Below are 55,836 nucleotides of genomic sequence, written 5' to 3'. Positions count from 1 at the left end.
TCGCCGGCGTCCACCAGGGCCACCCGCAGTCCGGCCTGCGCGGCGTGCCAGGCGGTGGAGATGCCCAGGATGCCGCCACCGATCACCAGGAGGTCGTAGGTCGCCCGAGACAGTCGCTCACGGGTCTCGGCGCGGCCGGGGGCGGGGTACGCGCTCAGGGGCTGGTCGCTGTGCAGGCTGTTCATCCCGTCCTCAGTGCTCCTCTTCGATCCAGCCGGTGGCCCGCTCGACTGCCTTGATCCAGTGCTGGTATTCGCGCTCACGGGACGCCGCTTCCATCCGGGGGGTCCATTCGGCGGCCCGGCGCCAATTGGCGCGCAGCGCATCGGTGTCCGGCCAGAAGCCGACGGCCAGTCCGGCCGCGTACGCGGCCCCGAGGCAGGTGGTCTCAGCGATCAGCGGACGGACCACGGGCGCGTCGAGGACATCGGAAATGGTCTGCATCAACAGGTTGTTGGAGGTCATGCCGCCGTCGACCTTCAGCGCGGCCAGGGCGACGCCGGAGTCCTTGTGCATCGCTTCGACGATCTCGCGGGTTTGCCAGGCGGTGGCCTCGAGAACGGCGCGGGCGATGTGCGCCTTGGTGACGTAACGGGTCAGGCCCGCGATGACACCGCGCGCGTCGGAGCGCCAGTAGGGGGCGAACAGGCCGGAGAAGGCCGGCACGAAGTAGGCGCCGCCGTTGTCCTCGACCGTACTGGCCAGGGTCTCGATCTCGGCCGCGCTGTTGATCAGGCCCATCTGGTCGCGCATCCACTGGACGAGCGAACCGGTGACCGCGATGGAGCCCTCCAATGCGTAGACGGGCGCTTGTCGGCCGATCCGGTAGCCGACCGTGGTCAGCAGGCCGCTGTGGGAGTTGACGGGCTGGTGGCCGGTGTTCATCAGCATGAAGGTGCCGGTGCCGTACGTGGACTTGGCCTCGCCCTCGGAGAAACAGGTCTGGCCGAACAGCGCCGCCTGCTGGTCGCCGAGAGCGGCGGCGACCGGCACCCCGTACAGGACTCCGCCGGCGATGCCGTACACCTCGGCGGAGGAGCGGATCTCCGGCAGGACGGCGGCCGGGATATCCATGGAGGCGAGGATGCGCTCATCCCACTCCATGGTGTGGAGGTTCATCAGCATGGTGCGCGAGGCGTTGGTGACGTCGGTGACGTGGTGGCCGCCGTTGACGCCGCCGGTGAGGTTCCAGATCAGCCAGGAGTCCATCGTGCCGAAGAGGATCTCGCCGCGCTCGGCGCGGTCGCGCAGGCCCTCGACGTTGTCGAGCAGCCAGCGGATCTTCGGGCCGGCGAAGTACGAGGCCAGCGGCAGACCGGTCTCCCGGCGGAAGCGGTCCTGGCCGACGTTCCGGCCGAGCTCCTTGCAGAGCGCGTCGGTGCGGGTGTCCTGCCAGACGATGGCGTTGTGGACCGGCTCACCGGTGTTCTTGTCCCACAGCACAGTCGTCTCGCGCTGGTTGGTGATGCCGAGCGCCCTGAGATCGGCTCGGGTGATCCCGGCCTTGTGGAGGGCTCCGACGACGACCTCCTGGACGTCGGTCCAGATCTCGGCCGCGTCGTGCTCCACCCAGCCCGGCCTGGGGAAGATCTGTGCATGCTCTTTCTGGTCGACGGAGACGGTCCGGCCGTCCCGGTCGAAGATCATGCAGCGGCTGGAAGTGGTGCCCTGGTCGATCGCGGCGATGAACGGGCCCGCGGTGTGCGCGTCGGTCACGGTGTGTGCTCCTGGAGCGGCTCAATACGGTGCGGTGGCGGCGGGGCTCGATGTCCAGGGAAGCCAGCTGGTGCAGGAAGGCGCCGATTCAGCTCGTCGACCGGACCCGGCTAGCTCCAGTCGGAGCGACGCTGCTCCGATTCCGTCCGCCGTTCGACAATGTCGACCGCTGCACGGCAGTTTTGTCGGCCATGTGATGGACGTCAAGGGGTTGCCCGCCGGTAACTTAGAGCTGCAAAGCTGGGACGGGCGGTGATCAGCCCCGGAGGCAGGGCCGACGCGAGAGGGCGCCGGCCGTCCGCACCGCCGGTCCAGAATCAGAGTCAGAGCCTGAGGCTCGTGGCAGGGTCGCCCAGCCGTACATCCCTTGAGGTTGCGGCAACGGACGCTTCGCCTCACGAACCGTCCGCCGTCGTTGCCGGCCCTCCATGCGACCTGCCGGACGAGCAGGGGGACGGCTTCGATCTCGGTAGAGATCGGCCAGGGCGAAGGCGAAGGCTTGGATGGCCGTGGTCCGCGAGGTGCGCTCCTGACGGCGTCGACTCAGCGGGTGTCGGTAGCGGTGCTTCTACGGGCTGAGAGGCCGCCCGGTGCTCTCTTCCTGACGCCGCCTGGCAACTCCACGTCCGGCGCGGGCCCTTGAAGGCTCCGGTCCGTCCGGCATCAACCGTTGCCGCGATGCGGCCCTCGCCGTGGAGTCCACCTCAGCCTCACGGAATCCGGCATCCGCATCCCGCATCCCGCATCCCGCATCCGGAAACCCTGAACCTCCGGTCAAGGAATCCGCCCCGCAGGGCCGGAGCCAGCACCCATGCCATGGCGCGAAGAGCGGGATCGTAGCTCACGCGCGCCGCCCGGCGGCCGGATTTGAGCATCGTCGCTCAATCCGCTTCATTGCCTAGTGCAACGGTTAGCGTGGCACCGCCCACCCTCGCCCGGACGGCTGCGCCCCTCGGCAATCCGTCGCGCGCAATCCAGGAGGCACGATGAAATCTCACGCGCGAAACCCCCGGCCCACCTCGAACCGCGGCCGCCTCATAGCCGCCGCACTCGCCCTCACCTCAGTTATCGCTGCCGTGTCCGTGTGGCTGGGGCAGCGGAACAGCTCTGCCGACGAGTCCGTCTCTGCCGATCTGCCGGCCGCGAGCGCGGCCCTGGCCGGCCCTCGTGGGAACACCGGCACGGTCTCCGCGTTGGACAAGATCTTCCTCACCAAGGTCCGGCAGGCCGGCCTGTGGGAGATGCCGGCAGGGCGGCTCGCCCAGACACACGCATCGAGCGAAGCCATCAAGCGCGCCGGTATGCATCTGCTCGAAGGGCACAGCAAGCTCGACGAGCTGGCCCGTGAGGACTCCGAGGCGCTGAACGTGCCCATCCCCGACCAGGCCACCCCCGAACAACAGGGCTGGGTGGATCAGCTGAAGAACGCCCGGGGCCAAGCGTTCGACCAACTCTTCGTGGACCTGCTGCGTGCATCCCACGGCAAGATCTTCATCACCATCGGCGAGGTGCGCGCCACGACCAAGAACTCGCTGATCCGGCGACTGGCCACGCAAACCAACAACACCGTCCAGGACCATATGGACGTTCTGGAGGACACCGGACTCGTCAAGGACGCCACCCTCGACGACGTCGCCTCGACCATTCCCAAATGACCTTCCCGCACAGCATCCACGACACCGGGGGCGTTGATGAGTGATCACCAACGGCTCGGCAGGGGCGCCCAGGGGCCCCGCCTCGCACGATGTTGTCTGGATATGGGCACTCTCGCCGCCCAAGTTGGGGACAGGATCACTGGTGATGAGGACCATGGTCGCGACGAACGGGATGTCGTCGGCGACGCCGGAGAGGCCCGCGGAGGCGCTGGAGTGGCGGCCGACCGGTCAGTTCGCCCTCTGCCCTGACCGGGGCCGCTCCTGGTTCTCACGAGCCTGCTGTCACCGTTCGGCCTGCTGCTCTTCCTGCTGCTGTGGGCGGTCGTCGCGTGACGGCGCGTGGCTGACGGCACCGCCCCGATGCCGGGACGTCTTCCCCGTCTCCGTCACCGGCCGGTCGTACCGCAGGTCGTCGAAGAGCCGGGCCGACCTCCTGGCGTCCCACTTCAGTACGTTGCCCTTGGGCGTGGGGACACCGATACCGGACACGGGCACGTTGATCTGCTTGCCGTGTCCGCCCGTGACGCTCTGCACGGCGCGGAACATCGTGCTGAGATCGCGCAGGCTCATGTCCTTGTCGACGATGAGCGTGTCGAGCCCGGCCTGCACGGCCGGACCGATCTTCAGCGGGTCGAAGAGGGTGTCGGGCCGGGCGGCCTGGTGGGCGAGGGTCGACAGGAACTTCTGCTGGTTCCTCGACCGGCCCAGGTCGCCCTCCTTCTCCTGGTGCCGCTCGCGGACGAAGGCGAGCGCCTGCTTGCCGTTCAGGGTGTGACAGCCTTTGCGCAGATCGGCGCCCGACTTCTCGTCCTTGATGTCCCGGTCCAGGCACATCCGAACGCCGCCGATGGCGTCGACGATGTTCACGAACCCGGCGAAGCCGATCTCCGCATAGTGGTCGATGCGCAGCCCGGTGTTCTTCTCGACGGTGTGCACGAGCAGTTCGGGGCCGCCGTAAGAGAAGGCGGCGTTCAACTTGTCCCCCTCGGGCCGCTTGGTCTTGCCCGTCGACGTGTCGAGGCGGCCGGGCACGGTGATCCAGGAGTCGCGCGGCAGGCTGACCATGCTGGTTCCGTGGGCCCCGGTGTGCAGCAACATCATCGAGTCGGTGCGCCGCCCGCCGCCCCCACCGGCGTGCAGGTCTTTCACGTCGCCCTCGGAGAGCCCGTCGCGGCTGTCCGAGCCCACGATGAGGTAGTTGGTGCCCTCGCCGGGCGGCGGACGGTCCCCGTACGCGCCGAGGGCGACGTCACGTTGGAGCCGGGTCTCGGCCCAGCCGTACGTGCCGCCCGCCGCGACGACCACAACGGCCAGCAGGACGAGCGCCGCCCGCCGCAGCCTCCTGCGCTTCTTCGGCTGCCGGGCGTGGGCGCGCCGGGGCCCGTAGCGCGAGCTGGGGCGTTCGGCGAACCGCTCACGCGCGGCAGCGTCCTCCCGGTCCGCGTACGGACCCTGGCCGGCGTACGGACCCGGATCGGCGTACGGACCCGGATCGGTGCAGAGACCTGGATCGGCGTACAGCTCCGGCTCGACGTACGGTCCCCGGCCGCCCCCCGGCTCCGGGCGCCACAGTTCGCCCGTCACCCGCACCGGCCCCCGGCGCACGGGACGGCTCCCGGCGTCACCGTACCGGCCCTGCTCCCCCGTGGGTGTGGTGCGTCCGGCCCGCTGGTCAAGCGGGTCTGTCATGGTCAACTCCCTCGGTCATGTCCCAGGTCGGACTCGCGCGGCCGCCCGCCGGTTCCCCTCCCGTCCCCTCCGTTCCCTCACCGCGACGACAGGCTCCGCCGCGGGGGCAGTTCCTCGACGGGATCTCCGGACGTCCCTGCGGACGGTGCTTCCAGCAGATACGGGTCGGCGGTTCCGGTGCGCTTCATGCTGTGCCACTTCAGGCGGGTGCCGAGCAGCGCCGTGGTCACGGAGTGGATGACCACCAGGTACATCAACTGCCGGTAGAGGAACTGCTGGAGCGGCAGCACCCACAGCACGCGCAGCCGTTCGCGGTCGAGCCGCAGCGCGTACGCGGCGGTGACCAACTGGACGGCGAGGAACCCGAACCAGACGAGGGCAGCCTCCACGGGGTCGCGGAACAGCGCCCCGAAAAGGGCGAACAGGTCCACGACCGGTGCGCACAGCGGCAGCACGATCTGGAACAGCGTGACGTAGAGCAGCACGCGTCGGCCGAAGCGTCCGGCGGGGCCGACCTCCACCGCCGCGTGACGGTGCTTCCACATCGACTGGAGGGTGCCGTAGCACCAGCGGTAGCGCTGGCGCCACAACTGCCGGACCGTGCTGGGCACTTCGGTCCACGCCACCGCCGACTCCTCGTAGACCACGCGCCAGCCGGCCCGCCAGAGCGCCATCGTGAGGTCGGTGTCCTCGGCCAGGGTCTCGTCGCTGACGCCGCCGATGCCCATCAGCGCGTCCCTGCGGAAGGCGCCGATCGCCCCCGGCACCGTCGGCATGCACTCCAGGACCTCGAACATCCGCCGGTCGAGATTGAAGCCGAGGACGTACTCCAGGTGCTGCCATTTGCCCAGCAGGCGGCGCCGGTTGCCGACCTTGGTGTTGCCGCTGACCGCACCGACCGCCGGGTGGGCGAGCGGCTGGATCAGCCGGGCCAGCGCCGCGGGTTCGAAGATGGTGTCCGCATCGACCATGACGACGATGTCGTGCCGGGCGTGTGCCAGGCCGGTGTTGAGGGCACTGGGCTTGCCGCCGTTGGGCTGCCGGATCACCGTCACCCGCGGGTCGTCGATGTCCTCGGCAATGTCGGCGGTGGCATCGGTCGAGCCGTCGTCGATCACGATGATCTGCAGATGCGGGTGGGTGGAAGCGAGCAGCGAGTACACGGTGGAGGCGATGCCGGCCTCCTCGTTGTACGCGGGCACCAGGACCGTCACCGGGTCCCGCACCGCGCGCAGCCGTGGTGCGCCGGGCCGGTACCGGTGCAGCCTGCGCACGTGGAGCCGGGCGAACACCGCGAACAGGAGCATCCGCAGGACGCCGAGCGCACCCGTGAGGGTCAGCGTCCACACCATCACGGTGAGGAAGGCGTGCCCGAGCCGCTGCGACCAGATCAGGCCCGCACCCTTTATCTCCTGGGCGGCTGGGACCTCGTCGAGGAAAGAAAGACGTCCCAGCCCGCCGCTGACGGTGGTGAACCGCTTCACACTGCGGTCCCGCAGAAGATCCTCCGCCTCGTGGTAGCCCAGGTCGGTCTGGCTGTGCTGCGTCACCACCCCCCGCCACGGCTTGCGGTCCTTGTGATCGGAAGCGACCACCAGATACCCCTGGGCCGCCGCGCGCTTCGCGGCCGTCCACTCGGCGCCGCACAGCGTGTCCGCTGCCGTGGTGTGCGGCAGCCGCAGCAGGGTGGTGTTGAGGCCGGCCGCACCCGCGAGAGCGCTCTGGGTGAGCGACAGCTCAAGCCGCGCGCGCAGCGGAGAGGCGACACCGAGGTCGCCGCCGCTGTAGGTGTACGAGCCGATCTCGTGCCCCTCTCGGAGAATCCGCCGCATCAACTCCGGGTAGCGGGCCGCGTCCTTCCCGTAGACGAAGAAGGTCGCCCGCGCATGGTGCCTGCGCAGCAGATCGAGCAGACGCGGCGTCCACACCGGGTCGAACCCGCCGTCGAAGGTGAGCGCGACGGTCCCCGGCGGCATGGCCGCGGTGGCGACCCCCTGCGGGCCGAACCGCAGCAGCGGCTTCCCGTCGTCCGCCTCGCGCGGGATCGGCCTGGTGCACGGCGGCTTGGTGCGGGCGGCGTCGACCTGGTGGGTCGTCCAGCCCTCGAAGAGGAGGGTGACGGCGACCACCAGGAGGACCAACAGGAGGACCAGCCAGTGTCCGCGCGGCGGGCGCCGAACAGCGGAGTGCCGGCTCACTGCTTCGGACCTCCGGCCGACGGGGTGGATCTGCCGGCCGGCGGGCGGCGGTGGTCGTCGCGGTCCGCGTGGGCCCTGGCCGGCGGCCGGTGTGCCTCGGCTCGGGCCGGTGCGCCGTGGCCGACTTGCGACGTGCCGGTGCCCGGGCCGGAAGGCACCGGTCCGTTCATACTCGGCGGGTGCGTGCCGACGGGCTGCCGGAGTCCGCTGATCAGCGTGCCGACGAACAGCAGATACCCGACGCAGGCGCATCCCACGGCCAGCGCCACGCCTTGCAGCGCCCGCCTGCGCCAGCTCGACTGGCTGATGAACACGGGGAGTTGGGGGGCGGCTGCCTGGGGGCGCCGTGCCGCCGGGGTCACACGAGGCGCCGTTGCCGACACCGCGTCCCGGTGCGGCATGCGCTGTGTCATGTCCCGCCCTGTGTGCTGCGCCGTGTACGGCTCCCTGCGGGCAGGGGGTACGGACGACAATCGCCCGTCGTGCGGTGTGCTGGCTATGTGGGGGATGCCCTGCACTGGTGCTCCTGATCTGCGGCCGCGCACGCGCGACTCTTTGTGTGTGGGGGGTACGGACCCGGGGGTCCGCTGTACTGCCCGTGAGACGTCGGAGCCGCATCCCGGTGCCCGGCGCGTACGGACACTTCCCGTACGTGCGCATGCCATGCGCCGTTCCCGGGTGGGGCCAGGAAGACCACGTACGCATGTGCCCTCACAAGGGCCGGGAGGCCAGGGTGCAGCCCTCAGCCATCACGCAGCCCCCGACCCTACTCGCGCACCCGGGTGGCACGGCAACAGGCCGTCCTGGCCTTCACCTCACGATGAACGACACCTACCACGTCGAGATCACGATCACACTCGACGTCGCGACGCGCTCCATCCGTGCCTGGCGCCTGATCTCCACCGCGTCTCCCTTCCCCACGCTGAACAAGGAACTTCGACACCGCGGCGGCCTGCCCCGACCGCGGCCTCCCGAGCTCCCGAAAGGGACGCGCTGACGGCTCGTCAAGGGGTTGCTGACGGTCACAGGCGTGAGCAATCTCAACTCGCCAGGCGCCTTCTCGGCGTTTGCCCCCGGTACGGGTGAAGCCGAAGACGCTCCCGAGTGCCCACCCGCGCCGTGTGCCCACCCGCGCCGCACCCCGACTCCGCCCTGGACTGGCTACAGTTCTTCGGCGACTTCAAGGAGCGGTTCAAGGCATCGACCGCCGACCCCGGACTCATCGACTGGCTCAGCACCTGCAGGCTCACTCATGGGCCGGCCCCTCCCCCACCTCTCCCCCGAGCAGCGGACCGCACTCCTCCCCACGTTCCAAGCCCAGCAGCCGAAGCTGAGGGAACTTCTCCCCCAGGCAAACGTAGTCGCGGCGGCGAACCGACCGCCTCCACGACCACCCGCCCATTACGCTGCCGACCCCAGCCGGTAAGTCCCGTAACTGCCGTTCGCCGTCTGTGCCGGCGGACTCTTGGATGCGTCGCCTGACGGTTTGAGCGGCAGCACGCGGCAGGAGGCTCAGCCTTGCGGCTCCTGCGGCTTGACGTCGAGATCGCGCAGACCTTGGCCCGTGAGCTCGGTGCGGGCCTCCGTGCGATGGCCACGGGCGATGTAGTCCCGCACGATCGCCTCGATCGCGTCCTGGGGCGAGCCGATCCCCGCCAGGACCATCACTTCCACCACGAGTTCGGCGTCGAGACTGATACTGACCTTGGCCACCGTGCCCCCTCATCGCGTCGCAGTCGCACTCCGGCTGCTCATGGTTCCGTAGCATGCGCTCAGGATTGGATCTCAGGAAGGCCCCGAGTAGATGATCTCGCGGTGGCTGGTCCGATCACGGCTTCGGGACCGTCCTGGGAAGCCCCGTTGACTGGGCTGAGCCGGCGTCATTTCGGTCGGCTGATCACCGCGCTGCGGGGTGGAAGGCGCGGACCCGGCCCGCGAGGGCCGGCCATGGATGGGTCGACCCCGACCGACTCCGCGCATTTTTCGAGGAGTACCTCGCGCTTCTCTAACGTACTCGGCCCCGGAGCGAAGGAATGCGTCCGAGGCGCGGACCGTGCTCGTCCGGCTGCTCGGAATCCCCGAGACGGCCCCCGACCAGGCTGTCGTTCCGATCGACCAGCGGGTCCCAGAGAATCCCGCCCAATCAGGCCCTCAACAGACTCTGCGCGAAGTCGAACACCCGGTCCGGGTCGTAGTCGTGTGCGACGGAACGCAGACGCGGCAGGTTCGGACCGTAGTAGCACGTCGCCCAGTCAGGCAGTGCCGGGTCGATGTAGTTCACATACCCCCCGTCGATACCGAGATCCGCCAGACCCGCCACGACCTCGCCGACGCTGCGCGTCACCTCGTCTTCGGACGCAGCCGTGGCAGTCGCATAGATCTGTGCCGTGGCAAACGCGGAACGGTGCGGAAAAGCGGACTGCTGCACACCGAGATCGGCCACCGCGCCACCCAGGGCGTCCAGGATGAGCGACATCCGGGCGGTTGAGCGGCTGGGTGATCTCCGATCCGAAGAGCTGGCCGTCCAGGTTGGCAGCGGCGTCGCTTCTGGAGCCCGCGTGCATGGCCGCGGGCACCGCTCCTCCACCGAGGAAAGCGCCGAACATGCCGATGCGTTTCGTGCTCATGGCTCGGGTCGGACCGTGGGGGAGCTGCTTGTCTTCCACGTCCGGTTGTGGCCGCGGGCGATCTCGGTCAGCTGGTTGATGATGAAGTGGGTGTCCGCCGCCTGGATGGCGATGGTGTGGGACGAGTGGGACCGGGCGGCATGGTGTTCACCTCATGCCGCCCGTCGGGGAACACCACATCGCTGGAGTCGTGGGTGTGGTCGATGGTGACGACCAAGTAGCCGCGGCTGGCCGGGTCCTGAACAAGTGCAGTTCCCTGGCCCCGGCTCCCGTGCAGCCCGGGCGAGTACAGCAGCACCGGCCGTTTGCCGGCCCGGTGGTCGACCGGGGCACCGGTGTGGCCGGCAGTGGGGGGCAGGGTCACCCCGCCCGGCAGCACTTGCTGGCTGTTCGAGGGGAGAGCGGCGGGACAGTGACTGGTGTACGTGGCCGGGTACCCGAGCGAGACCATCAACTCGCGTTGCTGTCCGGGCACCCACGGATCCATGCGTGATGAGTCGCAGGTGGAGGCCGACCGTGCCGACGCGGTGGCGCCCGGTCGGGGCGGGCAGCGTCAGTTGGCCCGGGGCTTGCGCCGCATCCAAGGATGCCGCCGTGTTCATGGGTCGGTCGGTGCTCCTTTCGGCGGCGACGGCCGGTGCGACCCCGGCACCCGGAACGACGGCCAGTGTCCCTGTGGTGCCGGCGGCCCGGGCGCGTAAATGACTGTGACGCCTTCGCTGCGTGCTTGCCCATGGGCAGCCCTTCTCCTTGACGGTGAACAACGCCTGGTGGGCGAGTGGTTGGCGCTCATCGTAATAGGTGGTTTGCCGTGGACGGGCCAACTACCTTGTTTATACGGAGAGTTCTTATTACTGCACAGTTGGCGGACCGAATCTCGATTCCGAGCATGCTGTCGGAGGTCAGCAGCCGCGGCAGTCCGTCGAGAAGCAGACAACCGGCTGATGACTGTCAGTATCGAGCCGTCATACGCGCCGCGACGTCGCAAATTACGCAAACGCGTCCAGGCTCCTGCAATACGTTGGGCCGCCGCAGGCCCTTGCAACCTATGCGCACCGGCGATTTTTCCCCGCTACTTACCGGTAGATCAACGGAGTTGACGTCGCGTTATTTGAACGGCCCGTGAAGATGCTGTACTAATTCTCCTGCGCATTCCGAGTGCGACGGCCAGGGAGGTGCCGCCGACGTTCGCTGCTGCTCATGTACATGCGCAGCATCGACTATGCGCAGCGAAATTAATCGGTAACTGAGCGCACAGGCAAAAGTCCCGACAGGTAGGTCCAGACCGCACTTCGCGAAACGCGCACCGGCCCGTTCCGTACGGGCTGCGCCGGTGAGGACTCGGCGTGCGCCAGCACCTACCGACCTCCCCCTGGCCTGGGCAACACATTCCCCCACACCTCGAAAGAGTCCCGCTATGCGTCTTCCTCGCTTCAAAATTCTGTGGAGAACATTAACGGTGATCGCGTTGTCCGCGATCACGGCCGGGTTTCTGCTTAGCGGTGGCAAAGCCAAGGCCGGTTCCGTAACCGGCACCGTGACGGGCGGCCAGGGCAGCTACCGCAGCATCAACGAACGGTCCTCGTCCAGCCTTTCCGCCCGCATCATCGGCCAGGCCACAGTCGGCAGCAAGATCTCGATGTCCTGCCGCGTCCAGGGCGAGGCCGTGGAGAACGATCCTCGCTGGATCTGGTCGGACTCCGGATCCTTCTACATAGCAAATGCGTTCATCAAAGGAAACACCGACAACCTGCCGGTCTGCTCGTCCCGGCGCCCCAAGTCCAGCCGGCGCACGGCCCTCACCATAGACATGCAGAAGCAGGTTCAGGACCAGTGGTGCTGGGATGCCAGCGGTCTGACCATCGCCAAGTACTGGGGTTACAACCAGTACAGCCAGCAGGACTTCTGCCGGCTTGCGGCCAGGAACAGCTACCTCAGCTGCGACAACCAGCCCGCCACGCTCGACGACGTGGCCAACGGCCTGGCCAACATCGGCCTGGGCAACACGGGATACGGCCTCGACCGCAATGCCTCCTTCTCAGAGGTGGGCAAGGAGATCGACGGCAAACGCCCCTTCGCCGTGCGTATCGGATGGAATTCCGGCGGCGGCCACATGAACGTCATTTACGGCTATGACCCGTCATCCCAAATGATCGCGGTCGGTGACCCTTGGCAGACCACGCAGACCTACACCTGGTGGAATTACAGCGACTACGTCAACAACTCGACGTTCCAATGGACCCATTCCCGCATCGGGATACACAAGTAAGGCGGGCAGCAATGCGCAGCAAGACGATTTATCTCCGACGAAGTGCTACTCGTCTCGCCCTTTCCCTCGGCGCGGTGGCGACCCTGCTCTCCACCGCCTTATGCGGCCAGGCTCAGGCGGCTGATAGCCCGAGCGGCATTCCCAACTATGAGGGCGCACGGCAGGTGCTCCATTCCCGGCAAGTGCACGCCACCGTCTCCCGATTCCTCGGCACAACGGCGGCCGCCGGGGCCGACGGCGGCTCGGGGGCGGGGGCGCCGATGACGCCTGGGGCACCTGACGACCAGCAGGCGTTGAGTTTGAAGGACCCGGTCGCGCTGTACGAGCTCGCACCCGAGTTCGTCACCGGGAAGGCGAAGCCCACCGCGAGCAACGTGGCACGCCTGTCGTACCTGGCCTCCCGGGCGAACGACGCCAACGGGCATAAGGCCACGGTTCTGCTCTCCGCCCCGGCCAAGGGCGGTGCTGCCGGCGGAAGTTGGCACCTGTCGGGTGTGCGCGACGGCGACAGCGACGTCACCTACGGCAAACAGGCCACGGGCCGCTCGAAGGTCTTCAACGAGCCGCAGATCCACGCCTGGTACCGCCTGAAGAACGACATCGTCGAACCGCTCAACCGGGAAGCGTCCTCCGGGCTGGGAGGCAAGCGGGCGGTGACGCTCGCCGCCTACCAGAAGCTGGTACACGACCGCTACGCGGACAAGCTGCCGGGATCCGCGTATGACCGCAAGGGACTGGCCGGCGGATTCGGTCCGGCGTCCACGCCGTCCTCTTCCTCCTCGGCTCCCCTGCAATTCGGCTCGGGAGTGGTGGCAGTCGCACTTGCCGGCGGCGCCATCGCAGTACGGCTCCGCAACCGTAAGCGGTCGCCAGGCGAGCCGACGGGCTGACGGGCCTATGACCTGGGTGCTCGGTTTGCGAAACCCAGCCAAACTCCATTAAGAGGATTCAGGCGCCGGATTCCCATCAACGGAGTCCGGCGCCCCTCCCACGAAAAACCGGTCCCTGTAGGGCACTTCACCGACTCCATGGTGACGGCCGTTGGAAGGACCCCAACGACTGGTTGGAGCCCCTCCCGGCGTCCCTGCTCAGCGGCGAACCCGGAAACCCTGGCCGTCGGAACCCACCGAGCACTGCCCTGCGACGCCACCGTCCACCCCGTGACTGCCGTGCGCGGCGATTACGGCCCCTACGTATCTCACGAGCAACGACGCGCTCGTGCCGCAGCACTCACCGACGCGGTGCTCGCCGCTGCCCGCAGCCGATCCTCAAAAAGGTGAACTGACCAGATGAAACTCGGTTTCCACACCGCATGCCTGCCCGGCCTGCCGCTCGACGAGATCGCCGCCTGGGCCGCTGAACACGACTACCAGGCGCTGGAGGTGGGCACCTGGCCCCTCACCGGCTCCCGCGACTTCGAGGCCACCCACCTCGATGTGGCGCGCTTCGGCGAGGCTGACGCCGACCGCGTGCGTGCGCTCTTCGACCGGCATGGCCTCGAACTGTCGGCCTTCGCGTACTACGAGAACAACCTGCACCCTGACGAGTACCACCGCGACGAGATACCGCCCACATGCGCCACGCCATCGATGCCGCGTCACTGCTCGGCGTCCCGTACGTCGGCACCTTCGTCGGCCGCGATCCCGGCCGCTCGGTCAGGGAGAACATCGCTCTGGCGGAGAAGGTGCTGCCGCCGCTCGTGGACTACGCCGGCCAACGCGGCGTCAAGATCATCATTGGCAACTGTCTGATGGAGGAGTGGCACCCGGACGGCTACCCGGGCAATCTCGCCTACTCCCCCGAGCTGTGGGAATGGATGTTCTCGCTTGGCCTCTACCTGAACTTCGACCCCTCGCACCTCATCTGGCAGGGTATCGACCCCGTCGCAGCGCTCCGCCCGTACGTCGACTGCATCCCGCACGCGCAGGCCAAGGACACCCAGCTCGACCCGGTCCGCCGCAACCGCCACGGCGTCTTCGGCAAGAGCATCGAGCGCGACACCCCCTGGGACAATAGCTTGTGGCCGCACCGTATCCCCGGACTCAGCGACATCGACCCGCGACGCATCGCCGACAGCATCGAGTGGGACGACCCGTGGGGCAACAGCTGGTGGCGGCACCGCCTCCCCGGCCTGGGCCACATCGACTGGCGACGCATCGTCGACACCCTCTACGAGGGCGGCTTCACCGGCGTTCTCTCCGTCGAACACGACGACCCGGTCTGGAGCGGCGATGAGCAGAAAGTCAAAGACGGCCTGCGCATCGCCCAGCGCACCCTGCGCCCACTCATCCTCACCTGACACTCCGCCGACCCTCCGCCGGCATCCCCTCCCGACCGTACTGGCTGGTGTTCGCCTCGTTCGCGGATGGTCTCGATTCACGCCGCGTTGGCCCGCTCCACGATCCGGCGCAGATTCAGGTCCTCGACATGCTCAGCCATGACGCCCTCGCGTGGGCGCAGTCGCTCTCAGCGCGGGCCGACGCAGGCCCGGCGGCAGATATCGGCCAGTTGGTGGCGCCGTCCCAGGCCAGGCGGCTGATCGTGAGGGGATCGCGACCCAGACGACAGGGTCAGGAGTGCTGGACCAGGGTCTGTTGCGCAAGCGGTTCTTGATGTGACGCCCTCGTGGGCATCTCAGCACTCAAGCCCTTGTGCACAGGTGGCCGAGAGGCTGCTGGTGCTGGCGTACGGCGCCGAGGACCGGCAAACGGATCATTGGGTCGCAGCGCGGAAGACGTACGCCGTCATCGGGGCGCTCACCGGCCCCTCCCCCAGCCGGGCCGTCATCTCCTCGATGACGGTTGCCCGGACAGCTGGTTCGTCGCCACGCTCCTCAAGAGCTGCGCGCACCGGTGTCCCGGTGAGATACCCGGTGACAAGGTCGGCGGTCGACGCGGCCCGGCCCTGAAGCGTCAGCTCCTGCTCCTTCTCGACAACGAACCCGGCGGCCACCAGATCAGCGACCACGACAGCGGGATCGGCGTAGCCATGTGCAACCGTCGGGAAGAACCGCGGTGGGTCGACCGGAAAAGCCCGCTCCAGCCCTGCCTGCAGCGCGACTTCGAGGGCGTGTGTCCCGAGCGGGCCCCACGTGTTGAACAAGAACCGGCCGCCCGAGGCCAATACCCGCCGGACCTCGGTGAAGGCCGCGACCCGGCCGGAAAAGAACATCACGCCGAACTGGCAGACCACTAGGTCGAAGCCTCCGTCCGGGAACGGCAGCCGCTGCGCATCAGCCTGCCGCCACACCGCGCCCGGCGCCCGGGCCGACCCGAAAGCGACCATGGCCTCGTTCAGGTCGGTAGCCGTCACTTCGGCCGACGGCGCCGTCGCAAGCAGCTTGGATGTCAACACACCTGTCCCCGCAGCCAGTTCGAGGATACGCCGCGGGTGGAGTGCCGCCGCCTTGGTGGCCAGATCCTCGGCAAAAGGCCGGAAGACCACCGGCACGAGATACCGCTCATAGGCCGCCGGCATGGACTCGGACCACCGCTGGTCGGCATTGATTCCCGTCACCCGCACGACGGTAGCGCCGCGCTCGGTGACCCCTGCCCCGCCGCGCCGCCATGCACCCTGGAGCTGGTCCGCTTCTGATGTGGCCGGCCCCTGCCCTCGTAGGCGGGCGTCCAGGCGTTCACGAAAACGGTGACCGCCCACCTGGAAGGAGCCTCTTGGCCCTGTGCTTCTGGCCTCGACCAGAAGCACAAGGCCGGTACCGACCCGCGTGGTCCTCGAACAGCGGCGAGTGGGCAGCCACCAACAGGGAGGGGTGACCCTGCCCGACGAAGCGGTCTGGTCCACGCTTCTCCCCGCGGATGGCAGGTGGTGCCACCGATCGCAGGGATGAGCGTCCGAACGGGTGAGCCACGTGAATTTCTGTCACGTAGCCAGATCCCCCGGCCAGGCCGCATCCGTACGGTGGGCGACGTACTGGATCTTCCAGGTGGAAGGGCACGCCATGGGCGCGGACAACAATGTCGGAACCATCCGGTCGATCTACACGGCCTTCGAACAGGGTGACGTGCCCGCCATCCTGGATACTCTGAGCGAGGACATCGACTGGGCTACGGAAACCAGTTCGATCGCAGCGCCTTGGTACGGAGTGCGTCACGGCAAGGACGAAGTGGCCTCATTCTTCGAGCAATTCGACTCGACCATGGAGGTGGAGGAGTTCACCCCCGTCACGTTCGCGGTGAGCGACTCCGATGTGCTGACCGTGGTACGCATGCGTGCGCACAACCGCGCCACAGGCAAGATGGTGGCAATGAACCTGCATCACCAGTTCACTTTCCGCAATGGCAAGATCACATACCACCGCAGCGCCGAGGACACCGCACAGGTCGAGGCCGCCTTCAAGGAATGAGCCGAACACCCGCCATCAGCGATCCACCATGGCCTACCGCTTTCCATCCTTGTAGGAATCTCTGAGCTCCGGGCGGAAGGCGTCAGTTCGCCAAGCGGCGACGAGTCGGTGAGGCGCCCGAGCTCTCAAGGACCCGACCATCCTTTGATGAGGGAAGTCCGCGTGATCGCCATGTAGGAGTTGGGACGCAGCGACAGTTCGGTGAGCGGCGGGTCGTCGATGAGCCAGGGCCGCCGGCTGGATGCGCTTTCCGGTGTACGGGACCCGGCAGCGGCTCGCTTGCCCAGCAGTCGTAGCCAGCTCTTCGGCCCCATGTCGTGCGGTCGTGCGGCCCGGCGCTGCCCAGCCGCACGACCGCACGGCCGCGGCCAGCTGACCTGCACGGCGTTGCGGCCCGGCAGGGCGCACGCGACGCTGCAGCGCCGAAGTCGAGCCGGCCTTCCCCGAGCAGCACCGGCTCGCCATCCAGGACCACGGGCTCCTCCCCCACCTCAGAGCCCGCTGCGGCAATCTCCGGAAAGGCGGCCGTAAGATCCGCACTGCGGCGAGACGACAGCATCGCCTGGCCAGCGCCGGCGAGGATGATCGTGCGTAAGCCATCCTCCTCCAGATTTCCTGATGCCTCATGAGACATCAGGCACCGACGCGACCCGGCAGCGTGAACCAATTGGGGAGGCGCAATGCTCAAGCGCGCACACTGCGAATCGTCGAGGAAGCGCGAAAAGCGGGACGGCACGCTGCGGCTGATCATCTTCGTGAGAGCGGCCACCTGCACCGCACTCACCCTCCGTGGTGACGCCGGGCTCGCCCATCTGCTGCAGCGGTGCTGAGGCCGATCCAGATTTTTCGGAGTTCGGCGATCTGCCGATGTCGAGAACGTGCCACCGGCTCCGTCCCAGGGACATCAGCGGCCACCACCGGCCGCACGAAGAAGAAGGAGAAACCAGCATGGCGATTCAGCGCATGGACAACGTCGGCATCGTCGTCGAGGACATCGATGCCGCCATCGCGTTCTTCGTGGAACTCGGTATGGAGCTGGAAGGCAGGGCCGAGGTCGAGGGCCTCTTCGCCGACCAGTGCACCGGACTCGACGGCGTCCGCTGTGACATCGCGATGGTCCGGACCCCGGACGGCCACAGCCGGATCGAGCTGGCGAAGTACCGCAGTCCCGAGGTAATCAGCACTGGGCCGCGCAACCGGCCGCACAACATTGTGGGCACGCACCGCGTCATGTTCGCCGTCGACGACATCAAGGACACCGTTGCCCGCCTGCGACCTCACGGCGCCGAACTCGTCGGCGAGATCGCCCGGTTCGAGAACAGCTACCTGCTCTGCTACCTCCGCGGCCCGGAGGGCATCATCGTCGGACTGGCCGAGCAACTGCGCTGAGAAGGAGAAACCGAAACATCCACCTAACGAGATCACCGAATTCTGAACCACCCGATCAGCCAGGAGCTGCTGGCCCGTGACCCGTGACGTGACCCGCCTGGCCCACGTCGCCAAGGACGGACCCCGCGCGGCATTGCAGGGTGCCACCGGCTCGTCGCGTACGACCGTAACGCTCCACACACCGCCCACGTTGCGGGGGATGATCTCCCTGCACATGGAACCGATCGTGCCGCCCTCGCGGGATTTGGCGAAGGGGAACTCGTCACAGGAATCGTCCCGGACACTGGGGTCCTCCACGAAGGGCCTCGGGGGAGCCTCGCAGCTGTAGTAGCGCCTCTTGTCGTCGGCGTCACGCGTGAGCGGCTTCTTCTCGGTGCCGAGCCTGCCGTTGGTCAGGTGGTTCTGCGCCCACTCGTAGGCCACCGCGGCGACCCCGTAGAGGGACTTGCTGATGGTCACCTGGGCCAGGCGCCCCGTGACGATGCCGCCGGGGTACAGGCCGACCTGTCCGTCACAGCGCAGCGAGGGACCCGCCCAGTTCTGCGGGCTGGTGACGGGGTTCGCTCCGGTGCTCACCACCTCGGACTGGTAGGAGATCTGTGTGCGCTGACTGAGGCCGCCGACCGGACGGGGGAGTCGTAGGACAGCGTCCCGGTGTGGTCCTCCTCGCCGTGGGGCAGCTCGATGTACCCGCCACCCCAGGCGGGCGGGCCCGCGATGCACTGGGTGCAGTCCGATCGAAGGGACACTTTCATCGCGGGAATGGTGGGTGACATCGCGCCGGCGAGGACGGAGATGCTCTCCTGTCACCGCGTACTTGTGGGGCTCGGCTCGGACGCGGCCACGCCCGTGAGATCGGCGGTGCCGATCACCTGGCCGTCGGGGCTGACGAGCGCGTACACGATGTTGTGCCGCACGCAGTACGCGTGACGGGTGGAGACGACATCCACCGGTTCGGAGGAGGCGCACAGGGCCCCGTGCCGTCCCGAGGGGCGGCCGTGACGTGGGCGCGGATGCGGGCCAGGTCCTGGGCGGAAATGGGGCCCTGTTGGGTGCAGGTCCACGCCGCGCCGTGGCGTGCGGGCCCGGAGCCGGGGGCGGTGGCCGTGCACGTGCCGTGGCCCTTGGAAGCCGCCCGGCCGGCCGTCGACGGTGCGGCGGCGGCCGGTGAGGTGCCCAGGGCGAGGAGGCTGCGGTCAGGGCGAGTGCGGCCAGTGCCGCGAGCAGGTGTCTGGCGCGTTTCAAAGGGTGCCTCCCCCTGTCCGGTGGCGTACGCGTTCACCGAGGATCGAACCGGCGCGGCAACGGTCTGCGCCAGGGGCGGAATCGGCCCCTCATGATCGTTCGTGGCCGGTTCGGGTCTCACGCCACCAACCCTGTGGCCGCTACATTCACCCCCCGACAGGACACATATACGAAGAGGGGGAAATAGACAACGATGCGCCCTATAGGACCTGTTAGTCGCGTCGGCAGATCACTCATGGCGGTGACCGCTACGGCGGTCGCCACCATGAGTCTTGCCGTCTCCCCGGCTGCTGCAACGCCCACCACCACGACGGCGCAGACGCCCGCGCCCGGCGGCACCTGTACGGCGGCCGACCTCGGTACACGCCACCCGTACATCAAGACCAGCGAAGTGTCTCCGACGATCACCCACTTCAAGGGCTGGTACGTCACCGAGGGCACGACCGGCAACCAGAGCGTCACCACCAGCACCCAGACCACCATCTCGGTGTCCGTCGGCCTCAACGGCAACGTCCAGGGCAGTTTCGCCGTCGAGACCCTCGGCACCGTCGGCGCGACGCTGGGCCTGAACGTACAGGTCAACTACTCCTCCACCAGCAGCGCGTCGAGTACGGTCACGTGGAACTTCAACCAGCCCGGCTACTACGGCGTCTACAAGGGCACCAAGAAGGTCACCGGTACGTACGGGGGCCTCAACTGCAACCGCGTCCAACAGGGCGATGGCAGCTGGGCGTTGAAGTGGATCCAGGGGCCCGGCAGCGGCAGCTTCACCACCTACACCACCCTTGAGGAAGGCGCGGTGCGCTGCCAGGACAAGGTGCCCGCAGGAAGCATCATGGCCAAGGCGCAAGAACTCCTCGACTGCGGCTCGGCCACCGCGAAGGCCAAGCACCCGGCGGGTGCGGTGGCGCCGACGGCGAAGCAGAAGCGGGACCGCCTCGCACAGCCCCCGGCTCCCACCGGCGGCACGTCCGCCGAACAGCACAAGGCCACCGGGCAGATCGCGCGGGCCGATCTCAACTGCGAGCCCGGCGCCTACAAGATCGCCGTGCCTGACAAACCCCTGTCCTGGGGCGCGCCGCTCTTGGCAGCCGACGGTGTCCGTCTGCGGCCCTCGACGATCTTCAGCGCCCACCTGGACAACTGGCGCCTGTGCAACGTGACGGAGAACAACGGGGTCCTTGAGGCGTCCCTGTGGAACTGGGGCAACGGCGGGTGCGCGACCATCGCCGCGGAGAACGCGGCCACCGAACAGGCGGTCGTGCAGACGGCCCCCTGCACGGAGGACGACCTCCAACGGTTCTACATCTACCGCGACGTACCCGGCAGCTCGAAGATCGGTGTGCAGAACAAGTACACCGGCTCCATGATGGGCCACGACCGGTACGCGGACGGGGAGTTCATACGCCAGTACTCCAGCGGAAGGCAGGACGGTACGGGTACGTACACCCTGATCGGAGTCTGACGGCCCACACCCCGTGAGCGGCCCCGCACGTGAACCCGGGCCTCCCGGTTTCGTACGGGGCCCTTCGCGTGACTCCGAGTCCGGCCTTGGGGACCAGTGGAGCAGCCTCGGCGGCTCTGGCGCGGGCCGTGTGGACCTTGTGCTGTGCCTGGGCGAGGGTGAGGGCCTGGCCTGTGGTGTGCCGGACGGAGGCGCCGCTGTAGATGCGGGTGAGGGCTGGTGCGTCGTCGGGGCCCAGGGAGCAGGGGGTGCAGGGGGGTCACCATGTGGCGGTCAGCTCCTTTGCGGTGGGCCGGTCGGCGGGGTCGGATGCCAGGCACGCGGTGACGGCGTCCTCGAACTCAAGGAACGGCCTTGGCGGCACGTTGCGCAGCGCGAGCTGGTGGCCGACTAAGAGGGCCAGGCGAAAGTCCTGCTTGCACAGGGCCTGTCAGACGTCGAGCTTGCGCTGCTTGGCCGGCCACTTCCCGACGTCCATGTCGGGGACCGTGTAGCCGGATGTTGCTCACCGTGTTGGGGCCACCATTGGCGGGCCCAAGCACGGTGTCGAGGACTCGGGTGATCTCATCACGCCTGTTTCACCCGTCTTCTGCCGCTGCGCCCGGCGTCTTCTCGCCAGGCAGCGGCGTGTCCGAGATCTGACCCAGGTGGTAGGTCCGCCGATCCTTGACGCTCGGAGACAGCAGCACAGCCTCGCCGGCAGAGTCAGTGTCGAGGGTGACGACGTTCATAGCCGCCTCAAGCACTTGAGTATCCCCGGCTACGGCAGCTCGGAGTTCAACAGCGCGGAGGCCCCTGCGCTCGCGGGTGTCTGTCTCGCGTCGCGCTTGAAGGGCGCATCCGGTCAAGTTCGTCGCGCGGGCGTAGGTGTTGCACTTCGGCGAGTCGGCTGCCCCTGACGTCATCCGAGTACCGCCCGCAGCGCGGTGCGGAAGGCCGTCCCCTCAACCGGCACCTGCCCCACCTGCCAGCAGACCGTGCCATAGCAGACCTACGACACCGCCTGACAAAGCCCTACTGGTCGGTCATGTACACACGTTGCGGGAGGTGGCCCTGGTTCCCCACGCGTACCAGGTGCTGACTGGCGCCGGACGGCGCCGTCTGGTCCACATGGCCAGTCCTTGATGTCTGCGCTGGCCCGGCGCTCCGCCGCCAGTAGCGGAATGTGCGCCGACATGCCTATGTCCGACGACACAAGTGGCGACGGGTGAGCCCGTCAACTGAACATTCGGGGAGCCGATCCGGGCTGACCTACGGGAGCTTGTAGTCGTAGTAGTCGTGAGGTCCGGTCAAGACGGCCTGGAAGTAGAGCGGCTCGCCGTCGGTGTCGAGCGGGACGTCATGACCGGCTACACGGGTAAAGCCCATGGAGAGTCGCGGCACGAAGGCGTAGAGAGTTTCGTCCAGCACGGTCAGGCCCATCCCCTCCAACTGCTTCAGGAGTTCGCGGGCGGGAGTTCGGAAGACATCGATTCCACGGAGACGCACGGTGATCTCTTCGGGGCCGGGGCGCGGGATCCACATCTCCGCTGCCGTGAGGGTCTTCCCGTCTTCGATGTGGAAGACGATCTCGAACTGCGGATGCAGGGCAAGCACCTTCATGTAGTGAACCGGGTCGGCGGACCCGTCGTCCTGCACCTTGACCTCACCCAGTTCCGCGGCAGCTGCGCGTACGGTGTCGGCGGCTGTCCCGAGGGGGAAACCGGTGATGCCGTTCGGGGGGTCCAGTTCGAAGTCCATGCGGCTCATTTTAGGAGACAGGTTCGGATCTTCCAGCCGTTGTCCGACAGGTACTTCTGGAAGCCCTTGTTGTGCGGCAAGTGGTCGACCATTTCCTTGATCGCGGCGTCGTACTTCGTGCCGTGCACGCGTCGGATCTCGTCGATGTCCTTCTTCATGGCTTCGTCGAATTTTCCTTGGGCAATGAGTGCTCGCTGGTCTGCGCGCCACTGGTCGGATGCCCGGCCGGAACCGGTGCTGATGAAGTTGCGGTGGTCGTCGTACTCCATCCGAATCGCGGGCCCGGCTCCGTAGCCCAGCTGAGTCCCTCCGATCCCCACGTACGCAGCCCTCGCCGGCACGTGGTTGCGCTCGTAGCTGTTGGTGTCACTGCCGTCCGTCCAGTTGCTGGGCCTGAGGCTGTAGTGGGAACCGCCCCATCCCTGGGGTTGGCGTTTGGCCAGGCCCCATGGGTCGATCCAGAAAAAGGGGTTGGGCACGTATGAGTGCGGATTGGGACCGCCGTCCAGGCCTAGCGGGTCGGAGCTGAGGTACCGGCCGGTGGCGGGGTCGTAATAGCGGAAGTAGTTGTACTCGAGATCCGACTCGTCATCGTGGTACTGGCCGGGCCGTCCCAGCGGACAGACACGCTTCCTGCGGCCCGTTCCTCGAATCGCTTCTCCCCACGTGTCGGTGTGGCTGGACCAGGCGATTCGGCCGTCGGGGGTGACCAGTTCGCTGGGAGTGTCGGACAGGTCGGTGACGATCGCGTAGAAACGCTCATCGATCAGGCTCTGGTCCATTGTCCGGTCCGGGCGCCAGGTGCGCTCGGTCTGGGACAGCGGTGTCCAGGTGCCCGGCTCCCAGTCCCAGGTCAGAGTGCGGCAGCTGCCGTCGGCCAGCACGCTGTACTGCTCGATCAGTTGTGTGCCGTCCCAGACGAAGACGGTTTCCTCCCCTACTGACGGCACTCCGTCCCGCTCGCCCAGTCGCTGTTTGCTGAGCCGACGGCCCAGCGGGTCGTAGGTGTACGTCCACGATCCGCGGCGAGGGGTATCGACGCGGACGAGCTGGTCCTCGGCGTTCCAGGTGTACCGCCATTCCCGGCGCTGACCGGAGAGGGTGCGCACCAGCATGCGGACGAGGCGGCCCCGGTCGTCGTAGGCGTAGGAGGTGCGGCCCGCGGAGCGCAGGAGCGTGCCGCTGTAGGCGCGGTCGCCGGTGGAGGCGTTGTCCGGCATGCGAGTGTCGTGGGCGTGGGTGATGTTGCCGAGGGGGTCGTAGGCGTAACTCTCGTTCCAGGACTCGGCGCTGACGCGTGTGATGCGTCCTGCCGGGGTCAGTTCGAAGTTCCGTCGGCCGCGCAGGCGGTCGGTGACGAGGGTCGGCATGCCGTCCGCGCGGTAGCCGTAGGTACGTTCCTGGGTGTTGGTGTACGCGCCCTCACCGTCTCCCCCGGTCAGGTCACGGGCCCAGATCGCCTGGGTGGCCAGCCGGTCGCAGGCGTCCCAGGACTGTGTCACCACTGCCCCGCCGAAGTGGCGGGAGGTCTCCCGGCCGCCCGCGTCGTAGGCGAAGGCCAGCTGACCGAACAGGTTGGTGAGGCTGGTCGGTTGGTTGTTGGCGTCGTAGGTCCACGTCGAGACCAGTCCGGTGGGAGTCGTGCGGCTGGTGCGGCGGCCCAGGGCGTCGTAGGTGTAGGAAGTCGTACGCCCGTCGACGGTTTCGCTCAGAATGCGCCCGGTGACGTCGTGGCTGTACTCCAGGACGCTGCCGCGACCGGCCACCCGCTTGAGGAGGCCAGCGTCGTCGTAGGTCAGTGCGGTGGCGGTGCCGTCGTGGTTGGCGTGCTCGGTCAGCCGGCCGAGTAGGTCGTAGGTGCAGGCAGTGGTGCGGCCGGCGGCATCGATGGTTTCCAGCAGCTGGTCGGCGCCGTCGAGCCGATAGGTGAAGCTGCGGTTGTTGAAGTCCGTCTCGCCGACCAGGTGCCCGGCTTCGTCGTAGCGGTATTGCCAGGATGCACCGTTCATGGTGACTGCGAGCAGCTGCAGCTCGGTGTCGTAGGTGAAGCGTTGTACTTCTCCGTCGGGCAGGGTCTTGCCGGCCAGTTTTCCGAAGGGGCCGATATCGAATCGAGTCACCGCTCCGGCTCGATCTCGGTGCTCGACGACGAAGCCTTCAGGGTCGTGGACCCATGTCTCGACCGCGCCGTCGGGATGGACGCGCCGGGTGATCTCGCCTTCGGTGCGGTACTCGAAACGGTTGGTGAAGCCAAGTGAGTTGGTGGCAGCGATGACGCGGCCGAAGGCGTCGTAGGTGGCCTGGACGGTCTGGCCCGCGGCGTCGGTGATCGCGGTGATGAGCCCGGCCGAGTTGGTCGTCGTGTGTCGCGTCTGACCGAGGGGGTCGGTGACCGAGACCAAACGTCCTTGGTCGTCGTACTGCCGTGAGGTCCGGGCGCCGGACGCGTCGGTTGTGGTCAGGACGTTGCCGCGAGTGTCATACGCGAACGTAGCCAGGACGGTGTCGCCGCGCCGTACTGCGGTCAGCTGACGGAGTTCGGTGTAGTCGAGCTCGATGGCGCTGCCGTCGGGCTCGGTGATGCGGATGGGGTTGCCGTGCGCGTCGAGGTCGAAGCGGGTGGTTCTGTTGAGCTCATCGGTGCGGGCGATGACCCGGCCGGCCTCGTCGTAGTCGGTCCGCGTCGTGTTGCCGAGCGGATCGACGGTCTTGGTCACGTGCTGCTGTTCGTCGTAGTGGTATTCGGTTGCGTGTCCGAGGCTGTCGGTGACCGTCGTGATCCGCCCTGCCGTGTCGTAGCGGAAGCGGGCCGAGAGGTGTCCCCCTTCCCCGTTCCCTCGGACGACCCGGCCCTCTTCGTCGTAGACGTAGGAGTAGCACCTGCCGTTACGGTCGGTGCAGGTGGTGATCCGGTCCGCGTCGTCGTACTCGTACTCGTAAGGAAGCCCCGAGGAATTGACGACCCCGGCCAGTTGGCCGCCTGGGTAGTACTCGTAGCCGACGACCATGGTGCCCAGTCCTGTGCCCGCGCCGTCCAGGAGCCGCAGGCCCTCGATTCGCAGACCGGCCGCGGTATGGATCGTGTCGACGGCTATGCGGTAGCCGCCGGCGTGGCGCACCTCGGTGGGCGTTCCCGTTTCGTCACGTTCGAAGGTGATGCGGTGGTCGTTGCGGTCGGTGAGTTCGGTGATCGCGCGAATGGTGCGGCCCGGGCCGGCGACGGTTCCGGACGGCGCGAAGTGCCGCGTCCAGCCCCTGTCCGGATCCTCGATACGTATGGTGTCGCTCTGCTGATCCCAGGTCAGCGGCCAGCGGGCACCGGCCTCGGGATAGACGTGCTCGCCCGCGTGGGTGGGCAAGGGGTAGTGCAGGATCTGGGCGTCATCCCCGGCGTAGTGGATGCCCTTGGTGTCGATCTCGACGCGCTGGTCGAGGGTGGAGGACCAACCAGGGCCGAACAGCCGCCCACCGGCATAGCCGGAGGCATAAGCGCGGCGTAGGACCAGGGGGAGCAGGCCGGGGAGTTCAAGGTCCTTTTCGTTGGTGATCATCTGGCCGGAGACCACGTCCACCGGGTCGCCGGCGGTGTGGCACCCGATATTGCCGTTCGAAGGCTGGCCTCCCTTGCTGGGACCGGCCAGGGACGGATCGCTTTTCCCTGGCCGACCACCCCCGGCCCCCTTGCCGCCGCCATTCAGGGAGGTGTGGGGGCCCTTGGGGTCGTTCTTGCCACCCTTGCCCAAACCGTTGAAGTGGTCGGAAAGTCCCTTGTCGTTCTCATGGTGATTGCCGGCGACCTTCTTCAGCCGGGTGCCCGCACCGTGGTACAGGTCCTCGACCGCTTTGCCCGCGTCCTTGCCGAGGGTCTTGCCCAGCTTCTCAGCGGCGTGTTCCAGCGCCTTGACGATCGGATTGCTCATTCGAAGCTCGCCCCCGCAGCCTTCGTCTGGAATTCCGCGGCATGCGACGCCACCGTCCGCGCATGCTCGTGCAGCTTCTCCGCGCGCGCGTGCAGCGCCTCCGGATGGATGGAGAAACTCTCCCCCGCACGCCCCCCGGCCCCACCGGCGGAGACCCCGAGCGCGGACTCGGCGGCCTGGAAGACCAGACCGCCGACGGCCTTGCTCACCGTCTCCACCAAGGGATTGACGGCCGCCTCGATGACCTGGCCGATGATGTACTGCTCCAGCTGCTGCACCAGGTAATCCATCAGCTTCTCGGCTGCCTCGATCACCAGGGCTTCGGCCGCCTCCGCGATCCCGAGCGTGGCGACCGCGGCGGCCTGGTCGGCGATGAACGTGATGGCCAGCACGGTCAGTTCGGCGATCGCCTCCAGCTTCATCGCCACGATCGTGTTTGCCGCGATGTCCAACGCATCGGCCACCACATGGCAGGCGTTGACCAGCTCCGTCATGTGACTGTCGGACATCTGGCCCCACTTGGCCAGCAACGCCTCGTACGACGCGCCCTGATACACGTCCTGCAACTGCTTGACCGTGGCAGTGGAGTCCTTGTGGGTGTCATCCACCTTCTGCGCGAAATCCCGCACGTGGGACGCGAATTCGCGGACCTTGTCCTCGTCGATGTTTGGCCAGTTCACCCCGATGAACTGAAGGAACGACACCACCTGGCCAGGCAACTCGATCGCCATACTGTCCCCCCGTCGCGACCCTGACAGCACATCAGACGACGTTCAAGTAAGAGCAATGACGGGACAAACAGGTGTCCTCGGAACCGTCATCAGTACGTACGGCAGCCAGGTCCCTCGCGCGTCGGCTGACCTGCCTCGCGTCCTGGAGGTGGCGCAGCTGCTCGGCCGTGAGATCGAGGGCCTCCAGTCCGTGCGGATCCCTCAGGGCCCGCAGCGCCGTCAGGTCGATCGCCTCCCGGCGTCCGGCCTCCGGCTCGCCAGTAGTCCTCCGCTTCCAGGTTCGAGTGCCCCACCCCTCGTGGCAGGGGTGGGGCACTCGTTCACCGCTCACTCGCCCGCTGGGCACTGCCGCAGCAGATCGCGTTCAACGCCCGGGTGATTGGCAGGGCACGTCGAGCTTGCTCAGGTCGGTCCATTCGTGGGTACCGGTCGAGTTGACGATGACCAGCCGGTCGAGGCCGAACGCGCCGTTCTCCATGCACAGGTTCTGCCGGGCCTGCGCGTAGTTCTTGTGCCGCAGGACCCGTTCCAGGTCGGCTTTGCCGTAGAAGAACCCCTGGCCCACCGACGGCTCCAAGTTGATCTGCACGACCCGCTCGAAGCCGGGCGGGGCCTTCTCGGGGCCCCGCTTGCCCTGCTGCGCTTTTCCCTTCTTGTTCTCGCCGTTGAGCTGCCTGGTGGCTTCGGCTATCCGCGGCCACAGCTTCTTCCACGCCTCGATGGTCTTGACCTGGACGGCCCGCCGGATCTCCTGCCCGTCGCGACTGCTGGTGAAGATGTAGTCGGTCTTGTACGTCTGCCCGTCGCCGGCCTTGTATCCGCCGTCGAACCACACGCGCGCTTTCGGATCGGTCTTCAGCAGGTGCGCGACCTGCTGAAGCACGCGGGCGCCGCCGATCTCGTCGGTGGTGGAAAGGCTGTCGGCCAGGTCCTGCGGGTTCGCCAGACGCCCCGAGGCGGCGATGGTCATCAGCAACGGCAGCTGCCCGCGGGAATTCGCCGCGCGCAGCGCCTCGACGGCCTTCTCATTGGTCTGTGTGTCGGCAGGCTCGGCGTTCTTCGTCATCAGGTCCAGAAGGTTCGCCGCGAGGGGTTCCAGCGGGGTGGCGACGAACACGTCACCGGGCTCCAGCTCCCGCGCGTGCAGGCGCTGCGCCACCTTGGGGTCGGGCCCGTACACGGCGGTCGAGTACACCCACGAGTAGTCGGTGTGCCGTACCGTCTTACCCGTTCCCGCCGCCACGTTGGGCCGGATGCCGCTGACCCCCTTGGACTGCCCCGGAGCCAGCGTGCCCAGCGGATGAACCCGCTCGGACGTTCCGGGAAAGGCCACGTGCAAGGTGGCGTCGCCGGGCTCGTCCCCGGTGTTGGTGACCGTGAACGAGTACGAGCACGGGTTGGAGCTGCACAGGTAGGGGCTGTTGAAGGTGGTGGTGAACACCGGCCCCTGCGAGGCCGCTACCTTCTCGGCGGACGTCAGCGGGGGCACCGCAGTGCCCTGCGCTTCGGCCGCGTCCGCGCGTGCGGCGGCCACCTCCTTGTCGGTGGCTGGTTCGGGCTTGGCCACCAGGTAGGGGTTGTAGTAGCCGTCGCCGTCGCCGTACGCCGCCAGGCGGACCGCTGAGCCGGTCGTACGCGGCCAGGCGGCCGTACGGACCGGGCTGGCGTCAGCCGGGTTGGCCCCGATCGCGAAGAGCGTGTGAGGGGCGGCGTCCGCGAGGATGACCATCCGGCCCCCCGCGGAGTACGACGTGACCTTGCGGCCCTGCATGCTTCCGGCGTCTTCGGTGACCACCGAGGGATCGGAGGTCACTGTCCGTACCAGGGAGGCCAGCGACTTCGGGTTCAGCGAGCCGGCATTGATGCCGAAGCTGTCGAGCATGTAGTAGCCGTCGCGTTTGACCGGCGCGACCCAGTGCCCGCTACTGGACACGTCTCCCCCGTAGTGAGGGTTCTGCTGCGCCCAGAACTCCTTGTCGCCCTTGAGGTAGAGCTGGCTGCCCGACCACGCCATGGCGGCCTGCCCGGTCACGGGCATCCGCAGCGTGCCGGTCGCCTTCCCGTCGGCGGTGACGGTCAGATCGGCCTCGGTCTGCGGCTTTCCGCTCCCCGGCCCGTACACGGCCCGCAGGTGCAGTCCCGGTAGTTTCTGGAGCTCTTTGGCGGCTGCCGCGCCGCGGGCCGGTGCGTCAGCCGTGCGGGTTTCGCCGCTCGTTCCGCCGGTCCCCGTACTGGAGCCGTCGGGGCCGTCGGGGCTGTTGGGCCAGAGCAGGCCGGCGGTCACGATGATCGCGGCGCCCAGCGCCAGGCTCCCGTACAGACGCCGCCTGCCCGGTCTACCGGCCGGTGCCACGGTGGGCGGGTAAGCCGGAGGCGCGGGGAACAGGGGCGGTGCAGCACCACCCCCTGGCCCTCCTGGCGGGTCGGCCTCGTCGCCGCTGCCCAGCTGGTGATCGTCCACACTTCCCCCTTCGTCGCCAGGCAGTCAACTGTGCCCGACATCGGCCATACGGCGCACCCCAACTCGCCTTTTGCAAGCGCGACTTGGCCGTCGTGCGCGTTCTGACCGACAACGGCTCCTGCTACAAGTCCAAGCTGTTCACCCAGGCCCTGACCGCTGCCGGCAACGCCCACAAACGCATCCGGCCCTACCGCCCACAGACCAACCGCGAGGTCGAACGCCTCAACGCACCCTGCTCGACGAATGGCCCTGCATCCAGCTCCACACCAGCAACACTGGCCACGTTCAAGTTTGTCGGCAGCCCTTGTGCATGAATTCCGTCAGCAGTCGGTGATCACTCCGCCGGGAGATGTTCGCGCGTTTTGATGGGATCGCCGTGCCATCACTGCGGCGTGTGATCAATTCGCTGTGCCTTGGCAGCAGCATCCGTAAGGTTCCTGCATGACGGTTGAGAGTGAGCGGGCCGTGCAGGCAGCCATCGACGGGGAGATGGAGCTTCTCGATCCCGCGGTGCGTGCTTCCCCAGCCCGTGCCCTGGAGCTTTTGGACCCGGAGTTCACCGAGATCGGGGCTTCCGGACGTGGGTGGGACGTGGAGTCATCCTCACGGTGACGAGCGGCGGCTCGGAGTCGCCGGTCAAGGTCAAGGTCAAGGTCAGCGAAGTGTCCGGCGTCGTACTTGCTCCGGGCGTCGTTCACCTGACCTACTTCGCCGACAACCAGGGCCGTCGGGCATGGCGGGCGCTTGCGCTCACCAGCACCCGAGCCCGGACCGAACACGCAGGAGCGGGCTGATCAACCGCTTCCATGCCTGGCGGAGTGCCTCGCCGTGATCGAGAGGCTGGGAACGGGCGAGCCAGTCTCGTCGGGTGGTGACTCGCCCTGCCGGCCTCAGCCCACCGCCCTCTTCACGAGCTCGCTGATGCGCTGTTCGTCAGCTGCGGTCAGCTCCTTCAGGGCGTAGGCGGTCGGCCACATGGCGCCGTCGTCGAGTGCCGCCTGGTCGCTGAAGCCGAGCGTGGCGTACCTCGACTTGAACTTCTGTGCGCTTTGGAAGTGGCAGAGCACCTTGCCGTCCTTCGCGTAGGCGGGCATCCCGTACCAGAGCTTGGGCGTGAGGGTGGGAGCGGCGGTGGTGATGATGTCGTGGATCCGCTCGGCCAGGACGCGGTCGGCCTCCGACATCTCGGCGATCTTCGCGAGCACGTCCCGCTCCGCTGCCGCCTCCTTCTCCTTCCTCGACGCACCGCGCCGCGCCGCCGCCTTCTTCTGCTCCTGCGCGTGGTCCTTCATCGCGGCCCGCTCTTCGGCGGTGAATCCGTTGTACTGCTCGGCGGTCGTGTCGGAGGTCTGGGTGGACGACTTCGTGGACTGCATGGCGGGGTTCCTCTCGTACAGGGTGGGGGGTGTGCGATGGGGGTGGGACGGGGCGGTAGTGCCAAGAGCTGACGAATCAGGACGGCGTAGGAGTGAGCGAGGCGGATGCGAGGGAGATGGTGGGTGCGATGCTGATGGTGGATGTGGTGGAAGCCGTGATTGTTTCGATGGCCATCACGCTAGAGGCTGCTTGGCGGCCGGAGCTTCTCGATTCCTGACGGGTGTTGTCTCTTGATTCGCCATACCGACAGGCGTCGCCTCGACTGTCATCGCAGAGGTCGCATCGTGGGCTACGCGGGCTACACGGGCTTCATGGGTTGCATCCACAGGGTCGGCATGGCGGGCCGCGTTCGTCGCCTGGCGACGGAAGGCCCCGGGCGGCATGCCGACCAGGTCGGTGAAGCGGGTGGTGAACGTGCTCAGCGACGCGCAGCCGACCCCGAAGCAGACCTCGGTGACGTCAAGGTCGCCCCGCCGCAGCAGCGTCTTCGCGCGCTCGATGCGACGCGTCATCAGGTACGCGTAAGGCGACTGGCTGTAGGCGGCCCGGAATTGCCGGCTGAGGTGGCCGGCGGACATGTTCACCTCGCGGGCCAACGCCTCCACGTTCAACGGCTGCGCGTATTGCCCATCGATCCGGTCACGGACACGGCGCAGTCGCGTCAGATCAGCCAGACGCTGCGCTTGGACGCGCGCACGCCCCCACTCGGGCAGGCACATGAGACAACTCCCCCTTTTTTTGTCGTTTGCCGTTTGTCGACGTTTGCGTGAGTCGGCCGACACGGCCGCATCGATACCCGCACGGCTCAGCGCAGTTCACGGGTGCGGACAAGGTTGCCGTAGGGTCGCGGAAGGCGCAGACGCGGATTCCGTACGGCTGCTCGGTCGGCTGGTGTGCGACCTCGATGTCACTGGCATGCGCGTTCTCGGACGCGGCGTGGAGGTTTGCGATGCCGCGGTCATCGTCCGGTGGCGCCGGAAGGATCGACCGGTCGGGCAGACCGGCCGGGCCAAAGCTGATCAGCGCCTCCTGCCGGTCCGACGTCGGCGGCGGACTTCGAAGCCGAGGGCGTCGCGGTAGATGGCGAGCGAGGGACCCGGGTCGTCCTGTGGAAGAGAACTCGTGTGAAGGGGGAGGTCCATGACCAGAAGGTTAGAGGCGGCTGTGTGACCGTGCTTCTTGATTCCTGATCGCTGTGGAAACGCTCGAACCATCACCGCATGCCACGCCGAGGCGCATGTTTTCCCCGCATACGGCGCGCCCTGTCAGACCGTCAGCCACCCACGGAGAGGGGGAGGGCGGCAGAAAGGGAAGCAGGGATGGGGGAGGCAGGGAGGGGCTGCTCCGCCCCTGGGCCGCTCTATCGTGGCGAGCGCTGGGAAAAGCTGTCGCAGCGGCGTTGTGTCTGCCTGCTGGCCCAGGGCGCCGTACCGGGTGATTGATCGCTACGCGGCCGTCGACGGATTCCGTTGGTTGGCCGATAAGGGGGTCGAGTTCGGCGTAGGCGGCGCCGGCCTCCTCGGTGAACCACATGTGGTCGTGCCGGCCGGCAGCAATGGCGATGGGCCGGCTGTCTGGGGTGGGAGTGGGGTATTCGCGCAGGCGGCCGTTGGTGTCAATACGACCGACGCGGCTGCCTGTCAGCTCAGTGAAGAACATGGCGCAGCGGGGCCCTCGCGCCAGGTAGATGGGCTGGCTGTCTGGGACGAGGGGATGCACGGTCCAGGTGTGGGTGCGGGAATCGAAACCTCCGATGGTTCCGTTCTCCTTGCCCGTCCACCACACGGTGTGCCAGTCGCGTCCGATGCGCAGCCCGTGCGGCCCGGCGCCGGGATAAGGGAGGGGGTAGCGGGCGATGCGCTTGCCGGTGCGGTCCAGCTCCACCAGGGCGTTGGTGAATTCCTCGGTGACCCAGACATGGCCACGCCAGTCCCTGTCGATGCCGCGGGGTCCGCTGTTGCTTGGGAAGGCGGTGATTGCGACCACGCGGCCGGTCGTGGTCACGCGGAGGAAGCGGTTCTCGAGTTGTTGGGAGACCCATAGGTTGCCGTCCGGCCCGATGACCAACTCACGTGTGCTGCCCAGCCAGGGTGGGGCATCCGGTACTCGTGCACGCTGCCCACCGGTGGAGCAGTGCGATCCATGGGCGAGGCTGCCACTCCAGGCACGTCGGGGGTCAGCACCAGGGCCGCTACGCCCAAAGCGGCTCTTGCGCCCGTCGACGACGCCATGGTCGTCTTCGACGGTCCGAGGAATCTGCATCGACTGCATCGACGGATCACGATTGTGGAGCCAGTCACCGCCGGCTACCTTTGCCGTCTACGAGGGGCCAGTCAACACGGCCGCCTTGGCCCTCTACGGCGGGCAAGGCACACGGCGCACACACCACACCCCTCCCACCACGGCGTCGTGGGCCGGTATGACGATCACCGCGATGACCGGCGGGGAATCTTCTGCTCACACAGAGAGCCTGCCCCGCTCGTGTGCACGAGGGGCGCACGAGGGGGCACGAGGGCTGCCCGATGCTTGCACGGTGGTTGCGCGCCGAGCCGGGCTCACCCACGAGCCGCAAGCTCAGGCTCAGCTCGTCGGGCCGTGGATGCGGCGGTGGGTCAGCGCCCACCAGACCTCCGCCAGGTCGGCCGGATCGCGCAGGCTGGTTCCGGTGATCTCCTCGAAGCGTCGGAGCCGGTTGCGCAGCGTGTTGGGGTGGACGTACAGGGCGCGCGCGGCGGCCTCCAGCCGCATGCCCTGCCGTAGGTAGGCGGCGACGGCCTCCTCCAACTGGACGCCGTCCTCGCCCCGTTCGGCCAGCGGCGCCAGACGGAGCCGGACCAGTTGTTCGCCCACATCCGGCAGGGCAACGACTGTGGCCCGAAGCCCCAGTTCCTCGTGGGTGAACGCCCCCACCAGCCCGGAGCCCACCGCTGCGCGCAAGGCCTGGGTGGCCCGGACGAACTCCGTGGCCAGCCTGGACGCGGGCGCAGGTGCCCCCAGTCCCACCACCAGAGTGCGGCACAGACCCTCGGGACGCGCCGCCAGCAGCCCCGCCACCTCCCCGTCCACCGTCGTGACCAGGGGCCGGCCCGAGGTGTCACGGGCGAGCCAGGGGCGCAGAAGATCGACGATGCGGGCCAGGGTGCCGTCGGCGGAGTCGGGGTGCCCGGGCCCGGGCCAGGACGGGGCCGGGAGCCGGGGGCAGGCCGGGCCGTCGGGCCCGGAAGGGGCAGGCAGTCGGGCCCGGAACGCGAGGTGCAGTGCGCTGCGGTCGAAGGCGCTGTCCAGTTCCCCGTCCAGCTCCCCGCCCAACTCTCCGTACCGCTGCCCGTCCTGCGGCCGGCCGTCGGCGCCGGTGTTGGCCCACCGCGCCTCGCCGAGCAGCAGCGCGCGGACCATTGCCGCCCGCCGGCGATCGGTCATCGATCTTCGCTGGAGGTCGGTGCGGCAACTGCGGACGATGCGCAAGGTGGTCGCCGCTGTCCAGGCGCGGAGTATCTCGGCGATCGGCAGGAGGTCTTCGGCGGTGCCTTGCCGGGCCGCCATCTCCTCGCCGAACCGCCGCCAAACGATGTCCGAGCCGATTCGGTAGGCCGAGATGATGTCCTCGACGGGCACAGAGCGCGCCAGCGCCGTCACTTCGGCCAGGTGCCCGGCCGGGAGGTCGTACGCCGGGGGGTTGGAGCCCGGCAGGTCGTACGCCGGGAGGCCGGAACCCGGAAAGTTGGCGCCTGGGAGGTCGTGGGCCGGGTGGTCGTGGGCCGGGCCGCTGCCGTGTACCGCGCGCTGGAGGGGCCGGTGTCCCTGGCCGGACCAGTGCTGCACCAGCGACAGGCCGTTGCGCAGTGCGACCGTCACCCGCGGCCGGAGCTGGTCGGCCGAGAGTGCCGCGTAGGAGGGGAGTTGGGCCCGCAAGGCGTGGATGACCTCGTTGGTCAGGGCGTCGATTGCGGTGTGCAGTGCGGCAACGGCCCTGGGCACCCTTGTGGAAGTCTCCACCCGTCCCCTCCCGACTCGGTGTATTTCCCCATGGCGAAAGCGATCATTCGTCGCCATGCTACGAGGAAGCCGCCCGAACCCCTACAGACGTTCGATCTGCGGACGACTTCTGTGCCGTCGTCAGGATCCCTCGGGGACCGGTAGGCGGCGCACTTTTCCCAACACCCCCCGCACCTTCAAGGATTTCCATGGCCGTTTCCTGGCGCCGTATCGCGGTGCCCGCCGCCGCGGTCGGCGTACTCGTCCCCGCCGCCCTCGGCACCCATGCCCTGCTCACCGATTCCAACGACCCCGGCACACCCCCGACCGGCATACGCGCCGCCGGGACCGCCGACCCGGACGCCGCCGCGGACGACGGTGCCGCAGCCGCCGGCCCGCAGGGCGCCGTCGTCGCCAAGCCGTCCAACGCGCCCGCCGGATCCGGCCGTTCGGTCTCGGTACAGCTGGCGTCCTACGACGCCCAGCGCAAGCAGGCCGTGCTCAAGCCGTCCGCCGGCAAGAGCGTGCGCACCGGCGACGTCATCGCCGCCGCGCCCAACCGGCACGCCCCCTCGGGAGCGCTGTTCAAGGTAGGCAAGGTCACCGGCTCCCACGACGGCGAGGTCCAGGTCACCACCGTCCCGGCCACCCTCCCGGAGTTGCTCGGCGACCAGAAGGTGGACCGGCGCGCGGCGCTGCGGCCCGGCGAACTGACCGTCAAGCCGCTCTCGTCCGGCGTCAGCGTGCGCAACCCCTCCCCCGGCACCGGCGGCCCGGCCACCCCGTCCGACGGTGCGAGCACGCCTTCCGGCGAGCCCAGCACGCCCACCGACAACAGCCCGGACGCATCGGCCTCTCCAAGCCCGTCGGCCACCGCCTCCGACTCCGCCTCCGCCTCCCGAACGCCGCGCAGCGGGCTCACCGGCGCCGGCGCGGCCGCCAACGCCCCGGACGAGGCGCTGTCGCCCGAGGCGCGGAAGAAGCTCACCACGCTGCACCTGGGTATCAATGTGCCGCTGCCCAAGGGCGTTGAAGCCACCGGCAAGTCCCCCGCCCGTCTCTCCGGCGAGGTGGCGTTCCGGCCGGAGCTGATCTTCCAGTACAACAAGCGCGGCGGGATGAACCTGCTGCCGGAGCGCGCGGCCATCGGGCTCGGCGGCTCCTACAGCTACGGCTGGCAGGTGCACGGCAAGGTGCGCGGCACCGCCGACACCGGACAGGTCTCGGTGCCGCTGGCCGCTGTCACCGGCCGGCACGTCTTCTGGGTCGGCCCGGTCCCCGTCGTGGTCAGCACCGAGGTCACCTTCACCTACCGCTTCACCGCCGGCGGTCGCATCGTCCTCGACGCCGACCAGCGCACCACCGGCTCCTTCGCCGTCGGCGCGAAGTACGACCGAGGTCACGGCTGGCAGCCGCTGAACGAAGCGCACCAGCAGACCAAGGGCGGCACGCCCCACGTCGAGGGCGCGGCCACCGCGACGGCCCGCGTCGGCGCACACGCCCAGGTGTTCCTCTACGACACCGCAGGTGTTGGCGGCGATCTGTCCGTCCACCTCACCGGACGGGCCGCAGCCGCCACCGGCGCCGGCCACGGCGCACCGGCATGGGCACTCAGCGCGGGCTACGACCTGAAGACCCAGCTGATGCTGCAACTGAAGGTCTTCGGCATCCAGATCGTCGACCTCAGGACCACGCCGTTCGCCCTGCACGATGAACGCAAGCTCTTCGGCCACGGAAAGCTGCCGCCGGCCTGAGCCACTACCCGGCCCACCACGCCCGGCCCAGCCCAGCCCCAGTCCACACGACTCCTGCCCGCAACCGGGGCGGTATCGACGGTCAACGGGCTGGGCTGGTGCGTCGGTTCGTAGCCCCACCGGCACCTCCCCAGCCCACACTCCAAGGCCTTTCAGTGGAACGTCTTGGCGCCGAGCGGGTGCTGCTGGTCGAAGCCCGGGAGGATCAGGAATGTGGCGCTGGCGGTGGTGGTGGTGAATCGCAGCAGTGCGTCGGAATCATCCATCCGCGCAAGGGTGTGGGTGAAGGTGCGGATGTCGTTCTGGAAGCTGATGAAGAGCAGGCCGGGGGTGGGCTCGTCGGTGCTGTAGGAGCGGCGGAGCATGAGGCCGACGCCGACCACGTTGGGGTTGGCCCGGCGGATGTGGGCGTCGGCCGGGACGAGGTAGCGCCCGTCCGGTGTTTTGGCGCCGAGGTTCGGGTCCCCGGCTGCGGTCCCGCCGGAGAGGGGCACCCCGGTGGCTCTGCGCCGGCCGAAGGCCGCCTCCTGGTCGGCGACGGAGAGCGCGGCGAACCGCGGCAGGTCGAGTTCCATGCGCCGCACTACGGCGATCGTGCCGCCGACGACGGGAGCCGGCCCGGCCAGCCACAGATGGCGTTGGTGTTCGGCCGCCGTGCGCGGGCCCACGATGCCGTCGATGAAACCGAGCAGGTTTCGTGGCGCGGAGATGTCCTTGTCCACGGCGACGTTCGGACCCCGGCGTGCGGACTGCCGCCAACGTTCACGTATCCGGCGGCCGGCCTGCTGCAGAAGCGCGGCGGCCACGACCGGTAACAGCAAGGGGTCGCTGGCGCAGACCTGTACCAATAAATCCCCGCCGCGTGCCTGCGGGGCGATCTGCTCGCGGGAGAAGCGGGGGAGGTCTGCCGCGCCGGGCAGGGCGGGATCGGCCATGCGAACCAGTCGTGGGCCCACCCCGATCGTCACGGTCAGATCGCCCGGCGCCAGGCCCAGCAGTCGTGGATCGGTCCCCGCGGTGAGCGTGCGAACGGCCTGGCCGAGTTCGGCCAGCAGCGGGCCGACGGCCACGGCGTCGCCGAGGTCGGCCACCACCGCCAGGAGGTTCGGCTGGACCGGTTGCGGGAGCGTGATGCCTGCCTGATGGCGGCCGGTTGGCGGCACCTGCGTAGTCGACGCGGACACCTGTGGAGTTGACGCGGGTGAAGGGTGCCGGCCCGGCTTCGGTGCAGGGGAATCGCACCCGACGGTGAGCCCGGCGGCCGCCGCGGCCCCGGTGGCACCGATGAACGCGCGGCGTGATGGAGAGGAGTCAGCTCGGCTCACGGTGTGGAGAATGCCATAGACCTTCCCTCGCAGGGCGAGTTCGTCGAATGCCATATCCCATTTGGCGAAGGCGAGTTGGTTGGCCTCCGGGCAGGGAGGGCTTCATGCCAGGATGAGGCCATGCCTCGTCTCCGTCTTCGCATGATGGCCGCGTTACTGAGCACTCTGACAGGCGCACTGGCGGGCTGCGGGCCCAACGATGACGCATCCGGTCACGGCCGGCGACCACCCGGCGCGCACGTGACGATCACAGTTCCTGCTGATGCCCCGACGATCTCGGACGCGGTGGCTCTCGCCCACCCCGGTGACCTGGTACTGGTCTCATCGGGCGTGTACCACGAGTCGGTGAAGGTCTCCACACCTCGTGTCACTCTTCGTGGTGCGTCCCGGGACAAGGTCGTCATCGACGGGCGCTTGCAGCAACCCAACGGCATCGTCGTCACCGCGCCCGGGGTGGCCGTCCAGAACCTGACCGTAAAGAACAACACCCAAAACGGCGTCCTGATCACCGGTTCGGCGAAAGCAGCCGCCGGACTACCGGGGCAAAGCGGCGGCTACGACACCGGCGGTGAGCCTGTCACCTTCCTGAAGTCGTTCCTGGTCTCCTACGTGACCGCGACCCGCAACGGGCTGTACGGCATCTACGCGTTCTCCGCGCAGAACGGCGTCATCGAGCACTCGTACACCTCGGGCGGGGCCGACTCAGGGATCTACGTCGGACAGTGCAAGCCCTGCCACATCGTGGTGCGGAACAACGTCGCCGAACTCAACGCGATCGGTTACGAAGGCACCAACGCCAGCGGCGACATGTACGTGATCGGCAACCGCCTGGTCGGCAACCGGGTCGGCCTGACCACCAACTCCGACCACCAGGAGAAGCTGCTCCCCCAGCAGGGCGCCATCATCGCGGGCAACCTGATCGCTGCCAACCAGCAGACGGCCACCCCGGCGCAGGCCGACGGCGGATGGGGCACCGGCATCGGCATCGACGGCGGCAGCGCCAACCAGTTCCTCCGCAACCGCATCACCGACAACCGCAACGCCGGCCTGGTCATCACCGCAACCGCCGACCTGCCGGCGATCGGCAACCAGATCGTGGACAACACGTTCACCGGCAACGGCATCGACATCGGCTGGACGTTCCCCACCGCCACGCGGGGACGAGGCAACTGCCTGCGCGGCAACGACCTGCGCACCACCGTACCCGCCCGCCTCGCCACAACCGCGTCCTGCCCGCTTCCGGCCCACTCACCCTCGCCGGCCGGCAGGTGGGCGATGCCGACGGCACCCGGCGGCATCCCGTTCACCGAGGTCGCAGCGCCCGGTCCACAGCCGCAGTTCCCCCACGCCACCACTACCGGCGCAACCGTCGTCCCGGCCGCTCCGACCCTGCCGAAGACGGCAGGCATCCCACTGCCGTCGGCGTCCCTGCTGGCCGCCAACGCGCGAGTCCAGACACCCTGAACAGCGGCTACCGCGTCGGCGTGACTCCAGGTACCGGCCTGACCGGAACGTACTTCTGGGTGTCGAAATCGATGACCACCGGCTGCGACTGGGAACCCACACTCACACGGACCCGGTACATGGTGCCGTCCGAGCCGACCCAGTAACGCACGTTGCCCGCCGTGGCGGAGCGGTCGCGGGAAGACGGCCCGGTCATGACGTCCACCCGATGCCCGTCCACCTGGTCCGCTCCCCACCAGGCGGCGCCGTTCTGCGGCAGCAGTTCGGCGTTGTCCGGACGGTCACTTCCGAGACCGAGCGCGATGGCCAGCGAACTGTCCAGCGCGCTGCCGGACAACTGCAGCGGACGGCTGTACCAGCCCGAGCGGGGCGGCGAGGAGGGTGCGTGCGCCGGGGCGTTGCCCATGGGGTGAACGAACACCGAGGTGGCGCTCCACTCGATCAGCCCGTCGCTGGAGGTGTCGCGCCCGGTGCCGTGCACCACGCCATAACCGACCTTGTTCTGGTAGTCGACGGACCCGGTGACCTTCAGCCCACCGGCGGTGCCAGGCACAGTGATCGTCACCGCGCGGCCGTGCGCCTGGAAGTTACGAAACCGGGTGATCGCCAGCCGGTTCGCCTCATCCGATGTCAGTGCGCGCGGACCGCTGGAGCCGGAGCCGTCGCCGACGAGGAGGACTGCGGCCACCGTGACGGCCGCTGTGCCGAGGACGGCTGCTGCCCAGCGTGGCCGCAGCCATCGGCGCCGGCCGGCCGCGCGGCCCGGTAGAGCTCGCTGGATTCGCTGATTTCGCTGATTTCGCTGGATTCTCCCGCTCCGCACGCGGCTCGACACTGACACTCTTCCGCTTCACCCTCTCCACCACCACACTGCCCGGCCGCCGCGCCGTCGCGGCGACACTCGGCAGTCCAGTGAGGCACGACGCCAAGGCCGGCCCTTGTGGGCCGGCCGGACGGTGATCTGCCCGACCGCACCATGGTCCGGACCGCGGGCAGGCAGATCACTGTTGTTGTGCGGTTCGTTCAGTGATTCCGGGCGCGACGCTTCCGGCTCATGACCGTGACGACCAGGCCCGCACCCACCAACAGGCCGACCAGCGCGATCATCCCTGACAGCCCGGTCATACCGGTGTGCGCCAGCGAGCCCGCGCTCCCACCGTCCGGGCCCGGCTTGTTGGCAGGCGGCGCGGGCGACGGCGGCGTAGAGGCCGGTGGCGAGGACGGCGGTGAACTCGGGCTCGGCGTCGGAGTCGGCGTTGGGGTCGGTGTTGGGCTCGGGGTCGGGGTTGCCTTGGGGATGTACACCCCGGCGTCAATCGTGTGATCGACCCCGCCCGGCTTGTCCGGCGCCGTGACGGGCGCGTAGCCGTTGCACATCCGCCCGGTGGTCGGCGGGATCACATTGGAGTCATGCGCACGATTGGCACCGGCCCGCGGGAGCGTGAACCGCAGCTCACTCGCCGGGGGTTGGCTGGGCACCTTGCCGGTGTCCGCGGTACACACGTCGAACTGCACCGTGTATGTGGCACCGGGCGTGAGCTGGTACGCGGCACCGACACCACCGAAATAGTACTCGCCGGCGGCATCGGTCTTGGTCGTGGCGACCTGCTTGCCGTCCGCATCCAGCAGGTGGATCGTGGCCCCCGGCAGCAGCACTTCCGCCGGGTCCTGGATGCCGTTGTGGTCACCGTCGAACCACACGAGGTTACCGATCTGGATCGGCGCGTTCGCCGCCGCGTACGCGATGTCACCGAGCCCGCCGGCCTTGCCGAACCCGCCTTGTTCCCGGCTGACGAACTGGAACCCGTTGGCGGTCGGGTTGTTGCCCGGGCCCTGACCGGTCGTGATGTCGTGGTACCCGGTCCCTGAGGTCGCGACGTTGACGACCGGGTCGAACTCCGTGCTGACGACCCACTGCTGCTGCGGGATATAGGCCACCGACCCCAACGCGGTCTCCTGGTGCGCGTTGGCGTAAGAGTCGCCCGGGAAGTATTCGACGACATCGGCGGCCTGGCCGCCACTGTTGGCGGGGGTGGCGTGGTTGGGGCAGTTCCCGGTGCCTTCCCACTGGTATTCACCGGTGGGAGTGGCGCAGACCATGGTGATGTCACCACCGGACATGCCGTTTTCCCCCGTGTCGTTCCCCGGGCGGGGGTCCAGTCCTCCCCAACTGAGCACGTCCATGAACCGGTCGCGGAAACCCAGGATCATCGAGCCGTCGCGGGCGAAGGCCAGGGAGGCCAACTCCGGCTGCGGATCGATGAAGACGCCGCCCGACTTCCGGTCGTCCCAGGTGTCCAGGCTGGTGTTCCACGGGTTCCAGTGGGTGGCCTTGTCACCGGAGCCGAAGACGCTGCCGCGCTTGTCGGTGAGCGAGTGGGTCAGCACCGTGCTGAACCGCTTGCCGTCGTAGGTGTAGACGACGGCTTTCAGGTCCGCGCGCTGCTGCGTGCTCTCCGCGTTGCACACGCCGCCGACGTACAGCGTGTTGTTGTGGGTGGCGAGCCCGAATGGCCGCCAGTCGCCGGGGCTCGCGCACCCCGGGTCCGGGATCCGCACCGTCGCCTTGGGCTCCGAGGCGGTGGCCCCTGTCGCGTGGAAACTCACCAGGCTGCGGGTGCGCAGGTTCACCGCGTACAGCGTGGAGCCGTCCTCCGACAGGGCCAGGCCACCGATGCTCTCCTTGCCCGGGGCGTCGGTGAACCCGGGGTCCTTGTTCATGTTGGCGGCATCGTGCGGCGTCACCGCAGCGCCCGGCACCCGCGCGAACAGCTCCGGCGCACCCGAGCCGCTGACCGGCACCGTATAGATCGCGCCACCGCCCTTCGGCCCGTAAGGGGCGTAGCGGCGGGCGAACGCGCTCTGGAACAGCCGGCTGCGGTACTTGTCGTACGCCAACCCGAACGTCGTGCCCACCTGGGCCTGGGTGGCCAGCGTGGCCGGACACGACACATCGGTAGGACATGTGCCTCGGACCTTCGTCCCGAACGCCACCAATGCCCGGGTGTCGGTTCCGTTGGCGCCGTTGTGGACCGGTACGAAATACCGGGAGTCCGGCAGCGTGTAGTCGGCCGGGTCCCACACCCCTGTCACCACCGAGGCGTTCTTCCCGTCCGACACATCCACGAACGAGGTGAAGCTGTCGAAGTGGTTGTCCGCCGTCGACGCAGGCGCCGCCCGCAGATAGCCGCTGTACGGCGCCGGGACGCTGACGTCGACGCGGTATCGGCCGCCGCTCAGCACGGTCGACCGCGACACCACGACCTTTCCCGTGGCGTCCGTGACGCCGGTGACCTCGTGCCCAGCGGGGTCGGAGATCTCCACCTTCATGCCCCGCTGCGGCACGTCCATCGTCGCGTTGATCACGCCGGTGCCGAAGAAGTCGCGCAGCACCTCGACCGTCAACGTGCCGTCGGCGGCCGAAGCGTCGGCAGGCGAAGCCGTCGCCCCGACGGCGCCGCCTGCCACTAACAGAACGGATAACCCCATGCGCGCCAGCGGCCCTGCAACCCTGCAGGCCGACCGGCGAGAGTCTCTGCCGACTCGATTCACGGCATCACACTCCACACTTCTCTTGTCAGGAAAACGAAGCGCCCGCTTCGCGCTGCACGTCCACTTCATGGACCCAGGAGCGGAAGCCTGTCGCGAACACCACGGAAAAGGAAAAGGGCCCACTGCTGTTGCGTGGGCCGCCTTGTGGTGATCTTTCAGCGATATTACCGATGAGTCGTAAGTGCCGGAGGCCAGAAAAAACGAACGCGCGTTCAGGGCCCCGGGCGGCATCGCCGTTCATTGAGTATTTTTGCAGCTCAATCACGGTATCCGCCCCCCGTCAACCTCACCGACCGCCCTCGCGAGCAGCGCGCGATATTCTATGCGCTGAAGTATCGCCGCCACCACCAGAACCCTGGAATCCAACAGGACCCGCGATAGTCCCCAAGTGCCCAGAGAATCGCGCACGGAAGAATATGCGGAAGCGACGTCATGTGCCCCGTGGTGTGGCCGTTTTGAGGGCCCGCGGCCAGCGCGTGATCTTCGCCCACACAACCCCCGATGATCACGCAGTGGCTGTTCCTATTTGGCTTCCGTGCTGTCCCGGGGCCGACGAGGCGATCGACTGGTTGCCACGTCGCTGCGAACGAGTCACGCAGCACCCTTTGCGCAACCGGGAGTTGGAACGCTTCGGTGTGCCCGTACCGCTGGCCGCAGTTGGCGCATCGGATGCCGGCGGTGCTGACGGTGCTGACGGTGCTGACGGTGCTGAGGGCGACGGTGGAGGGTGCCGCCGCAGTGGCAGGCGACGGGGATACGGCGTTCAACGCGTACACAATGATCTCGTCCTCCCTCTCTGTGATTCCGGCACACCGTCAGCACTCGGAATGACTCGTCCAAGGGCTGTCCCGCAATTCCCGGCAGGCGCACCGCGACAGCTACGACACCTCGCCGCGTTCCCCGATCGCCCGAATACGCTGACTACGAGCACCACCTTCCGCCTTGCCGTGCACCGGATCTGATGCCACACGCTGACCCACAGGAATTACAGGACGGCGGCCCTTGAGTTCGGCGTGATCAGGCCATTGCTCGTGGAACAACCCCGTCCGCCGGTACCGGCAGCCGATGATGAGCGGCCGGCGGGACGAACCCGTCGCGACGAAGGGGGCTCCTCCATGAGACCAGGCCGCAGCAGAGCCATGGCCGCCACCGCACTCACACTGGGAGCGCTGCTCACCACAGCGCTTCCGGCGACCGCCGTGGAAGGCCCCGGCCCGGCCTCCCGCTGCACCCCTGCCCTTCATGTCCTCGACCGGCTGCCGGGCACCGGCACCGGGGCCTGGGGCAGCGAGAGCGTCAACGACTTCGGCTCCGGCGGCCTGTCCGTCGGGCAGTCCGCGAGGCTGCCCGCCTACTGGACGGGAAGCACCGTGCACCGCGTCCCACTCCCGTCCGGGTACGACAGCGGCTCGGTCGCCGCCGTCAACCGCCGCGGCCTGATGGTGGGCAGCATCCGGGGCCCGGTGGGTGTCGCCGCCTTCAGCTACCGGGCCGGTGCCTCGGCTGTCCGCATCCTCCCCGGCGGCACCTATGCCGCCGACGTCAACGACCTCGGGATCGTCGCGGGCGGCAACGACAGTTCGGACATCGCCTATCTCTGGACCGGCGCCACCATCACCCGGACCCTCACCGTCAAACCCGGGCACACCCGCGTACACATACGCGGCATCAACTCCCGTGGCACTGTGATCGGATACTCCTGGTACTGGGACGGCGCGAGCGAGGTGAGCGGCAGCGTCGGGCTGGTCTGGCCCGGTGGCACCACAGGTCCGGGACGGGATCTCAAGCCCATCGAGATCAACACCGACACGGACTGGTATCCGTCCGCCATCGACAACCACGGACGCGTCGTCGGTGCACGCACCTACGCCCACCAGGACCTGGCTGCCGAGACCTACTGGGACGCCCCCTACACCAAGGACGGCGTCCAGATCCCGGGGCTCCCCGCTCACGAGGGCAAGGGCTGGCTCAACGACATCAGCCCCCGCAGCGGCGTCGCCGTCGGCACCGCGATGTTCCCGTACGGGATCCCACCGACCACCCCCATCGACCAGGCCCAGATCTGGCCGGGCTCCGGCCCCGTTCGAGCCCTCCCCAGCCTCGCCCCCGACGGCCCGGCCGGCGCCGAAGCCATCAATGACGAGGCCAAGGTCGGAGGTTGGGCCTACGACGGCGATCCATACGACGGCGCCGGCGCCCCGCACCCCGTGATCTGGACCTGCGCTCTGGGCTAAGGGCCGTCCTGCAATCCCCGGTGGATCAGCGCGCGGCGTCAGATGCCGTGCAACGCATGGCGGAGGAGTGTCGTCATACTGGGCGTATTCGGGCGGCGACCCGACAACGCGGCCAGGCGCCGCAGCGTCGTCGCGCGCCCGCCAGGGATTACGGGACAACCCTTAATAACGGGTGATCGCGGTGGGCCCGGAGGTGGTCCCGATCGCGATGTGCGGCCGGTGCCGGGGCTCGGCCCAGGCCAGGATCCGGCGCATTCCATCCGTGGGCACGGACACACAACCGGCCGTCGCCGACCGCCCGTTGACGTGCAGAAAGATGCCCGCGCCCCGGCCGCGTACCGGCTTGTGGTAGTTGAAGCCGATGACGAGCGCGTGCGCGTACTGGGTGCCGTAGTCGGCGAGGTGCTCTGACTCGGCGGCGCGGCAGTCGGCGGGCAGTGGCTCGGCCCAGCGGTTGTAGGCACGCGAGCGATTGTCCTGGCACCACCAGGAGTTCCGGTTCACCCGGCGGTACGGCATCGAGGTCCCGCTCGGCGCGGCCTTGATCCCGAAGCCGTAGGGAAGGTCGTACAGACCGGCGGGAGTGGTGTCCGTGCCCTGTCTGCGCTTGCCGCCCTCGACAAGCCCCTTCGCCCCGAACCGGGCGGGCGCGCTGCCGGCCACGACCCATTTGCCGCCCCGCCGGTCCCACCAGGTCAGCGTCCCCGTCGTGGCGCCGGGTCGGGGCGCGACGGCAGTGATCAGCTGGCTGCCTCCGCCGGTGTCGACCAGCCTGTCCGGCAGCGGCGGACCGCTGACGTCCGAGGTCAAGGTCAACAGGACGGCACAGAGCACGACACCGGCAGGTACGACGGCCACGGCAACCCCCGAAGGGAGAGGGACGGTTGCTCAGAAGTTACTGGGAGCGAGCGGGAGAGGCAGGCTGGACAGGCCGTCGATGTTGTGTGCGGTGTGGTCCGTCGTGGTGAAGTGCGCGCTCAGCGAGGCGTCCTTCTCACGCGAGAAGTGCTTGGGTGTGCAGGGCCCGATCTTCGTCGTACGACATGAAGGGCCCCGTATTTGCAGGGGTCACAGGCGCGAGTGCGGCCGTGGCCACGATGATCGCGCACCGCCTGTGCAGGGCCGGAACGATGCCCCGGGAGAGGGCGAGCAGTGGCCCGGGCGGTGGCGGCCAGTGATGGCATGCCATTGCGGCCAGTGGCGGCATGCCGTTGCGTCTAAGGATCGGGGGGCGTTGGAAGCGACTGGCGACCAGTCAAGGCACGTCGCCCGTCACCAACGTGTCGGGACAGCACAGCCAGCGCCTACTGGGGAAGATCGGCACGCGTCTTACTGGTCGATCGCGAACCGGTAAACCGTCGACTCTCGCGCCCGGAAACCGAGGCGCTCATACAACCGGTTCGCTGCCGCACGATCCGGACGGGAGGTCAGATCCACCGTCCGGGCACCCCTCTCCCGAGCGATCCGCAGGGCCTTCTGGGTGAGGAGCCCCGCTACTCCGCGCCCTCGCGCCTGCCTGTCGACGACCACGTCTTCGACGCGGGCCCGCAAGCCGGACGGCAAAGGCAACAGCACCAGGGTCAGAGTGCCGACGATTGCGTCGGGTGTCCGGGCAACGAGCACGGTGTTGGCATCGCAGGTCACCATTCGGTCGACGACTTCATGGTCAAGGGGCTTGGCAGTCGACGACAGCTGCGGCAGCAGCCGACTGAAGGCGTCGACGAGTTCCTGGCTCGTTTCCCGGATGATCTCTACACGGACGTCCATGCCGGGAGGGTATCCGGCGCCCAGGGCCCATAGAGCGCAACGGCCTCGTCAGACGGCCTTGACGACGATGCCGGCGCCTTCGAGCGCGGTGACCTCGTCGGCGGGGGCTGTGGTGTCGGTGACGAGAGTGTGCAGGAGTGTGGCGGGGCCGACGTATGCGAAGGCGGTGTGGCCGAGCTTGCTGCCGTCGGCTGCGACGAGGATGCGGCGCGCGGAGGCGACGCCGGCCTTCTTCACTGCCGCGTCGTCGAGGTCGTAGGCGGTCAGGCCGTCGGCTGCACTCAGGCCACAGCAGCCCATGACGGCAGTGTCGAAGCGCAGCGCCGCCAGGGAGGCGAGGGTGAGGGGGCCGGTGAGCGCACCCTCGGCGGCCCGCGGCTGCCCGCCGGATACCAGCAGCGTTGCCGGTCCCGGACCCCCGTCGAGTACCTGGATGGCCTGCAACGACAAGGGCATCACAGTGACCGGCCGTCGGCGCAGCAGGTGGGCGATCTCCAGGCAGGTGGTGCCGCTGTCGAGGAGGACGGTCTCGCCGTCGGCGATGAGCGAGGACACCTCTGCCGCGATGCGGCGCTTGGCATCGACGGACTCGTGAGCACGCAGCGCGAAGGGCGGCTCCTCACCCCGCAGCAGCAAGGTGCGCGCCCCACCACGGACGCGTTCGAGGACGCCTTGTGCGGACAGTACGTCGAGGTCGCGCCGGATGGTCATCTCGGAGGCGCCGGTGAGTTCGGCGAGTTCCTGGACCGTGATCCTTCCGGACTCTCTGACGGCCTGCACGATCAACCCGTGGCGGTCTGCGTTGCTCATACCGCGATTGAACACCCCTCGAAACGAACAATCAATGTGTGCGAAGTTACAGTGTTCAACCATGTTGGATGTTCATTACGGTGGCTCTCATGAATCATTCGCTTCGAGCTGCCCGAGTGGCGACCTTTGTCTACTTCATCCTGTGCGGCACCACGATGGGCACCTGGGTGGTGCACATCCCCGCCATCGAGGAGCGGGTCGGCATCAGCCACGCGACGCTCGGCGGACTCCTGGTGCTGCTGGGCGTGGGGGCCTTCCTCGGCATGCAGGCGGCCGGGCGTCTGACCGACCGGCTCGGCGCTCGCCTCGTCGTCCCCGCCACCGGTGTGCTGTGCAGCGCGGCCCTGGCGCTGCCCGGTCTTCCTCGCGACCCGTGGACACTGGCAGGTGCCCTGCTGGTCTTCGGATTCTGCAACGGCTGCCTGGACGTGAGCATGAACGCCCACGCCGTACACGTGGAAAAGGCATACGGCCGCCCCGTCATGTCGGCCTTCCACGCCACGTTCTCGGTCGGCGGTGTCCTCGCCTCGCTCGTCGGAGCAGCCACGGCGAGCGCCGGCCTGAGCCCGGCCGCAGGCATGGCCGCCATGGGAGCCCTGGGCATCGTGATCGCCCTGGTGTCGGCAGGCGCCCTGCTGGCGGCCGCACCCACCGCTGCCGACACGGACTCGATGGAGGAGGCCGAGCCAGCACCGGCCGCCGAGCGCCGCAGAAGCAGCGGGCGCATCTGGCTTCTCGCCGCCCTGGCTCTGATGGTCATGCTGTGCGAAGGAGCCGCCAACGACTGGAGCGCGCTGCACCTCAAGGACATCCTCGGTGCGCCCGCGAGCACCGCCGCCTTCGCGTATGGCACCTTCGCGGCAACCATGACGATCGGCCGGCTGCTCGCCGACCGCCTCGTCGCCCGGTTCGGGTCCATGGCAATCCTGCGCCACGGCGCCACCGCGGCCGCCGTCGGCATCACGATCGTCGCCCTCTCCCCGTCGATGTGGGCCGCGTTCGCAGGCTGGGCGCTGTTCGGTCTCGGGCTGTCCGGCTGTGTCCCGCAGTTGTTCAGTGCAGCAGGGCACGCCGACCCCTCCGCCGCCGGGGTCAACGTCTCCCGCGTCGCCGGGCTCGGCTACGTCGGCATGCTCGCCGGCCCCGCCGCCATCGGCTGGCTGACCCACCTCGTCGCCCTGAACCACGCCTTCGTACTGCTGACCCTGCTGTGCGCGATCACCGCAGTGGCCGCCGGGACCCTGCGCACCGAACCCGACCGCACACCCGAGAGGGCAACAAGCAGCCGCTGAACACCCCTCTGAGCAACCCTCGGAACCCGGAGGCACCCACCACCATGTCCACCGACCGGAACATCGTGCTGTTCGACCTCTTCGGGGTCATCGCCCGCCACCAACGCCCGGGCGCCCTGGAGAAGATGGCCGCCCGCTGCCACGCACCCACCGACGCCTTCACCACGGCCTACTGGGCCTGCCGCCCGCCCTACGACGCCGGCCAGCAGTCTGCGCCCGAGTACTGGACCGCCGTACTGCGACGACTGTCCCGGTCCGTCGACGCCGACACGATCGAGGAACTGCGTCTCACCGACATCGACAGTTGGTCACGCGTCGACGACCGAATGGTCGCCTACGTCCAGTCACTGCGTGACGTCGCCGAGGTCGCCTTGCTGTCCAACATCCCTGCCGACCACGCGGACACCTTCCTCATCGCACAGCCATGGCTGCACAATCTGAACCACGTTGCCTTCTCCGGGAAGATCAAAGTGGCGAAGCCGGCCCCAGCGGCCTTCCATCACTGCGTAGTCGCCATGCGGGCCACCCCGACCGATTTCCTCTTCGTCGACGACCGCGAAGAGAACGTACGCGCCGCGCAGGCCACCGGTATGAACGCACACCTCTTCACCGACCGCGACGAGCTGGCAGCCGTCATCGACACCTGGTTGCCGACTCGACACTCCACGGGGAAATGACACCCGACCTGAGACGTCGTGAAAGATCGCGCCAGAGGCGAATTCCCTGCTGAATTCCTGGATATACCGCACTATGCACTTAGCGCTATGACCGGAAACGGCGCCCGACGCACGCGGAGGCTTTCCGGACCGGAGCAGGCCACGGTCCGTTGATACCGCGCGGACCGTTGAGGCCGCGCGGACCGTTGAGGCCGCGCGGACCGTTGTCAGTGGTGCCGGTGACGGGAGCAGCATGAACATTGTCCTTGAGATTTTGCATGAGGCGGCTGACGGGGGTTGGGGGGTGGGGTGGGGGTGTTTGGGCGGTGGGTACCGCAACTGTCCAGCTCCGCCAAAGGTTTCTCCGGCGCATCACGTGACTACTGGTACGCAGCCGCAGTTGCTGTGATCGGTGGCCCGGCTGCGAGGCCGGCTTCGCGCGCCACACAGGCCCTGACCAGAGCGACGCTTAGCGCGGGCGGTGGACGCCGATGTGCCGTTTCGGCCGCTGGATTTGCCCAGCCCACCCTGACGCGGGCGGTGCACGGCCGACGGTACGCGTACCCCTTGCGAAAGCTCACGGGCCGGCGTATGCCGTCAACTACCCCGACTTGCGTGGAGTCCCGGCCTGCGCTGCGATGGAAGAGATTGCCTACGCCTCTGAATGACTAACGAGCTTTCCATTTCAGCTCAATCCGCAACGCCAGAAGGACGGAAGTCATGCCCCAGGGAAACCTGACAGTCCAGGAACTCAAGGAACAGTTCATCCCACTCATAGAGCAGGTCGGGGAGGAGAGGGCCGAAGAATACCAGCTGTACTACACGGAGGGCGGCTCACCTCAGCTGCTTTATCAGGACGGCGCCGCGGACGGGCAGTGGCGCCTGATGGCGAAGCATGAAAGTGGGGATCCTGGCCTCCGCCTCGGCAACCTCATGCGAGATCAAATAGAAGCCGACCCTGCCCCCAACACCCCGGTCCGCGCGGGCAACGACGAGTCTCATCTGTGGCCCATCGACCATGTGGAACTGGCGCCGGCGGGTCAAGACGGCTTTTACCTCGTCTTGAACGAGAACGGCTGACCGCGCGAGGCCATCTCGTCGCCGACCGCCCCGGCGGTAGCCGCGCCCCCCAGGGGTTTGTGGGACTGTCCCTGCGACCCTCGGCTCCCTCCCCCCTGCCAGCCTCTTCGCCAGACGGCAACGTCAGGCGCGGTCGCCCGCCCCGGGTCGCTCGCCCTTCCCGAACAGGTCCTGCTGGCCGTCAGGCACACAACGTCGTCATCCCGCCAGCGGCCAACACCGTCCTCGGAGCGCGGGTTCGTGCCCAGAGCAATGACCTCATCAACAAGATCAAGACGACGTGTCATTGATCTGCAAAGCCCTTGGTACTTCAGCCGCAGTTATGAGGTTCGATGTCCGCCGCGGCGGTAGAGCTGAGGCGGGCTCGGTGTCGGTAGCGTCGTCGCCAGCGTGACCCGCGCCGGATGTGCTCGGTTTCGTGTCGGGCGGCGTGGTCGATCCTGCCCGGCAGGCAACGGGGCAACGGATCTCGTTGATGCTCAGTCGGATCAGGTCGCCTCGATGCCCCCTTTCACCGGTGGTGGCCCGCAGTCCGACTGGACGGGCTCGTGCTTCAGGACGCAGGCGCCCCGCCGTTCCGCGGAGGAGGTACGTTCGGCCCATGACGTACTTCACGGAATCCCTGGTGGCCCGGTGAGCGGGTGGTGGACCTACCTGGAGGATCGGACCCGCCGGGAGGTCGATGAGAACGTGCTGTGCGACCGCCCGATCATGGCGATCAAGGTTGTGTTGGAAGCACTGCGCCCTCTGGAAGTGAGTCTGCGCGAGGCGGAGCAAGTGGTGCACGAGCGCTACGAAATGTTCGGAGACCGCGTGCGGCGCGCGGAGCCCGATCCGCTGGACGTGTCCTCACTTGCCACCCGTGCTGGCGCCCACCCTGGCCGTGTGGTCGCGATCGAGGCTCTCTGGGAGGGCGACACCCTTCACGACTGGTTCGTGCTCCTGGTCGCGGTCCTGGACGACCCGGCTGGTGAACCGCATCTGGCGACCGTCTACCACCGCCGCGGCGGGCCTCCGCCGGGTGTCGCTGCAGACAAGGCAGGGCGGGCCTTGGCCCAGTACCTCGGCGTGCCGTTTCACTTCCCTTCCCCGGACGTCCCGGACGACGAAGCGCCACGTTGGAAGACAGGCCAGCGTCTGCCTGAAACCCCGTGACTGAGAGGTGCACATAGATCTCGAATGAGCCCGGGATCAAGCTTGGGCGCCGCGCCAGGTGCCTCTCCTTCTCGTGAACAGCGGTCCCGGGCCAGTCCGAGGACGAAGCCCGCACCAGCATCCCGATTCACATTGGGGCACCCCCCTGCGACGAGCACCAGCGCGTGCTCTCCGCGCACAGAGGTGAGCCGCCAACGGGAACCCCCGGAATCGCTCGCGTTCGGGATGTCCACGTTCGGGGTGTCTGCGTTCGGCGTGTCTGTGTTTGGCGTGTCTGTGTTCCCGCTTCGAGGCGGGCGCCGTGCGGCTCATCGTCGCCGCCGAGGCACCGGCACGGTCGTCGCAGCGGCGCCCCCTCCAGCACGAGGTGGAGCACCGCAGGGGCAACCCTCGGGGACCGGGTCGGTAGGTCAGCGCTTCGGCGGTGGCTTGATCAGGTAGAGCCGGCGGGCCAGGTCCAGCGCGGTCAGCATGACGTTGGCGCCGTTCCAGCGGTACAGGTGCTGCTGCCCCCACACGGAGCGGTTGCCGCCGCTCGGGTCGGCGGCGTGCGCGTCCACGACGACCTCGGACCGATCGTTCCAGTCATGGATCTCCGCCTCGTGCTCGCCCACTGTCCAGTCCTGCCCACCCCGGATGTGCTGGGCGATCAGCCCGGGAATCAGCTGGAATCGCGCCCCTTCGGCCAGGGCCACAGCCAGTCTCTCGACACCGTCCTGCAGTCTGTGGTTGCTCGTGCCGGGGTCGTTGTCGAACAGTTGGCGTACGGCATCCCTCAGGAGACCTCGGCCGACTTGGATGGTGGGGAGGTCTCGATAGGTGACGGGGAAGGGGAAGCGTGACCTTTGGGCGCCCTCGTACACCGTGTCCGGGACCATGTCGCGACCGCCCTCGGTGAACGTGTACACGATCTGGCGGCCGTCCCCGCGACGCACGTAGAAGCCCAGCAGATAGTTGTCGGACCGGCGGAAGAGTCCTCGGACCGTGCTGCCCTGGATGTCGTCGCGCTCGGCGAGCCGTCCGATGTTGATCGACTGGAAGGCCTCGGGGTCGGGGTTCCGGATCAGACGGCCGGACCCGGGCTGCCGGGCCGCCTCGTCCCCCAGCATCGCGCTGCGGATGTTCCCGACCGTGTGCGTGTAGAGGTTGGCGTACTCCTCGTCGCTGCCTGCCATCCTCTGCTGCGGCTGGGCCTGCGACTGTGGCCGGGCCTGTGGCTTGGCCCCCGGGCTGTTCTGGGCGACCGCGCTGCCCACACCGAGCGTGCCCGCCAGCACGGAGACCACCACCGTCGCGCTGGTCAATCGACGCCGCAGCGACCGGTGTTCAGCTCCTCGCGTCATCTCTTCTCGGCCTCCCATGTCAGGCCCAGAACTCGAACTCGGCACGCAGATTGCCCTTGGTGACCCGGCCCCCATCGCTCCAGTAGAGGGCCTTGTACTCCTCGCCCTTGTTCAGGTGCAGGCCGATCATGGTCGAGCCGTAGGCGCCGCAGTGGGCGTTGCCGCAGACCCAGTCCCACGTGATGCGGTTGCCTTTGCTGTCGATGATCTCGATCCAGTCCCAGCCGTCGTACGGATCCCGCCCCGAGGGCGTCATCCATGTCACGTTGATGCCGGTGAGGTGGGACTGGTACCACCAGCCGCGGTATTGCGCCGGCGACACCTCGCTGATCAGGTAGTCGGCGTTGAGCACGGGGTACGCCGCCCCGCGTGCGCCGGAGCCCTCGCCCCGGTCCTTCGGCGGCTGCCAGTGCTTACGCGCCGAGTCAGTCGCAGGGGCCGCCTGCACAGCGGCCTTCGTCGACTTGCCCGAATCCTCCTGCGGCGCCGCGGAAGCCGTCCCCAGCGCCACCACGGACACACCCGCGAGCACCCCGGCCATCACCGCGGCCCGCCGCCGAGGCGCGTTCACCCCGGCGTATAAGGAAGAAACCTTTCCTGTGCCTCGCGTACGGAACAACATGCCTACTCCACCTTGCCGTTGATCGCTGATTGATGCCCCGGAAACGCTAGGGAGTGGCGTTCAACGTTGCTTTGACGATCGCTCAACGCGAGCCTGCCTCCATTGCATGCAAGGCATGACGATGGCGTCGCAGAACTCCGCCTCTACGTCCTCCCGGGTGTTCGGTCGCCCGGCGTGCCCGATGGGTCGTACGGCCGACCGGCCGGAAAGCCCGACCCACCAGGCACTGCCTAGCGCCGCGTCAGGCGACGTTCGACTGCCGGGGCGTCGACTCAGCGGCCACCTTCCATGGCAGGGCAGGCCAGGCCAGGCCAGGCCAGGCCAGGCCAGGGCAAGACAGAGATGGGGAGCCCGAGGCGGTTCAGTGCGAGCTGTGTGTGCTGTGCGTGCTGTGCGTGCTGTGCGTTCTCTGCGTTCAAGAGAGCGCGGGAGACTTGCCGAGTTTCTTCGCAGTGGCGGCACGCCGGGCGAACACCCGGTCCTGGGAGTCCCTCATCTCCCGGAGGGCCGCCTTCCGCTCCCGCTGTGCGAGCCGGTCCAGATACAGGTGGCCGTGAAGGTGGTCGGTCTCGTGCTGCAGACACCGGGCGAAGTAACCCCTGCCCTCGATCACCAGCGGGTTGCCGTCCTTGTCGCGGCCGCGGACGACGGCACGGTCGAGGCGGGGGACCACACGGTAGGGTCCAGGGACGGACAGACAGCCTTCGGCTTCCTCCACCAGGCGACGGTGTTCGGCGGGTACCTCGTCCAAAACCGGGTTGGCGATGTGCCCCACATGACGGACACCCCACTCATCGGTGATGTCCCAGACGAACAACTGCAGGTCCACGTCGACCTGGTTGGCGGCGAGCCCGGCGCCCTGCGCAACGTGGTTGGTGGCGAACATGTCATCGATCAGCTTCGCCAGCTCCGGCGTGCCGAACTCAGTCACCTCCCGGCACCGGCGACGGAGTACGTCCTCCCCGACCACGGTGATCCGACGCACCCCGCCCCGCTCCACCTCCGGAGCGAGCCGCGGATAGGACTCGACGGGCACCCCTTGCACACGCACCCGGTGGTCCTGTGCGGGGTCACCTAACCCAACAGCCATGAACCCTCAACGCCTTCCGTGAGTGCCGAAGCCACCCGGACCGAATTGCCGGCCCTCCCGACGGCTTGCCAAGTCCTTTGCAAAGTAGCACTCTTTGCAAAGTGAGCGAAGAAATCCGTCGAACCGCACCCGCAACTCCCCTGCTGGACCGAGCCCGCCTGCTCCTCCCCGACCATCCCGTACGCGTCGCCCTGCTGGACCTGCTCGCCGAAACCGGCACCCTCACCTCCACCGAGGCCGCCGCCCGCCTCGGACACAGCTCTGGGCTCTGTTCGTTCCACCTGCGCCAGCTCGCCCGGTACGGACTGATCGAAGAAGCGCCGCACCAAGGCGGCCGAGCACGACCGTGGCGGCTGCGGTGGGAATCCACCCACCAAACCGACCAGGAAGAGCCGGAAGAGCCGGTAGAGCCGGTAGAGCCGGAAGAGTTCACCACCCTTGCCCGCGGGCTGGAGGACGAGAGCTACCAGCACTGGCTGGCTCACCGGGACCAGGCACCGGCCGAGTGGCAGCAGGACGAGTCGTTCAGCGCCGTGCTCCATCTCACCCCGGCGGAGATGGCTGAACTCGCCACGTCCATCCTTCGACTGCTCGCCGGCTACCGCGACCGGGATCGCCGCCCCACTGCGCGCCCTCGAAACGCCGTGGCCGTAGCTGCGATCACGCGACTGTTCCCACTGCTCGTCGAAGGATCCGTGTCACCAAAGCCCCCGCTGCACCCCGGCGTTGATGAATCCACCAGGTGACTCCACCAGGAAACTCCACCGGTTGTTGAAAGGAGCGGAAGGCGACCTTCCTTGGTCCCGGGTGGCAGGCGCAGGCGCGGTGCCGGGTGGCAGGCGTAGGCGCGGTCCCAGGGGACAGGCGCAGGC

The 55,836-nt window shown here is 68.2% G+C and carries 46 protein-coding genes and 4 pseudogenes; 20 read left to right on the top strand and 30 right to left on the bottom strand.

Annotation, left to right across the window (positions count from 1 at the left end):
- A partial coding sequence (locus AB0E02_RS05150; protein ID WP_362136097.1) for an FAD-dependent oxidoreductase occupies positions 1-185 on the bottom strand: 185 nt, incomplete at its 3' end.
- A gap of 7 nt (positions 186-192) precedes the next feature.
- Complete coding sequence (gene glpK, locus AB0E02_RS05145; protein WP_362136095.1) at positions 193-1,716, bottom strand: glycerol kinase GlpK; 1,524 nt, start codon at positions 1,714-1,716, stop codon at positions 193-195.
- Positions 1,717-2,702: 986 nt separating this feature from the next.
- Between glpK and AB0E02_RS05140 the strand changes: the two genes are divergently transcribed.
- The gene (locus AB0E02_RS05140; RefSeq protein WP_362136093.1) at positions 2,703-3,371 is read left to right on the top strand and encodes a DUF4142 domain-containing protein; all 669 of its coding nucleotides are present in this window, start codon (positions 2,703-2,705) and stop codon (positions 3,369-3,371) included.
- 282 nt (positions 3,372-3,653) lie between these two features.
- On the opposite strand, the gene AB0E02_RS05135 is transcribed toward AB0E02_RS05140, so the two are convergent.
- Together AB0E02_RS05135 and AB0E02_RS05130 are read right to left on the bottom strand one after the other, a co-directional pair.
- Complete coding sequence (locus AB0E02_RS05135) at positions 3,654-5,060, bottom strand: LCP family protein (RefSeq protein WP_362136091.1); 1,407 nt, start codon at positions 5,058-5,060, stop codon at positions 3,654-3,656.
- Positions 5,061-5,137: 77 nt separating this feature from the next.
- Positions 5,138-7,258: a bifunctional polysaccharide deacetylase/glycosyltransferase family 2 protein gene (locus AB0E02_RS05130; RefSeq protein ID WP_362136089.1), complete on the bottom strand. Its 2,121-nt coding sequence runs from the start codon at positions 7,256-7,258 to the stop codon at positions 5,138-5,140.
- A gap of 820 nt (positions 7,259-8,078) precedes the next feature.
- On the opposite strand from AB0E02_RS05130, the gene AB0E02_RS05125 reads away from it, so the two are divergent.
- Entirely contained in the window at positions 8,079-8,255 is a 177-nt protein-coding gene (locus tag AB0E02_RS05125; RefSeq protein ID WP_362136087.1) for a hypothetical protein, read from the top strand.
- A gap of 515 nt (positions 8,256-8,770) precedes the next feature.
- Here the strand turns inward: AB0E02_RS05125 and AB0E02_RS05120 are convergent.
- Positions 8,771-8,971, bottom strand: coding sequence for a DUF2191 domain-containing protein (locus AB0E02_RS05120; RefSeq protein WP_362136085.1), 201 nt, complete (start codon positions 8,969-8,971; stop codon positions 8,771-8,773).
- A gap of 102 nt (positions 8,972-9,073) precedes the next feature.
- On the opposite strand from AB0E02_RS05120, the pseudogene AB0E02_RS05115 reads away from it, so the two are divergent.
- A pseudogene (locus AB0E02_RS05115) lies at positions 9,074-9,209 on the top strand (IS5/IS1182 family transposase); the annotation flags it as partial.
- 192 nt (positions 9,210-9,401) lie between these two features.
- Here AB0E02_RS05115 and AB0E02_RS05110 read toward each other — a convergent pair.
- Together AB0E02_RS05110 and AB0E02_RS05105 are read right to left on the bottom strand one after the other, a co-directional pair.
- A complete protein-coding gene (locus AB0E02_RS05110) occupies positions 9,402-9,734 on the bottom strand; it encodes a BBE domain-containing protein (protein WP_362136083.1) in 333 nt (110 codons plus the stop codon).
- 218 nt (positions 9,735-9,952) lie between these two features.
- Positions 9,953-10,336 carry a hypothetical protein gene (locus AB0E02_RS05105; RefSeq protein ID WP_362136144.1) on the bottom strand — a complete coding sequence of 128 codons (384 nt, stop codon included), beginning with the start codon at positions 10,334-10,336 and terminating at the stop codon, positions 9,953-9,955.
- 1,008 nt (positions 10,337-11,344) lie between these two features.
- Between AB0E02_RS05105 and AB0E02_RS05100 the strand changes: the two genes are divergently transcribed.
- On the top strand, positions 11,345-12,154 hold the full coding sequence (locus AB0E02_RS05100) for a papain-like cysteine protease family protein (protein ID WP_362136081.1): 810 nt from the start codon (positions 11,345-11,347) through the stop codon (positions 12,152-12,154).
- Between the two features lie 11 nt (positions 12,155-12,165).
- Entirely contained in the window at positions 12,166-13,044 is an 879-nt protein-coding gene (locus tag AB0E02_RS05095) for a hypothetical protein (protein ID WP_362136079.1), read from the top strand.
- A gap of 378 nt (positions 13,045-13,422) precedes the next feature.
- Here AB0E02_RS05095 and AB0E02_RS05090 read toward each other — a convergent pair whose 3' ends face one another.
- The gene (locus AB0E02_RS05090; protein ID WP_362136077.1) at positions 13,423-13,647 is read right to left on the bottom strand and encodes a hypothetical protein; all 225 of its coding nucleotides are present in this window, start codon (positions 13,645-13,647) and stop codon (positions 13,423-13,425) included.
- Between the two features lie 80 nt (positions 13,648-13,727).
- Here AB0E02_RS05090 and AB0E02_RS05085 point away from each other — a divergent pair, with 80 nt between their 5' ends.
- Positions 13,728-14,453 (top strand): sugar phosphate isomerase/epimerase, encoded by a 726-nt coding sequence (locus AB0E02_RS05085; protein ID WP_362136075.1) that lies wholly within the window; start codon positions 13,728-13,730, stop codon positions 14,451-14,453.
- 413 nt (positions 14,454-14,866) lie between these two features.
- Here AB0E02_RS05085 and AB0E02_RS05080 read toward each other — a convergent pair whose 3' ends face one another.
- A complete protein-coding gene (locus AB0E02_RS05080; RefSeq protein ID WP_362136142.1) occupies positions 14,867-15,631 on the bottom strand; it encodes a class I SAM-dependent methyltransferase in 765 nt (254 codons plus the stop codon).
- Between the two features lie 481 nt (positions 15,632-16,112).
- Here AB0E02_RS05080 and AB0E02_RS05075 point away from each other — a divergent pair, with 481 nt between their 5' ends.
- The 4 genes from AB0E02_RS05075 (at position 16,113) to AB0E02_RS05060 (ending at position 20,616) form a co-directional block, all read left to right on the top strand.
- The gene (locus tag AB0E02_RS05075; protein ID WP_362136073.1) at positions 16,113-16,517 is read left to right on the top strand and encodes a nuclear transport factor 2 family protein; all 405 of its coding nucleotides are present in this window, start codon (positions 16,113-16,115) and stop codon (positions 16,515-16,517) included.
- A gap of 680 nt (positions 16,518-17,197) precedes the next feature.
- On the top strand, positions 17,198-17,347 hold the full coding sequence (locus AB0E02_RS05070; RefSeq protein ID WP_362136071.1) for a hypothetical protein: 150 nt from the start codon (positions 17,198-17,200) through the stop codon (positions 17,345-17,347).
- 118 nt (positions 17,348-17,465) lie between these two features.
- Complete coding sequence (locus AB0E02_RS05065; protein ID WP_362136069.1) at positions 17,466-17,906, top strand: VOC family protein; 441 nt, start codon at positions 17,466-17,468, stop codon at positions 17,904-17,906.
- A gap of 1,480 nt (positions 17,907-19,386) precedes the next feature.
- Entirely contained in the window at positions 19,387-20,616 is a 1,230-nt protein-coding gene (locus tag AB0E02_RS05060) for a hypothetical protein (RefSeq protein WP_362136067.1), read from the top strand.
- A gap of 578 nt (positions 20,617-21,194) precedes the next feature.
- Here the strand turns inward: AB0E02_RS05060 and AB0E02_RS05055 are convergent.
- From AB0E02_RS05055 to AB0E02_RS05035, 5 genes are all read right to left on the bottom strand, one after another.
- A complete protein-coding gene (locus AB0E02_RS05055; protein WP_362136065.1) occupies positions 21,195-21,347 on the bottom strand; it encodes a hypothetical protein in 153 nt (50 codons plus the stop codon).
- A gap of 520 nt (positions 21,348-21,867) precedes the next feature.
- Positions 21,868-22,356 carry a hypothetical protein gene (locus AB0E02_RS05050; RefSeq protein ID WP_362136063.1) on the bottom strand — a complete coding sequence of 163 codons (489 nt, stop codon included), beginning with the start codon at positions 22,354-22,356 and terminating at the stop codon, positions 21,868-21,870.
- A 5-nt stretch (positions 22,357-22,361) separates the two neighbouring features.
- A complete protein-coding gene (locus AB0E02_RS05045; RefSeq protein WP_362136061.1) occupies positions 22,362-26,276 on the bottom strand; it encodes a DUF6531 domain-containing protein in 3,915 nt (1,304 codons plus the stop codon).
- Positions 26,273-27,007, bottom strand: a complete 735-nt coding sequence (locus AB0E02_RS05040) for a WXG100 family type VII secretion target (protein WP_362136059.1) — start codon at positions 27,005-27,007, stop codon at positions 26,273-26,275. The genes AB0E02_RS05045 and AB0E02_RS05040 overlap by 4 nt, the downstream gene beginning before the upstream one ends.
- A 364-nt stretch (positions 27,008-27,371) precedes the next feature.
- Positions 27,372-29,360: a hypothetical protein gene (locus AB0E02_RS05035; protein WP_362136056.1), complete on the bottom strand. Its 1,989-nt coding sequence runs from the start codon at positions 29,358-29,360 to the stop codon at positions 27,372-27,374.
- 191 nt (positions 29,361-29,551) lie between these two features.
- Between AB0E02_RS05035 and AB0E02_RS05030 the strand changes: the two are divergent.
- Both AB0E02_RS05030 and AB0E02_RS05025 read left to right on the top strand, forming a co-directional pair.
- Positions 29,552-29,715: pseudogene (locus AB0E02_RS05030) on the top strand (IS481 family transposase); the annotation flags it as partial.
- A gap of 337 nt (positions 29,716-30,052) precedes the next feature.
- The gene (locus AB0E02_RS05025; RefSeq protein WP_362136054.1) at positions 30,053-30,262 is read left to right on the top strand and encodes a hypothetical protein; all 210 of its coding nucleotides are present in this window, start codon (positions 30,053-30,055) and stop codon (positions 30,260-30,262) included.
- A 96-nt stretch (positions 30,263-30,358) separates the two neighbouring features.
- Here AB0E02_RS05025 and AB0E02_RS05020 read toward each other — a convergent pair whose 3' ends face one another.
- The 5 genes and pseudogenes from AB0E02_RS05020 to AB0E02_RS05000 all read right to left on the bottom strand — a co-directional run bounded on the left by AB0E02_RS05020 (position 30,359) and on the right by AB0E02_RS05000 (position 34,823).
- Positions 30,359-30,844, bottom strand: coding sequence for a DUF1801 domain-containing protein (locus tag AB0E02_RS05020; protein ID WP_362136052.1), 486 nt, complete (start codon positions 30,842-30,844; stop codon positions 30,359-30,361).
- A 174-nt stretch (positions 30,845-31,018) separates the two neighbouring features.
- Positions 31,019-31,564 (bottom strand): AraC family transcriptional regulator, encoded by a 546-nt coding sequence (locus tag AB0E02_RS05015; protein ID WP_362136050.1) that lies wholly within the window; start codon positions 31,562-31,564, stop codon positions 31,019-31,021.
- Positions 31,565-31,650: 86 nt separating this feature from the next.
- A pseudogene (locus AB0E02_RS05010) lies at positions 31,651-31,987 on the bottom strand (VOC family protein).
- 10 nt (positions 31,988-31,997) lie between these two features.
- The gene (locus tag AB0E02_RS05005; protein ID WP_362136048.1) at positions 31,998-33,116 is read right to left on the bottom strand and encodes a hypothetical protein; all 1,119 of its coding nucleotides are present in this window, start codon (positions 33,114-33,116) and stop codon (positions 31,998-32,000) included.
- Between the two features lie 309 nt (positions 33,117-33,425).
- Positions 33,426-34,823 carry a helix-turn-helix domain-containing protein gene (locus AB0E02_RS05000; protein ID WP_362136046.1) on the bottom strand — a complete coding sequence of 466 codons (1,398 nt, stop codon included), beginning with the start codon at positions 34,821-34,823 and terminating at the stop codon, positions 33,426-33,428.
- A gap of 206 nt (positions 34,824-35,029) precedes the next feature.
- Here AB0E02_RS05000 and AB0E02_RS04995 point away from each other — a divergent pair, with 206 nt between their 5' ends.
- Positions 35,030-36,574 carry a hypothetical protein gene (locus AB0E02_RS04995; protein WP_362136044.1) on the top strand — a complete coding sequence of 515 codons (1,545 nt, stop codon included), beginning with the start codon at positions 35,030-35,032 and terminating at the stop codon, positions 36,572-36,574.
- A gap of 152 nt (positions 36,575-36,726) precedes the next feature.
- Here the strand turns inward: AB0E02_RS04995 and AB0E02_RS04990 are convergent, their stop codons facing one another.
- Positions 36,727-37,899, bottom strand: a complete 1,173-nt coding sequence (locus AB0E02_RS04990; RefSeq protein WP_362136042.1) for a Dyp-type peroxidase — start codon at positions 37,897-37,899, stop codon at positions 36,727-36,729.
- 120 nt (positions 37,900-38,019) lie between these two features.
- On the opposite strand from AB0E02_RS04990, the gene AB0E02_RS04985 reads away from it, so the two are divergent.
- Positions 38,020-39,363, top strand: coding sequence for a right-handed parallel beta-helix repeat-containing protein (locus AB0E02_RS04985; protein WP_362136140.1), 1,344 nt, complete (start codon positions 38,020-38,022; stop codon positions 39,361-39,363).
- Between the two features lie 7 nt (positions 39,364-39,370).
- On the opposite strand, the gene AB0E02_RS04980 is transcribed toward AB0E02_RS04985, so the two are convergent.
- From AB0E02_RS04980 to AB0E02_RS04970, 3 genes are all read right to left on the bottom strand, one after another.
- Complete coding sequence (locus AB0E02_RS04980) at positions 39,371-40,051, bottom strand: hypothetical protein (RefSeq protein ID WP_362136138.1); 681 nt, start codon at positions 40,049-40,051, stop codon at positions 39,371-39,373.
- A gap of 335 nt (positions 40,052-40,386) precedes the next feature.
- Positions 40,387-42,852 carry an SdrD B-like domain-containing protein gene (locus AB0E02_RS04975; protein ID WP_362136136.1) on the bottom strand — a complete coding sequence of 822 codons (2,466 nt, stop codon included), beginning with the start codon at positions 42,850-42,852 and terminating at the stop codon, positions 40,387-40,389.
- A gap of 88 nt (positions 42,853-42,940) precedes the next feature.
- Positions 42,941-43,180, bottom strand: a complete 240-nt coding sequence (locus tag AB0E02_RS04970) for a hypothetical protein (protein WP_362136148.1) — start codon at positions 43,178-43,180, stop codon at positions 42,941-42,943.
- An 850-nt stretch (positions 43,181-44,030) separates the two neighbouring features.
- On the opposite strand from AB0E02_RS04970, the gene AB0E02_RS04965 reads away from it, so the two are divergent.
- A complete protein-coding gene (locus AB0E02_RS04965) occupies positions 44,031-45,149 on the top strand; it encodes a hypothetical protein (protein ID WP_362136040.1) in 1,119 nt (372 codons plus the stop codon).
- Between the two features lie 162 nt (positions 45,150-45,311).
- On the opposite strand, the gene AB0E02_RS04960 is transcribed toward AB0E02_RS04965, so the two are convergent.
- The 4 genes and pseudogenes from AB0E02_RS04960 to AB0E02_RS04945 all read right to left on the bottom strand — a co-directional run bounded on the left by AB0E02_RS04960 (position 45,312) and on the right by AB0E02_RS04945 (position 47,726).
- Positions 45,312-45,983: a L,D-transpeptidase family protein gene (locus AB0E02_RS04960; RefSeq protein WP_362136134.1), complete on the bottom strand. Its 672-nt coding sequence runs from the start codon at positions 45,981-45,983 to the stop codon at positions 45,312-45,314.
- A gap of 54 nt (positions 45,984-46,037) precedes the next feature.
- Positions 46,038-46,200, bottom strand: a pseudogene (locus AB0E02_RS04955) (pyridoxamine 5'-phosphate oxidase family protein); the annotation flags it as partial.
- A 278-nt stretch (positions 46,201-46,478) separates the two neighbouring features.
- On the bottom strand, positions 46,479-46,916 hold the full coding sequence (locus tag AB0E02_RS04950; protein WP_362136038.1) for a GNAT family N-acetyltransferase: 438 nt from the start codon (positions 46,914-46,916) through the stop codon (positions 46,479-46,481).
- 48 nt (positions 46,917-46,964) lie between these two features.
- Complete coding sequence (locus AB0E02_RS04945) at positions 46,965-47,726, bottom strand: DeoR/GlpR family DNA-binding transcription regulator (RefSeq protein ID WP_362136036.1); 762 nt, start codon at positions 47,724-47,726, stop codon at positions 46,965-46,967.
- Between the two features lie 89 nt (positions 47,727-47,815).
- On the opposite strand from AB0E02_RS04945, the gene AB0E02_RS04940 reads away from it, so the two are divergent.
- The 4 genes from AB0E02_RS04940 (at position 47,816) to AB0E02_RS04925 (ending at position 51,909) form a co-directional block, all read left to right on the top strand.
- Positions 47,816-49,018 carry an MFS transporter gene (locus AB0E02_RS04940; RefSeq protein WP_362136034.1) on the top strand — a complete coding sequence of 401 codons (1,203 nt, stop codon included), beginning with the start codon at positions 47,816-47,818 and terminating at the stop codon, positions 49,016-49,018.
- A 44-nt stretch (positions 49,019-49,062) separates the two neighbouring features.
- Positions 49,063-49,695: an HAD-IA family hydrolase gene (locus AB0E02_RS04935; RefSeq protein ID WP_362136032.1), complete on the top strand. Its 633-nt coding sequence runs from the start codon at positions 49,063-49,065 to the stop codon at positions 49,693-49,695.
- 699 nt (positions 49,696-50,394) lie between these two features.
- Entirely contained in the window at positions 50,395-50,754 is a 360-nt protein-coding gene (locus AB0E02_RS04930) for a hypothetical protein (protein ID WP_362136030.1), read from the top strand.
- A 633-nt stretch (positions 50,755-51,387) separates the two neighbouring features.
- Positions 51,388-51,909, top strand: a complete 522-nt coding sequence (locus AB0E02_RS04925; protein WP_362136028.1) for a hypothetical protein — start codon at positions 51,388-51,390, stop codon at positions 51,907-51,909.
- A gap of 410 nt (positions 51,910-52,319) precedes the next feature.
- Here AB0E02_RS04925 and AB0E02_RS04920 read toward each other — a convergent pair whose 3' ends face one another.
- From AB0E02_RS04920 to def, 3 genes are all read right to left on the bottom strand, one after another.
- Positions 52,320-53,252 carry a ribosome-inactivating family protein gene (locus AB0E02_RS04920; protein ID WP_362136026.1) on the bottom strand — a complete coding sequence of 311 codons (933 nt, stop codon included), beginning with the start codon at positions 53,250-53,252 and terminating at the stop codon, positions 52,320-52,322.
- Between the two features lie 19 nt (positions 53,253-53,271).
- Complete coding sequence (locus tag AB0E02_RS04915) at positions 53,272-53,823, bottom strand: hypothetical protein (protein WP_362136024.1); 552 nt, start codon at positions 53,821-53,823, stop codon at positions 53,272-53,274.
- A gap of 466 nt (positions 53,824-54,289) precedes the next feature.
- On the bottom strand, positions 54,290-54,964 hold the full coding sequence (gene def, locus AB0E02_RS04910; RefSeq protein WP_362136022.1) for a peptide deformylase: 675 nt from the start codon (positions 54,962-54,964) through the stop codon (positions 54,290-54,292).
- Positions 54,965-55,065: 101 nt separating this feature from the next.
- On the opposite strand from def, the gene AB0E02_RS04905 reads away from it, so the two are divergent.
- On the top strand, positions 55,066-55,710 hold the full coding sequence (locus tag AB0E02_RS04905) for a helix-turn-helix domain-containing protein (protein ID WP_362136019.1): 645 nt from the start codon (positions 55,066-55,068) through the stop codon (positions 55,708-55,710).
- Positions 55,711-55,836 lie beyond the last annotated feature (126 nt).

The sequence above is a fragment of the Streptomyces sp. NPDC048196 genome (assembly GCF_040652715.1).
GTDB lineage: Bacteria > Actinomycetota > Actinomycetes > Streptomycetales > Streptomycetaceae > Streptomyces > Streptomyces siderophoricus.
This window is presented reverse-complemented; position numbering and strand designations above follow the sequence as displayed.

What these genes read in the sequence shown, in the direction of transcription:
- AB0E02_RS05140 (WP_362136093.1), top strand. Translation starts at nt 2,703, where the DNA reads ATGAAATCTCACGCGCGAAACCCCCGGCCCACCTCGAACCGCGGCCGC.
- AB0E02_RS05135 (WP_362136091.1), bottom strand. Translation starts at nt 5,060, where the DNA reads ATGACAGACCCGCTTGACCAGCGGGCCGGACGCACCACACCCACGGGG.
- AB0E02_RS05125 (WP_362136087.1), top strand. Translation starts at nt 8,079, where the DNA reads ATGAACGACACCTACCACGTCGAGATCACGATCACACTCGACGTCGCG.
- AB0E02_RS05110 (WP_362136083.1), bottom strand. Translation starts at nt 9,734, where the DNA reads ATGTCGCTCATCCTGGACGCCCTGGGTGGCGCGGTGGCCGATCTCGGT.
- AB0E02_RS05105 (WP_362136144.1), bottom strand. Translation starts at nt 10,336, where the DNA reads ATGGTCTCGCTCGGGTACCCGGCCACGTACACCAGTCACTGTCCCGCC.
- AB0E02_RS05095 (WP_362136079.1), top strand. Translation starts at nt 12,166, where the DNA reads ATGCGCAGCAAGACGATTTATCTCCGACGAAGTGCTACTCGTCTCGCC.
- AB0E02_RS05090 (WP_362136077.1), bottom strand. Translation starts at nt 13,647, where the DNA reads ATGCCGGTCGAAGAGCGCACGCACGCGGTCGGCGTCAGCCTCGCCGAA.
- AB0E02_RS05085 (WP_362136075.1), top strand. Translation starts at nt 13,728, where the DNA reads ATGCGCCACGCCATCGATGCCGCGTCACTGCTCGGCGTCCCGTACGTC.
- AB0E02_RS05080 (WP_362136142.1), bottom strand. Translation starts at nt 15,631, where the DNA reads ATGCCGGCGGCCTATGAGCGGTATCTCGTGCCGGTGGTCTTCCGGCCT.
- AB0E02_RS05075 (WP_362136073.1), top strand. Translation starts at nt 16,113, where the DNA reads ATGGGCGCGGACAACAATGTCGGAACCATCCGGTCGATCTACACGGCC.
- AB0E02_RS05070 (WP_362136071.1), top strand. Translation starts at nt 17,198, where the DNA reads ATGCTCAAGCGCGCACACTGCGAATCGTCGAGGAAGCGCGAAAAGCGG.
- AB0E02_RS05065 (WP_362136069.1), top strand. Translation starts at nt 17,466, where the DNA reads ATGGCGATTCAGCGCATGGACAACGTCGGCATCGTCGTCGAGGACATC.
- AB0E02_RS05060 (WP_362136067.1), top strand. Translation starts at nt 19,387, where the DNA reads ATGGCGGTGACCGCTACGGCGGTCGCCACCATGAGTCTTGCCGTCTCC.
- AB0E02_RS05055 (WP_362136065.1), bottom strand. Translation starts at nt 21,347, where the DNA reads ATGAACGTCGTCACCCTCGACACTGACTCTGCCGGCGAGGCTGTGCTG.
- AB0E02_RS05050 (WP_362136063.1), bottom strand. Translation starts at nt 22,356, where the DNA reads ATGGACTTCGAACTGGACCCCCCGAACGGCATCACCGGTTTCCCCCTC.
- AB0E02_RS05045 (WP_362136061.1), bottom strand. Translation starts at nt 26,276, where the DNA reads ATGAGCAATCCGATCGTCAAGGCGCTGGAACACGCCGCTGAGAAGCTG.
- AB0E02_RS05040 (WP_362136059.1), bottom strand. Translation starts at nt 27,007, where the DNA reads ATGGCGATCGAGTTGCCTGGCCAGGTGGTGTCGTTCCTTCAGTTCATC.
- AB0E02_RS05020 (WP_362136052.1), bottom strand. Translation starts at nt 30,844, where the DNA reads ATGCAGTCCACGAAGTCGTCCACCCAGACCTCCGACACGACCGCCGAG.
- AB0E02_RS05015 (WP_362136050.1), bottom strand. Translation starts at nt 31,564, where the DNA reads ATGTGCCTGCCCGAGTGGGGGCGTGCGCGCGTCCAAGCGCAGCGTCTG.
- AB0E02_RS05005 (WP_362136048.1), bottom strand. Translation starts at nt 33,116, where the DNA reads ATGCAGTCGATGCAGATTCCTCGGACCGTCGAAGACGACCATGGCGTC.
- AB0E02_RS04995 (WP_362136044.1), top strand. Translation starts at nt 35,030, where the DNA reads ATGGCCGTTTCCTGGCGCCGTATCGCGGTGCCCGCCGCCGCGGTCGGC.
- AB0E02_RS04985 (WP_362136140.1), top strand. Translation starts at nt 38,020, where the DNA reads ATGCCTCGTCTCCGTCTTCGCATGATGGCCGCGTTACTGAGCACTCTG.
- AB0E02_RS04975 (WP_362136136.1), bottom strand. Translation starts at nt 42,852, where the DNA reads ATGGGGTTATCCGTTCTGTTAGTGGCAGGCGGCGCCGTCGGGGCGACG.
- AB0E02_RS04965 (WP_362136040.1), top strand. Translation starts at nt 44,031, where the DNA reads ATGAGACCAGGCCGCAGCAGAGCCATGGCCGCCACCGCACTCACACTG.
- AB0E02_RS04950 (WP_362136038.1), bottom strand. Translation starts at nt 46,916, where the DNA reads ATGGACGTCCGTGTAGAGATCATCCGGGAAACGAGCCAGGAACTCGTC.
- AB0E02_RS04945 (WP_362136036.1), bottom strand. Translation starts at nt 47,726, where the DNA reads ATGAGCAACGCAGACCGCCACGGGTTGATCGTGCAGGCCGTCAGAGAG.
- AB0E02_RS04940 (WP_362136034.1), top strand. Translation starts at nt 47,816, where the DNA reads ATGAATCATTCGCTTCGAGCTGCCCGAGTGGCGACCTTTGTCTACTTC.
- AB0E02_RS04935 (WP_362136032.1), top strand. Translation starts at nt 49,063, where the DNA reads ATGTCCACCGACCGGAACATCGTGCTGTTCGACCTCTTCGGGGTCATC.
- AB0E02_RS04930 (WP_362136030.1), top strand. Translation starts at nt 50,395, where the DNA reads ATGCCCCAGGGAAACCTGACAGTCCAGGAACTCAAGGAACAGTTCATC.
- AB0E02_RS04920 (WP_362136026.1), bottom strand. Translation starts at nt 53,252, where the DNA reads ATGACGCGAGGAGCTGAACACCGGTCGCTGCGGCGTCGATTGACCAGC.
- def (WP_362136022.1), bottom strand. Translation starts at nt 54,964, where the DNA reads ATGGCTGTTGGGTTAGGTGACCCCGCACAGGACCACCGGGTGCGTGTG.